Raw genomic sequence first — 57,671 nt, 5'->3', positions numbered from 1 at the left:
ATAGATACCGAGTATGGCGTCAGCGGGCCGGGTAGGAGAGGACCGCCACGCCGACGCATGCCGGCGACTTCGCCGGATCCGGCCGGGGCTCGTAGTCGGGCGTCGCGTCGTAGTCGTGCCACGCCAGCAGCTCGTCGAGGTGGCGCCGTACGGACGGGAGGACGTCGCGCACGGCGACCGGTCGACCCAGCTCCGCGCTCAGTGAGGTGACCCCGGCGTCGGAGATGCCGCAGGGGACGAACCTGTCGTACCAGCCGAGGTCGACATCGCAGTTGATCGCGAAGCCGTGCATCGTGACGCCCTTGCTGACCCGGATCCCCAGGGCCGCGATCTTGCGCTCCTCGCGGCCGGTTGCGGGGTCGGCCCGCAGCCACACCCCGCTGCGCCCCGGCACCCGTGCCGTCGCGAGACCGAAGTCGGCGCACACGCCGATCAGCGCCTCCTCGACCCGACGGACGTAGTCGACCACCTTCACGTGGTCGGCGAGCCGGACGATCGGATAGCCCACGAGCTGGCCGGGACCGTGGAAGGTGATCTGGCCGCCCCGGTCGACGTCGATCACGTCCGCTCCGCCGGGATCGAGCGGGCGGTCCTCCGGACGGGTCCGCTTGCCGGCGGTGAACACTGGCGGATGCTCGAGCAGCAGCACGGTGTCGGGCGTGCGCTGCGCCACCACTTCGGCATGGACCTCGCGCTGGAGGTCCCAGGCGGCGAGGTAGTCGATCAGGTCGGGGGCCAGGCCGGCCTCCCGGAAGGTGAGCGTCACGCGATCGAGGCTACTCCCGCTCGCAGAGGGCCTGTGGAGGAGCCCGGCGCCGTTGCGTGGAGCGGACGTAGCGTGCCCGCATGGACATCTCGGGTCCGGCTGGACGGCGTGTCGTCGCGGGTGCCGTCGTGCTGCTCGTCGCGGTCATGGCGGCGGTCGGCCTCGCCGTGCTGCGCGACGAGCCCACCCCCTCCGGCAGTACGACGCCACGGCCGCCGGTCGCCGTCATCGCGCCGTCCGCAGGACGGGTGGGCGTGCTGCCCGCAGTGAGCTCGCTGGCGATCCTGCGCGACTGGGACCGGGCCCGTGCCGCGGCCTGGCGCGACGCCGACGTCGCACGGCTGCGCGGGCTCTATGTGCCGGGGGCGCCGGCGGGCCGGGCCGACGTCGCGATGCTCCAGCGCTGGTCGGAGCGCGGGGTGCGGGTCGAGGGCATGTCGATGCAGGTGCTCTCCGTGGTGCTGCGGGTCAGCACGTCGCGGCGGGTGGTGCTGGTCGTGACCGATCGACTCGTCGGTGCGGAGGCGGTGCGCGAGACGACCCGGACCGCGCTCCCGCAGGACCAGCCGTCGACTCGCAGGCTGGACTTCCGCCGGTGGGCCGGTCGGTGGCTGTTGGCCGTCGTTCAGGAGATCCCGAGTCCAGTGCGGAGCACGGACTCCACGTCGGGGTCCTCGAACTCGTAGCCGAGGTCGACCAGCACCCCGGGGCCGAGGTTGAGCGAGCCCAGCAGCTCAGGAGCCATCGGACCCGCGGCGACCTTCAGGATCGGCGCGGGGGCCGGCAGGAAGGCGGGCCGGTGCAGGAGCGCGGCGAGGGTGCGCGTGTAGTCGGCGTTGGTGGGGGTGGACGGCGCGGCGAGGTTGACGGGGCCGAACGCCGTCGGGTGCTCGACGAGGAAGACGGCGCCACCCACCCAGTCGCGCAGCGAGATCAGCGGGTGGAACTGCCGGCCGCTGCCGAGCCGCCCGCCCAGCCCGAGCCGGAACTGCAGCGCCTGCTGCTTCAGCGGGGGCGAGGTCCGGTCATAGACCGGCGCGGTCCGCAGCAGCACCACCCGTGCGCCGGCCGCGGCAGCCGGGACGGTCGCGGCCTCCCAGTCCCGGGCGAGCTCGGTGAGCAGGGTGTCGCCTCGGGTGTCGGAGGCTTCTGTCAGCGGCGCATCGCCGTGGTCGCCGTACCAGGCGAGGCCGGAGGCGTTGAGCAGCGCCGGCGGGGTGGCGCACGCGGCGATCGCGTCGACGACCGTGGTGGTGGTCGCGAGCCGGCTGGCCCGGATGTCGTGGGCCCACTTCTTCGAGTGCACGTTGCCGACCAGCTTGGAGCCGCCGAGGTTGACGACGACGTCCGCGTGGCCGATCAGGTCGATGTCGATCTCGCCGGAGTCGGGGTCCCACCGGGACTCGTCGGCTCCGGTGGAGTCGCGGCGCACGAGCCGGGTGACCTGGTGGCCCCGGGCGCGCAGCTCGGTGACGAGGTGGCTGCCGAGGAAGCCCGAGGCACCACCGACGACGACGGACAGAGGGGAGCTCGTCATGTGTCGATCATGCCCGGCCTCTCCCAGCGCGTGGCACCCTGTGCCCACCACCCGGTCCTGGGCCCGGCGCCATCGCCTCGAGGGAGCACATCGATGCCATCCGTCCGTTCGCACCTGCGACCCGTCATCGCCGGTGCCACCGCGCTGCTCGCCGTGTCCGCGCTGAGCGCCTGCGCCGACGACCCGGAGCCGACGTCCGGTTCCCGGCCGGTGGAGACCAGTGCTGGGGAGGGGACCGAGACGAGCGATGCCGCTCCCGCGACGCCCGGCGGCACGCCCGCGGCGCTCGCCCTCGTCGACGCGGGCGCCGGTCCACGGCGTGTCGTGACCCTCGACGTGGCCGAGGGGCACACCGAGACCACCTCGCTGGCGATGCAGACCACCACGACCGTCGACCTGATGTCGTCGGCGCCGATCGAGCTGCCGGTGACGCTGCCCTACACCAGCACGGTCACCGGCGTCGACGACGACGGCATCACCGTCGAGATCGACTACGGCCGACCTCAGGTCGAGGCTGGTGACGATCTGGTCGGGTCGCTGCTCGCCCAGGCCGAGGAGGCCTTCACCCTTCTGGACGCCGCGACCACCGAGGTCGTCTATGCGCCGTCCGGGCAGGTCGTCTCGCAGGAGACCGACCTCGGCGCCAGTGCGCCGGCCATCGTCGACCGCCTCCTCGACGACGTCAACGCGTCGGGGTTCGCGCTCGCGTTGCCGTTCCCCGACGAGGCGGTCGGTGTCGGCGCCCGTTGGTCCCTGGACGGGGAGGTCACCGTCGGTGAGGTCACCAGCACCACGACGACCGAGTTCGAGCTCGTCGAGGTGACGGCACGCGGCTACGTCGTCGAGGTGAGGACCACCCAGACGGCGCTGCCGGGCGACCTGCCGCAGGGCGTCGGCGCCGTCGTCGACGGCTCGACGACGAGCACCGGGACGTTCGAGGGCAGGGTCGGCCTGATCGGCCCGGCGTCGGCGACGGCCACCTCGGAGGGGTCGGCGACCGTCGAGATGGGCGGTCAGCGGATCACGACGACCTACGCGGTCGAGCTGGACGCCAGCACCTCCTGACCCGCGCCATCGGGCCAGGTACGACGACGGCCCCTGTCCCGCGGTACAGGGGCCGTCGTACGTGGCGATCGTGCGGTTCAGACCTGGCTCAGACCTCGAACTGGCCCGACTCGAGGCGCTTCTTCAGGTCACGCAGGAAGCGGCCGGCGTCGGCGCCGTCCACGACCCTGTGGTCATAGGTGAGCGCGAGGTAGACCATGTGGCGCACGGCGATCGTCTCGCCGAGGTCCTCGTCGTCGATCACCACGGGACGCTTGACCACCGCACCGGGCCCGAGGATGGCGACCTGCGGCTGGTTGATGATCGGGGTGTCCCACAGGGCGCCGAAGCTGCCCAGGTTGGTGATCGTGAACGTGCCGCCCGACAGCTCGTCGGGGCCGACCTTGTTGGTGCGGGTGCGCTCGGCGACGTCGGCGACCTTCTTCGCGATCCCCGAGATCGACAGGTCGCCCGCGTCCTTGACGACCGGGGTCAGCAGACCCTTCTCGGTGTCGACCGCGAAGGCGACGTTCTCCCGGTCGTAGTAGGTGATCTCGCCCTTCTCGATGTCGATCGTGGCGTTGAGCGCAGGGTGCTGCTTGAGGGTGTCGATCGCCGCCTTGGTGAAGAACGGCAGGTACGACAGCTTGACGCCCTCGCGCGCCAGGAACGCCTCCTTCACGCTCTCGCGCAGCCGCGCGATGTTGGTGACGTCGACCTCCACGACCTGCGTCAGCTGAGCGGAGACCTGCAGCGAGTCGACCATCCGCTCGGCGATGATCTTGCGCAGCCGGCTGACCTTGACCGTCTGGCCACGCAGCGGGGACGGCGTCGCCGGGTCTGCGGCCGGTGCCGAGGACGGCGCGACGGCTGCGGGCGCCGCCGGCGCGCTGGAGGCGGCGGCGTCGAGGACGTCCTGCTTGCGGATACGGCCGCCCACACCGGAGCCGGTGACGTTGGCGAGGTCGACACCGTGCTGGGCGGCGAGCTTGCGGACCAGTGGGGTCACGTAGCCCGGGCCGTCGCTCGACTCCGCCGAGGGGGTCGGAGCGGCCGGAGCAGGAGTTGCCGGAGCAGGCGCGTTGTCGACGGCCTGAGCGTTGTCGGGTGCGGCCTTCGGCTCGGGCTCGGCCTTCGGCTCGGGCTCGGCGGCCGGCTCCGGAGCCGCGGGGGACTCCTGCGCCGCCGGCGCGGACGGCTGACCGGAGCCGATGATGGCGAGCTCGGCTCCGACCTCGACGGTCTCGTCCTCCTCGGCCTTGATCTCCAGCAGCGTGCCGGCGACCGGCGAGGGGATCTCGGTGTCGACCTTGTCGGTGGAGACCTCGAGCAGCGGCTCGTCGACGGCGACCGCGTCACCGACCTGCTTGAGCCAGCGGGTCACCGTGCCCTCCGTGACCGACTCGCCCAGCGCGGGCAGCGTGACCGCGGTGCCACTGGACTCGCCACCGGACGACGCGGACGCCTCAGCAGGGGCCGGAGCCTCCTCCTGGGCAGGGGCCTCGTCTTCGGCAGGGGCCTCCTGCTGCGGGGCCGGCTCCTCCTGCGCTGCCTCGGGCTCGGCGGCGTCGGGCGCAGAGCCCTCCGTGGGCGCGTCGTCGGCGTCGCCGACGACGGCGAGCACGGCGCCGACCTCGACGGTGTCGTCCTCGTTGGCGCGGATCTCGATCAGCGTGCCCGCCACGGGACTCGGGATCTCCGTGTCCACCTTGTCGGTGCTGACCTCGAGCAGCGGCTCGTCGATCGCGATCTGGTCGCCGACCTGCTTGAGCCAGCGAGTGACGGTGCCCTCGGTGACTGATTCACCGAGCGCGGGGAGAGTGACTTCGGTCGCCATGGGGCCAATCCTTGCACCTTCTTCGAAGCATCGGGCAACAGGTCGCCCGTGGTTCGGGCACACTGTCGGTATGTCGTGGTTGGACCGCTTCCGGGGTGGAGCGAGGGTACGCATGAGTAACCCCGCAAAGGATGCTGCCCGGACGGGCTCGACGCGGGTGCGTGCCTCCGACCGCGCCGACGGCGATCACTTGCGCACCTGGCTCGAGGACCGGCGCGGCGTCGAGGGCTTCGTCGAGCCCCGCACCGCGGTCAGCGAGGTGACGCTGCTGCTGGTCGCGCACGACGGTGAGTGGACGCGCCGCCGCGTCCCGTCGGTGAAGTGGGCCCACGACTTCTGCAACCGCCAGCAGATCCCGTCGTACGACGCTGCGGTGGTCGGTGTGCCGCAGCGGATGCGCGACTACAACTCGCGGGTCAGGAAGGCTCAGAAGGAGCAGCGGCCCCCGGGGCTGTGACCTGCCGGGTGACCTGCTCGCCCGCGCGCCGCAGGTAGGACACCAGCGTCGCGACGCCGTAGCCGGTCGCGCCCGGCGTGAGGTGACCCGAGCCGCCGCCCTTGTTGAAGGTCGGTCCGGCGATGTCGAGGTGTGCCCAGGGCAGGCCGCCCGTGAACTCCCGGAGGAACGCCGCGGCGAAGAGGCCGCCGCCCCACCGGATGCCGTCGTACTGCGCGAGATCGGCGACGGTGCTGCTGCGGATCCGCTCGTCCATGAACTCCGGGATCGGCATCGGCCAGGCGTCCTCACCTGCGGCGCCCGCCGCGGCCAGGACGTCGGCGACGACGTCGTCGCTGCCGAGCACGCCGGCGATCCGCTCGCCGAGGGCCATCACCATGTGGCCGGTCAGCGTGGCGACGTCGAGGACGACGTCGGGCTTCTTCTCGGTCGCGCGGCCGAGAGCGTCGGCGAGCACGAGCCGGCCCTCGGCGTCGGTGTTGATGATCTCGACGGTCGTGCCGTCGTAGGCGGTCATCACGTCGCCGGGTCGCATCGAGGCCGCGCCGACCATGTTCTCGGCGAGGGCGGCGAAGGTCGAGATCTGCACGGGCAGGCCGAGGCGGGCGGCGGCGAGGGTCGCCTGGACGACGGCCGCAGCGCCCGCCATGTCCTCCTTCATCGTCGCCATGCTCCCGGCCGGCTTGATCCACAGGCCGCCGGAGTCGAAGGTGATGCCCTTGCCGACGAGCGCGATGTGGGCGACCGCGTCCTTGGGCTGATAGGTGAGCTCCACGAGGCGCGGCGGCGCAGCGGAGCCACCGCCGACCGCGAGCAGGCCACCGCAGCCGAGCTCGGCCAGGCGGGCCTCGTCGAGCACGGTGGCGCGGACCTTCGCCGCGCCCTTGGCCAGGTCCTTGTTGGCTGCCTTGACCGCGGTGGAGATCGCCTCCGCGAAGGCCGGCGGGGTCAGGTCGGCCGGAGGAGTGTTGACCCAGTCGCGAGCAGCGACGACGGCATCGACCAGCACCTGGGCCGACTCGACCGCAGCGGTCGTGTCGGCGCGGCGGGCGACGGGGGAGAGGACGACGAGCTCGGCCGGCGTGGTCGGCGTGCCAGGGCGGGACTTGTAGGTCGTGTAGGTGTAGGCACCGAGCCGGTAGCCCTCGACGACGGCAGCGACCAGCTCGGCGGAGTCGGCCGGCAGGGCCAGCGCGACCGACGCGGCGTTGGTCACGGCCCGGGCCGCGTTGCCCGCGGCCCGGCGGACTGAGCTGGTGTCGGGCTCGCCGCCGAGCCCGACGAGGACCAGCAGGGGTGAGGTGATCGTGCCGTTGGTCGGCACCTTGTGGACCTCGCCCGCTCCGCCCTTGGCGCCGATGGTCGCCAGCAGACCGGAGAGCTTGCGCCCGTAGGCCGCGGCGACGTCCTCGGCGCCGGACGCGAGCGTGCCGTCCGGCAGCACGCCGACCACCACTGCTTCGGCGCGGGTCTTGGCGGGGCTGGCCGAGCGAAGGGCGAAGGACGTCACCGGCTCAGGGTATCGAGGGGCCGTCGGGCCGGGGCACCGGATAGATTCCGACCCATGGCCGAAGCGACCCCCCAGCACTCACCGCTCCACGACCGGCACGAGGCGCTGGGCGCCAAGTTCTCGGAGTTCGGCGGATGGCTGATGCCGCTCGAGTACCCGACGGGCGTGGTCAAGGAGCACGCAGCCGTGCGCGACGGCGTCGGCATCTTCGACGTCAGCCACCTCGGCAAGCTCGTCGTGCGAGGCCCGGGCGCGGTCGACTTCCTCAACTCGACGCTCACCAACGACCTCCATCGCATCGGTCCGGGGCGGGCGCAATACAGCCTCGTCGTGGACGACGAGACCGGCGGCATCGTCGACGACGTCTTCACCTACTACCGCGACGACGAGCACGTCCTGGTCGTCCCCAACGCCTCCAACAACGAGGAGGTACGACGCCGCCTGACCGCCGCCGCGCCCGCCGGCGTCGAGGTGGTCGACCACCACCGCGACTACGTCGTGCTCGCCGTGCAGGGCACGAGGTCCGACGAGGTGCTGGCCGCCGTCGGGCTGCCCGTCGGCCACGACTACCTCACCTTCGTCGAGACGGCCTGGGAGGCCGGCGACACCGATCCCGACCCGGACTCCCGGATCATCGTGTGCCGCACGGGCTACACCGGGGAGCGGGGCTATGAGCTGATCGCCCCGTCCGTCGTCGCACCGGCGCTGTGGGACGCCCTGATGGGTGCCGGCGAGGAGCTCGGCCTCACCCCCTGCGGCCTCGGCGCCCGCGACACCTTGCGCACCGAGATGGGCTATCCCCTGCACGGGCAGGACATCTCGCCGTCGGTCACCCCCAACGAGGCCCGGCTCGGCTGGGCGGTCGGCTGGAAGAAGCCCGCCTTCTGGGGACGCGACGTCCTGCTCGCCGAGAAGGAGGCAGGTGCCCGCCGCAAGCTCGTCGGCATCGTGTCCACCGGCCGCGCGATCCCGCGCCCGCACATGAGCGTCCAGCTCCTGCGTGACGTACCACTCGGGGAGGTGACCTCCGGGACCTTCTCCCCGACCCTCAAGAAGGGCATCGGGCTCGCGCTCGTCGCGACCAGCGTCAACGACGAGGCCGAGGTCCGCGTCGACGTCCGCGGCCGCCCCGAGGTCTTCCAGATCACCAAGCCGCCGTTCGTCCAGCCCTCCGTCCGGGAATCGTGAGAGAGACCGAGAGAAGCCATGAACCTGCCCGAGCAGCCCTCCACCTTCCGCACGCCGTCCGCCGACCAGCCCTGGCGCTGGCGCCTCGAGGGTGCCGAGGGTGCCGAGGTCACGCTGAGCGGCGACGCAGCCGAGGCCTACGCCGACCGGACCTTCCCCAACCAGGGCGATGCCGAGTCGTGGATCGGTGAGATCTGGGCGGAGCTCGCCGAGCTCGGCGTCGCCCAGGTGACCCTCTTCGAGCTCGACCGCGAGGTATACGGCCCGATGTCCTTGTCGGCCTGAGTCGGACACCCATGAGCCGCAGCGGCGAGGGCCGCACCTTCCGCCAGGTCGACGTCTTCACGGATGAGCCGATGCTGGGCAACCCGGTCGCGGTCGTGCACGACGCCGAGGGACTCAGCGACGAGCAGATGCAGGCGTTCGCGCGCTGGACGAACCTGTCGGAGACGACCTTCCTGCTCGCGCCGACGGACCCGGGCGCCGACTACCGGCTGCGGATCTTCACGCCGAGTGAGGAGCTGCCCTTCGCGGGCCACCCCACCCTCGGCTCCGCCCACGCGTGGCGGGAGTCCGGCGGGGTCGCGGCCGGTGAGCACATCGTGCAGGAGTGCGGCGTGGGGCTGGTCCGGCTGCGTTCCGAGGGCGGCCGCCTCGCCTTCGCCGCCCCGGACCTGATCCGCTCCGGGCCCGTGGAGGAGGAGCGGATCGCTTCCACGGTCGAGGCCCTGGGGATCACGCGCGCCGCGGTCCTCGACGCCGCATGGTGCGACAACGGGCCCGGCTGGATCGGGATGCGCCTGGCCTCCGCCGACGAGGTCCTCGCCCTGCGGCCCGACTTCACCGCGCTCCGGGAGCGGATCGGGGTCGTCGGCCCCCACCCGCCAGGTGCGCGGGCCGCGGTCGAGGTGCGGGCCTTCCTGCCCCACGACACCGGCATCACCGAGGACCCGGTCACCGGCTCCCTCAACGCCGGGCTCGCCCAGTGGCTCGCGGGCGACGTGCTCCCGGCGTCGTACGTTGCAGCGCAGGGGACCGTGCTCGCCCGACGGGGCCGGGTCCACGTCGAGACCGCCGACGACGGCACGATCTGGGTCGGTGGCGACACCCTGACGACCATCCACGGGACGGTCCTGCTGTGACCTGGCTCCTCGGCCTACGCTGAAGCCGTGCGCGCCTACCTCGACCTCCTCCAGCGGATCCTCGACGAAGGCACCGAGAAGGGCGACCGCACCGGCACCGGGACGCTCAGCGTCTTCGGGCACCAGATGCGCTTCGACCTGACCGCCGGCTTCCCGCTCGTCACGACCAAGAAGGTGCACACGAGGTCGGTGTTCGGCGAGTTGCTGTGGTTCCTGCGCGGCGACACCAACGTGCGCTGGCTCCAGGAGCGCGGGATCTCGATCTGGGACGAGTGGGCCGACGACAACGGCGACCTCGGCCCGGTCTACGGCGCCCAGTGGCGCTCGTGGCCGACCCCCGACGGACAGCACATCGACCAGCTCGCGCAGGTCATCGCGCAGATCCGCGCCAACCCTGACAGCCGGCGCCACATCGTCTCCGCGTGGAACCCCAGCCAGGTCGACGACATGGCGCTGCCGCCGTGCCACAGCCTCTTCCAGTTCTACGTCGATCCTCGTGACGGAGGCCGACTGAGCTGCCAGCTCTACCAGCGCTCCGCCGACGTCTTCCTCGGCGTGCCGTTCAACATCGCGTCCTACGCGCTGCTGACCCACATGGTCGCCCAGGTGACCGGTCTCGGCGTCGGCGACTTCGTCCACACCCTGGGCGACGCCCACCTCTACTCCAACCACCTCGAGCAGGCCCGGCTCCAGCTCACCCGCGAGCCGCGCCCCCTGCCGACGTTGGTCCTCAACCCCGCCGTCACCGAGATCGACGCCTTCGAGCTCGAGGACATCGCCGTCGAGGGCTACGACCCGCACCCGCTGATCAAGGCGCCCATCGCCGTATGACGACTCCCGCCGGCCGCAAGGTCACGATGGTCGCCGCCGTCGCCGACAACGGCGTCATCGGCGCCGACGCCAACATCCCGTGGCACCTGCCCGAGGACTTCGCCCACTTCAAGGCCACCACGATCGGCCACGTCCTGGTCCTGGGCCGCACGACCCACGAGGGCATCGGCCGCCCCCTGCCCGGCCGGATCACTGTCGTCGTCACGCGCAACGTCGACTGGCGCGCCGACGGCGTCGAGGTGGCCCACTCGCTGCCCGAGGCGCTCGAGCTCGCCGACCAGCTCATCGCCGGGCGACCGGAGCTGGCCGACGCGCAGGTGATGATCGGCGGCGGCGCCGCCGTCTACGACGCCGCGATGCCCTACGCCGACGAGCAGGTCATCTCGGAGGTCCCGATGTCGCCCGACGGCGACACCCACTACCCGGAGTTCAGCCGCACCCGCTGGCGCGAGGTGCGCCGCGAGCCCCGCACCGGCTTCACCATCGTCTGGTGGGAGCGCTCCTTCGGGTGTGGGGGCACCTGACAGGCTGTGCCCCATGGCATCCGTCGAGCTCCGCGTGTTCACCGAACCCCAGCAGGGTGCGACCTACGACGACCTGCTGGCCGTCGCACTCGAGGCCGAGACGCTCGGCTTCGGTGCCTTCTTCCGCAGCGACCACTACCTGCACATGAGCGGGGACGGGCTGCCCGGATCGACCGACGCGTGGACGACGCTGGCGGGCCTGGCGCGCGACACGACCACCATCCGGCTCGGCACGATGATGACCAGCGCGACCTTCCGTCATCCGGGGGTGCTGGCGATCCAGGTGGCGCAGGTCGACCAGATGAGTGGGGGCCGGGTCGAGCTCGGCATCGGCGCCGGCTGGTTCACCCAGGAGCACGCGGCCTACGGGATCCCGTTCCCCGACACCCGTGAGCGCTTCGAGCGCTACGGCGAGCAGCTCGAGCTGATCACCGGGCTGTGGGCGACCCCGCTCGGCGAGCGCTACACCTTCGAAGGTGAGCACTACCAGCTCACGGACAGCCCGGCGGTGCCGAAGCCGGTGCAGACCTCGGGACACCGCGGCGGCCCGCCGGTGCTGATCGGCGGCCTCGGCGCGAGGAAGACGCCGGCCCTCGCGGCGTCGTACGCCGACGAGTTCAACCTGCCCTTCGTCGACGAGGAGACGACCGCGCTCCAGTTCGGCCGGGTGCGGCGGGCCGCGGAGGCGATCGGCCGCGACCCTGACGACCTGACGTGGTCCAACGCCCTAGTGCTGTGCGTCGGGTCCGACGAGGCGGAGATCGCCCGTCGGGCGGCAGCGATCGGCCGGGAGGTCGACGAGTTGCGAGCCAATGGCCTGGCCGGCACGCCCGAGGAGGTCGTCGACAAGATCCGGCGCTACGCCGACCTCGGCGCGCAGCGGATCTACCTGCAGACCCTCGACCTCACCGATCTGGACCACCTGCGCCTCGTGGCGAGCGAGGTCATGCCTCACGTGTGAGGCTTCGAGGCTCGCCCCTCAACCACCGCGTCGCAACGGATGAGCGATAGGCTGGTGGTCATGACTTCTGCACCCTTCGGCACCATGCTCACGGCGATGGTGACCCCCTTCCGCGAAGACGGCTCCGTCGACCTGGATGCGGTGCAGAAGGTCGCCAAGTACCTGGTGGACAACGGCAACGACGGCCTCGTGGTGTCCGGCACCACCGGCGAGTCGCCGACCACCACCGGTGCGGAGGACGGCGAGACCCTCGCCGCGGTCAAGGACGCCGTCGGCGGCCGCGCCAAGGTCGTCGCAGGGGTCGGCACCAACGACACCCGCCACTCGGTCGAGCTCGCCCGCCAGGCCGAGAAGGTCGGCGCCGACGGGCTCCTGCTCGTCACGCCCTACTACAACAAGCCCAGCCAGGCAGGCGTCCTCGAGCACTTCCGCCAGGTCGTCGAGGCAACCGCCGTCCCGGTCATGCTCTACGACGTCCCGGGCCGCACCGGCACCAACATCGCCCTCGAGACCTACTCCGCCGCGAAGCAGTGGGACACCGTGATCTCCGTCAAGGAGGCGACCGGCGACCTCCCGCGCACCGCGGAGCTCGTCGACCTCGGCTACTCGGTCTATTCCGGCGACGACGTCAACACGCTCGGCTACCTCGCCTACGGCGCGGTCGGCCTCGTGTCGGTCGTCGGTCACGCCGCCGGCTCCCAGCTGCGCTCGATGATCGACACCTTCCGCGCCGGTGACGTCGCCGGCGCGCTCGCGATCCACACCCGGCTGATCCCGGCGTTCGAGGCGATCATGGGCGTGTCCAACTACGGCGCGACGACCGCCAAGGCCGCTCTGGAGCTTCTCGGTGTGCTCGACAACAGGTCGGTCAGATCACCGTTGATGGCCCTCGATGGGGCCGAGGTCGCGGCCCTGCGCGCCGGTCTCGACGCGGCGGGTCTCCTCTGATGTCGCACCCGCACCCCGAGCTCTCCGCACCGCCGGCGCTGCCGAAGGGCGGTCTGCGGGTCATCCCGCTGGGCGGCCTCGGCGAGGTCGGCCGCAACATGACCGTCTTCGAGTACGACGGCCGGCTGCTCGTCGTCGACTGCGGCGTCCTCTTCCCCGACGACCACCAGCCGGGTGTCGACCTGATCCTCCCCGACTTCGGCCCGATCCGGGACCGGCTCGACGCGATCGAGGCGATCGTGCTCACCCACGGGCACGAGGACCACATCGGCGCGACGCCGTACCTCCTCCGTGAGCGGCAGGACATCCCGCTCGTCGGCTCGGAGCTGACGCTGGCACTGGTCAACTCCAAGCTGCGGGAGCACCGGCTGCGGCAGACGCCGTTCTACACGGTCAAGGAGGGGGAGAAGATCACCTTCGGCCCCTTCGAGCTGGAGTTCGTCGCGGTCAACCACTCCATCCCCGACGCCCTCGCGGTCGCGATCCGGACCGGCGCGGGACTGGTGCTCCACACCGGCGACTTCAAGATGGACCAGCTGCCGCTGGACGGCCGGATCACCGACCTGCGGGCGTTCGCCCGTCTGGGGGAGGAGGGCGTCGACCTCTTCCTCACCGACTCCACCAACGCCGAGGTCCCCGGCTTCACCACGCCCGAGCGCAAGATCACGCCTGTCCTCGAGCAGGCGTTCGCGGAGTCGCAGCAGCGCATCATCGTCGCCTGCTTCGCGTCCCACGTCCACCGGGTCCAGCAGGTCCTCGACGCCGCGGTGAAGCACAACCGCAAGGTCGCCTACGTCGGCCGCTCGATGGTCCGCAACATGGCGATCGCCCGCGACCTCGGCTACCTCAACGTCCCCCCGGGTGTCATGGTCGAGGCCAAGGAGCTTGCCAACCTGGCCCCCGAGCGCCAGGTGCTGATCTCCACCGGCTCCCAGGGTGAGCCGCTGTCCGCGCTGGCGAGGATCGCGCAGCGCAACCACCACTTCGTGCACCTGCAGGAGGGCGACACCGTCGTCCTCGCCTCCAGCCTGATCCCCGGCAACGAGAACGCCGTCTACCGGGTCATCAACGGCCTCTCGCGCCTCGGCGCCCGCGTCGTCCACAAGGGCAACGCCCTGGTCCACGTCAGCGGTCACGCCAGCGCCGGCGAGCTCCTCTACTGCTACAACATCGTCAAGCCGCGCAACGTCCTGCCGGTCCACGGCGAGGTCCGCCACATGCTCGCCAACGGCGACCTGGCCCGGCAGACCGGTGTCGAGAACGTCGTCTACGCCGAGGACGGCGTCGTCGTCGACCTCGTCGACGGTGTCGCGTCCGTGACGGGCAAGGTCGAGTGCGGCTACGTCTTCGTCGACGGGCAGTCCGTCGGCGACGTGACGGAGTCCGAGCTCAAGGACCGCCGGATCCTGGGGGAGGAGGGCTTCGTCTCGGTGATCCTCGTGGTCGACTCCGTGAGCGGCAAGATCTCCGCGGGCCCCGAGATCCACGCCCGCGGCCACGCCTGGGCCGACTCCGACTTCGAGCCCATCAAGCAGCCCATCATCGACGCCGTCAACCGAGCGCTCTCCGAGGGCACCACCGACTCCTACCAGCTGCAGCAGGTGGTTCGGCGCACCATCGGGCGCTGGGTCAGCAACGCCCACAAGCGCCGGCCCATGATCATCCCGGTCGTGGTTGAAGCCTGAGCGACGCCCGGCACGCACGCTGGCGGCGTTGTCGCCGCTTGACGACCGCTTCGCTTCCAAGGTCGCCTGCGCGGCTCCGCCTTGCCAGCGCACGCGCCGGACGCCGCTCAGCATTACCGCGCGTGTTGTCCCTGTGACTGATGGGACTTGTGGGTAGTTTGTGAACCATGGCGACCCGTACGTCTTCCCCGACGGCGTCGCGCAGCAGGACCGGGTCGACCTCACGCTCGAGTGGCGCGAAGAAGGCCTCCAGCTCGCGATCCCGTAGTACGACCAGCAAGTCGACGACCAACAACACGAGCAAGAAGCGACCCGCGGCCAAGAAGACCGCGGCACGTCGCCCGGCTCCGCGCGCCGTGCGGAGCGGTCCCGGACCGGTCGCGCGGCTCTTCACTGGCCTGGGCCGCGGCATCGTCGCGGTCTGGCTCGCGTTCGCCCATGGCATCGGCGCGGTCGCCCGCGGCGTGGGCCACGGTGCCCGCGACATCGAGAAGGAGCAGCGCCGCGACGGCCTCGGCCTGCTGCTGTGGGCCGTCGCCCTCATCATCGCTGCCGGCGTGTGGTTCGAGGTGCCCGGCGGCGTCATGGACTTCACCCGCACGGTCGTGTCGGGCACCGTCGGCAAGATCGGCTGGTTCGTCCCGCTCCTGGTGCTGCTCGCCGGGTGGCGGATCATTCGTGATCCGGTCGGCAACGGTCCCGCCGGGCGCCAGGTCATCGGCTGGTCGGCGCTGTCCTTCGGCCTGCTCGGGATCGTGCACATCGCCAATGGCAGCCCTGAGCCCGTCCAGGGCGACACCTCGGCCCTGCGCGAGGGCGGCGGCGCCGTCGGGTACGTCGTCTCGGCCCTGCTGCTGGACCTGCTCCGCGCCCCTGCTGTCGTGGTCGCCCTGCTCGCGCTGCTGGGCTTCTTCGGCGTCCTCGTCATCACGGCCACGCCGCTCTACCGCGTCCCCGACCGGCTGCGCGATCTGGCTGACACGCTTCTCGGACGTCACCACGACGACGCGGGCGACGACACGCAGCTCTTCAACCTTGACGACACCTTCGAGCGGATGGGCGACCCCGCCTACGACTCGCCGGTCCTCGCAGAACCCAAGAAGCGGCGTCGCAAGAAGGACGCGGCCGTCGAGGAGTCGATGGAGCTCGAGGAGCCCATCGACCTGCCTCTCGTCGACGACGAGCCCGTCATGCCGGGCCTGTCCGAGGCCGGGATGAGCGCACTGGAGTCCCGCGCCGCCGCGAAGGCCGCGCGCGCCGACGCCGACGAGACGGGCGACCTCGAGCCGCCGCCCCATGCCGACCTGCCGCAGCGCGTGGAGCAGCTGGCCCTGTCGGGCGACATCGTCTACACCCTCCCCGATGCCTCCGCGCTCAAGCCGGGCGACCCGCACCGGGCGCGCTCCAAGGCCAGCGACGAGGTCGTGATGAGGCTGCAGACCGTGCTCGACGAGTTCAACGTCGACGCCCAGGTCACCGGCTACACCCGCGGTCCCACGGTCACCCGCTATGAGATCGAGCTCGGCACCGGGGTCAAGGTGGAGAAGATCCTGGGCGTCCAGCGCAACATCTCTTATGCCGTCGGGTCCGAGGACGTGCGGATCCTCAGCCCGATCCCCGGCAAGTCGGCAGTCGGCGTGGAGATCCCCAACAGCGACAAGGAGATCGTCTCCCTCGGCGACGTGCTCCGGTCCAATGTCGCCCGCAACGACCACCACCCGCTGGTGTCCGGTCTCGGCAAGGACGTCGAAGGCGGCTTCGTGGTCGCCAACCTCGCGAAGATGCCGCACCTGCTCGTCGCCGGTGCCACGGGCTCCGGCAAGTCGAGCTTCATCAACTCCATGATCACCTCGGTGCTGATGCGCTCCACGCCCGACGAGGTCCGGATGATCATGGTCGACCCCAAGCGGGTCGAGCTCAACGCCTACGAGGGCGTGCCGCACCTGATCACGCCGATCATCACCAACCCCAAGAAGGCCGCCGAGGCGCTCGAGTGGGTCTGTCGCGAGATGGACATGCGCTATGACGACCTCGCGAACTTCGGCTTCCGCCACATCAACGACTTCAACAAGGCGGTGCGCGAGGGCAAGGTCGAGGTGCCCGCCGGCAGCGAGCGGGTCCTGACGCCGTACCCCTACCTGCTGGTCATCGTCGACGAGCTCGCCGACCTGATGATGGTCGCGCCCCGCGACGTCGAGAGCTCGATCGTCCGGATCACCCAGCTCGCCCGTGCCGCCGGCATCCACCTGGTGCTGGCCACCCAGCGTCCGTCGGTGGACGTCGTGACCGGTCTGATCAAGGCCAACGTGCCGTCCCGGCTCGCCTTCGCGACCTCCAGCCTCGCCGACAGCCGCGTCATCCTCGACACCCCGGGCGCCGAGAAGCTCGTCGGCCAGGGAGACGGACTCTTCCTGCCGATGGGCGCGTCGAAGCCGATCCGGGTCCAGGGGGCCTGGGTCACCGAGCAGGAGATCCACCAGGTCGTCAAGCACTGCAAGACCCAGCTCGAGCCGAGCTATCGCGAGGACGTGACGGCGCCGGCGGCCAGCAACAAGGTGCTCGACGACGACATCGGCGACGACATGGACCTCGTGGTCCAGGCCATCGAGCTGGTCGTCTCCACGCAGTTCGGCTCGACGTCGATGCTGCAACGCAAGCTCCGGGTCGGCTTCGCCAAGGCCGGCCGGCTGATGGACATCCTCGAGAGCCGGGGCGTCGTCGGACCCAGTGAGGGGTCCAAGGCACGTGACGTCCTGGTCAAGCCCGACGAGATCGACGCCGTGATCATGACCATCCAGGGGGAGGCGTGAGCAACATGTCCAAGACCACCGAGCGCTCCCAGCACGAAACGCCCGCTGCCTCCGGTCAGCAGGTCGAGGTCCGCCGCAACGCGGCGCTGTCCGCCGCCGTCGGCGGCATCTCCGCCCTGCTGACCATCGCCTTCGCCGCCCGTGCCCTCACCGGCGGCACGGCACTGGATTGGCTCGCGCTCGCCGTGCTGGCGGTCGTCACCGTCGCCCACGCCGCCGCACTCGTCGACAGCCGCGCGCCGCTGCTGGTCGCGGACGACCACGGCGTCCGCTTGCGCGAGGGATCGCGCTGGCAGGGCATCTCGTGGCCGGAGATCGACTGCCTCGAGCACCTGCCCCGTCGCGGCCTGCTGCACGACGGACACCTCCTCGTCGACGGGTACGACGGACAGCAGCTCGTCGTCCCGCTCACCCTGGCCACGCGGCTGGCCGGCACGGACACCTCCTCGCTCAGCGACGACCTCGCCGCGCTCGCCGACGGCCGCGCCGACGTGGTCGAGGTCGTCCCGGGGCTCGACGAGGAGCCGGAGCGACCGCGCCCCAGCGTGCCGACGCTGAGCGACCTCTACCGCGACGAGGACGCGCCGACCCTCGCCGGTCAGGGCGGCATCGCCGCCCGCGTCACCGCCGGCCTCGACGGTGACGCGCCGACCCGGGGAGAGGACCAGGTCACCGACCAGCCCGACCGGGCCGACGGGGGCGCCGAGGCGCTCGTCGCGGAGCCGGTGGCCCGCGAGGGTCTGCGCGGCATGGCCGCCGACGAGCTCGACCGCCTGCGCGACCGGATGGCCGCGATCCGCGAGGCCCGACAGGGTCCGGACGCGGGGGAGACCGCGGACGTCGAGACCACCGACGAGATCCTGCTGGACGAGGCCGACACGGAGTCGACCGGCGAGATCGCCGCCGTCGCGGCGGACGAGCCCGCCCCCGAGCCGGGGCGGACCACCGTGCTCGCCGCTCGTGTCGAGCTCGAGGGATCCCCGCGCCCGACCGTCGCCGCGACGCCCGGCGCCGACGTCACGGCCATCACCACGGTGCTCGACGACCTCACCGTGCGGCCGGCCCTCGACCCGGTCGTCGGGACCGAGATCTCAGCCGCGCGCGAGCGGCTGCGGCTCACCATCGACCAGCTCGCCGACCGGACCCGCATCCGCCCCCACGTCATCGAGGCGATCGAGGTCGACGACTTCGGGCCGTGTGGCGGCGACTTCTATGCCCGCGGTCACCTGCGGACCCTCGCCCGCGTGCTCGGCATCGACGCAGGCCCCCTCGTCGCCTCCTACGACGAGCGCTATGCCCACGCGCCCGTCGACCCGCGCCGGGTCTTCGCCTCCGAGCTCGCGACGGGCACGGGTGGCCCGATCCGCAGCACGCGCGGTGGCCGCAATTGGTCGGTGTTGATCGCCTTCGTGATGGCCGGCATCCTCCTGTGGTCGGTCGCGCGTCTGGTGCTCGACGGACCTGCGACGGTCGGCGACACCCCGGCGATCATCAACCGCAACGGCGTCTCGCAGTCCGCGAACGTGCAGGGTGACCCGGTCAAGGTCACGCTCACCGCGGCGGGCGGCGGCGCACAGCTGGTGGTGCGCGACGGCGCCGGCGACGTCGTCTTCGACGGCAATCTCGCCTTCGGCCAGACCTCCGTGCTCCAGGTGGTCGCCCCCGTGCGGATCTGGACCTCCGACGGTTCGGTGACCTACGCGCTCGGCAAGGACGACGCCCAGGCGCTGGGCGACACCGGGGCCGAGGTCTCCAAGACCCTGGTCGCCCCCTGAGGGCAGCACGTGGGGCAGCACGTGGGGCAGCACGTGGGGCAGCACGTGGGGCAGCACGAGGGATAGCACTGACGAATCCCGGTCAGACGGCCGGTCCGAGTAGGCTCGACCGGCCATGACCAGCACACCCACGACTCCTGTCTCGGTCGCGCTGCTCACCCTCGGGTGCGCGCGCAACGACGTCGACTCCGAGGAGCTGGCCGGCCGACTGGCCGCCGACGGGTTCGCGCTGGTCGAGGACCCCGAGGACGCCGACACCGTGGTGGTCAACACCTGCGGCTTCGTCGACGCGGCCAAGAAGGACTCGATCGACACCCTGCTCGCCGCCGCGGACCTCAAGGAGACGGGCCGTCCCCAGGCGGTCGTCGCCGTGGGCTGCCTCGCCGAACGCTACGGCGCCGAGCTGGCGACCTCGCTGCCCGAAGCGGACGCGGTCCTCGGCTTCGACGATTACCAGGACATCTCGGGCCGACTCCGCTCAATCCTCGCCGGCGAGAAGCCGCATCCGCACACGCCGCAGGACCGGCGCAAGCTGCTGCCGATCACGCCGTCCGAGCGGCAGGCCGTCGCGGACGCTTCGGCCACCACCGACTTCCGCCGCCGGCTCGACAGCGGGCCGATGGCACCGCTCAAGCTCGCGAGCGGCTGCGACCGACGGTGCACCTTCTGCGCGATCCCGATGTTCCGCGGCTCCTTCGTCAGCCGGCGCCCGTCCGACGTACTCCTGGAGGCGCAGTGGCTGGCCGGGGAGGGCGTCAAGGAGCTCTTCCTGGTCTCCGAGAACTCCACGTCCTACGGCAAGGACCTCGGCGACCTCGGCCTGCTCGAGACGATGCTCCCGGAGCTGGTCGCGGTCGAGGGCATCGAGCGCGTGCGGGTGTCCTACCTGCAGCCGGCCGAGACCCGGCCCGGTCTGATCCGTGCCATCGCCACGACGCCCGGCGTCGCGCCCTACTTCGACCTGTCCTTCCAGCACGCCAGCGCGACGGTGCTGCGCCGGATGCGCCGCTTCGGTGACCCGGACAGCTTCCTCGGCCTGCTCGACCAGGCCCGGGCGCTCGCTCCGGAGGCCGGCTTCCGCTCCAACGTCATCGTCGGCTTCCCCGGGGAGACCGAGGCGGAGTTCCAGACGCTGTGCGACTTCCTCGTCGCGGCGCGGCTCGACGTCACGGGCGTGTTCGGCTACTCCGACGAGGACGGCACGGAGGCCGAGACCTTCGACGGCAAGCTGGACGAGGACGAGATCTTCGCCCGCGTGCAGCACCTGACCGACCTGGTCGGAGAGCTCACGAGCGAGCGGGCGGCCGAACGGGTCGGCTCGGTCGTCGAGGTCCTGGTCGAGGAGATCGACCCCGACGAGACCGGTGACGGCACCGTGGAGGGTCGTGCGGCCCAGCAGGGCCCCGAGGTGGACGGGACGACCCGCGTGGTCGGCGTCCCCGGAGCCCGGATCGGTGACATGATCCGCGCGGTGGTCATCGACACCGACGGCGTCGACCTGATCGCCGAACCGGCAGGAGGCGAATGATGAGCCAGACCTCGGGCGCCCCGGCGCCGACGAAGCCCAGCAACTGGAACCTCCCCAACGCGCTCACGGTCCTGCGGATCGTGCTGGTGCCCGTCTATGGCTGGGCCCTGCTGCACGACGGCGGTGAGTCGATCGAGTGGCGCACCATCGCCTGGGGCATCTTCTTCGTCGCGATGATCACCGACAAGATCGATGGCGACATCGCTCGTGCGCGCAACCTGATCACCGACTTCGGCAAGATCGCCGACCCCATCGCCGACAAGGCGATCACGGGTATGGCCTTCATCGGCCTGTCGATCATCATGGACACCTGGTGGATGTGGACGATCACCGTGATCGTCCTGGTCCGGGAGTGGGCGGTCACGCTGCTGCGCCTGTCGGTGCTGAAGGCCGTGGTCATCGCCGCCGCTGCCAGCGGCAAGTGGAAGACCGCGACCCAGGCGCTCGCCCTCGGCTTCCTGACCCTCCCGCTGCGCGAGGTCGGTGACGAGGTGGAGTGGCTCGACGTGCCCGGCGAGATCACCTGGTACGTCGCGATCGCGCTCCTGCTCGCCGCGTTCGCCCTCACGCTCTGGTCGGGCTACGAGTTCTTCCGCGACGTGTGGCGCCAGCGCGACGTCATCCGCAAGTCCTCCGCGACCTGAGGGCGGTCGCCGGTGTCTGTGCGGCGCCGTTGAGATGCCGGCACCGTTTCTTCACCGAATCGTTGCATGAGTTTTCCCAAGGACCTTGTCAGACAGCAGGGTCCGGGGCTTAGGGTCGGGACCCTTCCCACCGTGACGCCGCTCGGGCTCGCGCCGCGGTTCTTGCTTTTCTCGCCCCCGGCTCGGAAGAAGATCGATGCGCTCTTCGAAGCAGTTCCTGTTCGGTTCCCTCGGCGTGGCCCTCGCGGTCTCGGGCCTGACGGCGCTGGGTGCCGTCCCGGTCCAGGCCAGTGTCTCGACCAAGATCGCGGACTTCCCCTATTCCCAGAACTGGTCGAACGCGGGGTTGATCACCACGAACGACGACTGGTCGGGAGTGACGGGAGTCGAGGGGTACCTCGGCGACTACACCGGTTCGTCGCCGACGGCAGTCGACCCGCGGACGCTGACGGCGGAGACCCTCGGGGTCACTGATGTCATCGCCAACAACGCGGCGGCGCTCAACACGTTGTCCTCGGGCGGCGTCATCGAGTCGGAGTTCAACCAGGCGATCGCGTTGCAGGGGAGCGGCACGGCCGACGCACCGAACCTCGCCTTCCACCTGGACCTGACTGGTCAGCCGGGCGCGACGCTCGCCTTCAACGCACGTGATCTCGACGGTTCTGCGGACGACGCCGTTCAGCCGATTGCTGTGCAGTATCGGGTCGGGAACAGCGGGGACTTCACCAACCTGCCGGCCGGCTACATCGCCGACGCGACCGACCCGGGCACCGCGACGAAGGTGACCCCGGTGAGTGTGACGCTGCCGGGTGACGCCGCCGGCGCGGCCGACGTCTACGTTCGGGTCCTGACCACGAACGCCGTCGGCAATGACGAGTGGGTCGGCATCGACGACGTGTCTGTCACCACCGACGGAGAGGTCGAGCCCGACCCGCTCGCGGCGACCGACCCGGGCGACAAGACCTACACCCAGAACCAGGCGATCACGCCGCTGCAGCTGGCCGCGACCGGCGGCACGCCGCCCTACGAGTGGGCAGTCACCGGCGGGACGCTGCCGGACGGGCTCGAGCTCTCGGCCTCCGGCCTGCTGACCGGTACGCCGACCACGGTCACCCCGGCGCCGGTGGAGATCACGGTCACCGCGACCGACGACGTCGATGCCACCTCCGAGGCGACGTTCACGATCACCGTCGCCGAGCCCCTCGCGATCACGCCGATCGCCGAGCTCCAGGGCACCGGCGCGCGGTCGCCGTTCGCGCCCGAGAGCGGCAACGGCACCGGCGACGACGTGAAGTCGACCGAGGGCGTGGTCACCGCGGCCTACTACACCGGTGGCTTCAACGGGCTCTACATCCAGACGCCCGGCGCCGACACGACCGACGCGTCCGACGGCATCTTCGTCTACGGCGGCTCGACCAACGGCAACCTGCCCGCCGGCCTCGAGGTCGGCGACTCCGTGCGGGTCACGGGCCGGATCGCGGAGTTCTTCGACCTGACCCAGATCGTGCCGTCCAGCGCGAGTGCGGTGACCGAGCTCGAGACCTCCCTCGGCGTCGTGACCCCGCGGGCCATCGCCTATCCGACCACCGCGGAGGAGCGCGAGCTGCGTGAGGGCGAGCTGCTCGCTCCGAGCGACGACTTCACGGTCAGCAACAACTACTCCACCAACCAGTACGGCGAGATCGGCCTGGCGACCGGCGACCTGCCGCTGCGCCAGCCCACCGAGTTCGCCGATGACGACGACCAGGCCGCCCTCGACGTCATCGACGCCGACAACCTGGCGCGCGGCGTGGTGCTCGACGACGGTGCGACCACGAACTTCTTGTCGAACCAGAGCACGAAGGCGCTCCCCGTCCCGTACCTCACGGTGACCGGCGGCACGGCCAACCCCAACCCGCCGCGAGTCGGTGGTCCGGCCGACCTGCACGCCCCGGTGATCCTCGACTGGCGCAACAACGCGTGGAAGTTCCAGCCGCAGGGCCAGGTCGTGCTCAACGGCGCCGACGTGGTGACGTTCGGCACCGACCGCGCCGACAACCTGACACCGATCGACGTGCTCGGCGCCGACGGCGACGTCAAGATCGCGACCTTCAACGTCCTCAACTACTTCAACACCACCGGTGAGGCCTACGCCGCGTCCGGTCCGCTGCAGAACCCGCCGCTCGACACCTTCTGCACCTACTACACCGACCGCGGCCCGGGCGGTGACAACGGCACCGACGCCAGCGACCGCATCGGCAACAACTCCTGTGGTGTGCGCCTGCTCGACGACCCGAGCACCCCCGCCAACGAGGCGACCACCAACGACGGCCGCGGCCCGCGCGGAGCGGCGACCAGTGCCAGCCTCACGCGGCAGGAGACCAAGCTCGCCAACACGATCGTCGCGATGGATGCCGACGTGATCGGCCTGGAGGAGATCGAGAACTCGATCAAGCTCCCGGGCGAGGCGAACCGCGACGACGCCGTCGCCAACCTGGTCGCGCTGCTCAACGCCGTCGAGGGTCCCGGGACGTGGAAGTACGTCAAGAGCCCCGGTGAGTCGACGACCGCCTCGGCCGTGGCTGAGCAGGACGTCATCCGCTCGGCGTTCATCTACAAGCCCGCCGCTGTGTCGCCGGTCGGCCAGTCCGACATCCTCTTCGGCACCGACGAGTTCGCCAACGCCCGCGAGCCGCTGGCCCAGGCGTTCAAGAAGACCGGTGGTCTGGACTCGGACGCCTTCGCCGTGATCGTCAACCACTTCAAGTCCAAGGGCGACAACCAGAGCCCGGCGCCGCCGGCCGACGGCGACAACACCAACTCGCCCTACTTCGGTGCGTTCAACGGTGACCGGACCCGCCAGGCCACGCGCCTGCTGGAGTTCGCCGACGACTTCGCAGCGGACCGAGGCATCGACGCGGTCTTCCTCGCCGGCGACTTCAACTCCTACTCGGAGGAGGACCCGATCACGGTCCTCGAGCAGGGTGGCTTCGAGCTGGTCGAGTCCACGGACGACCCGGCGGAGGAGAGCTACTCCTTCTCCGGCTACAGCGGGTCCCTCGACCACGTCCTCGGCAACGAGGCGGCGGTCGGCCTGGTGACCGGCGCGGACATCTGGGAGATCAACGCCAACGAGGCCATCTCCTACCAGTACAGCCGCTACAACTACAACGTCACGAACTTCTGGGAGCCGACGCTGCCGTTCGGCACGTCCGACCACAACCCGGAGGTAGTGGGCCTGGACCTGCCGGACGCGACGGAGCCGTCGTACAAGGAGATCCAGGTCGTCGGCACCAACGACTTCCACGGTCGTCTCCTGCCCGACGGCGGCAATGCCGCCGGTGCGGCTCCCTTCGCGACGGCCGTGGAGGAGCTGCGCACCGACAACCCCAACACGGTGTTCGTCGCTGCCGGTGACCTCGTGGGCGCGTCGACCTTCGAGTCCTTCGTCCAGGACGACGAGCCGACCATCGAGGCGCTCAACGCCATGGGGCTGGAGGTGTCGGCGGCCGGCAACCACGAGTTCGACCGCGGGTACGCCGACCTCGAGGGCCGCATCCGCGACCTCGCCGACTGGCAGTACATCGCCAGCAACCTCGACTACGCGGGCATTCCCACCGAGGACCAGCTGGCTGAGACCTGGGTCAAGGAGATCGACGGAGAGCGGATCGGCTTCGTCGGCGCCGTCACCGAGGACCTCCCCGCGCTGGTCAACCCGACGGGCATCGAGGGCATCACGGTGACCGACATCGTCGACGCCACCAACGCCGCCGCCGCGTCGTTGCGCTCTGCCGAGAACCCGGGCGGACCGGTCGACCTCGTCGTCCTCCTGGTCCACGAGGGCTCGCCGACCACGGACTGTGCGTCGGCCAGCTTCACCGATCCGGCCACGGTCTGGGGCAATGTCGTCCAGAACACCTCGGCCGACGTCGACGCGATCATCTCGGGACACACCCACCTCGCCTACAACTGCAAGTACCCGGTCGCGGACTGGGCGGACGAGGGACGTGCCGTCACCCAGCGTCCGGTGGTCTCCGCCGGTCAGTACGGCTCCAACCTCAACCGCCTCGTCTTCAAGTTCGACGAGGGCACCGGCGAGCTCGCGGTCATCGACCAGGACATCATCGCGACGGCCGGCGTCGGCTACGAGGCCGACCCGACCGTCCAGGCGATCGTCGACGACGCCGTCGACTTCGCCGAGGAGAAGGGCAACGACGTCCTCGGCCAGATGGACGGCTCGTTCAAGCGCGCGTCCTACACCTCCTCCGCCGGTGCCACCGAGAACCGTGGCGGTGAGTCGACGCTGTCCAACCAGGTGGCCGAGGTGCAGCGCTGGGCGACGGAGGAGGCGGGCGTCCCGACGGACATCGCCTTCATGAACCCCGGCGGCCTGCGCGCCGACATGCTCGGCTCGGCCAACGGCGGCGACCCGACCCTGCAGGACCTGACCTACCGCCAGGCGGCCGACGTGCAGCCGTTCGCCAACACGCTGGTCAACCTGAAGCTCACCGGCGCCCAGTTGGAGACCGTGCTCGAGCAGCAGTGGCAGCGCACCGCCACCGGCGGCGTGCCGTCGCGACCGTTCCTGCGGCTCGGCGTGTCCGAGGGCTTCACCTACACCTACGTCGAGGCGCCGGTCAAGGTGGAGGCGCCGAACTCCGCCCCGGTCAACACCTTCGCCGGCGAGGTCACCGGGATGTGGCTCAACGGCGAGCCGGTCGACGCCGCGGCCACGTACTCCGTCACCGTCAACTCCTTCCTCGGTGGCGGTGGGGACAACTTCTGGGAGTTCGCCAACGGCACCGGCAAGGTCGACACCGGCCAGGTCGACCTCCAGGCGATGGTCGACTACATGGGCCAGTACGACGAGGCGAACCCGCTCCCCGTCGACTACGCCCAGCGTGCAGTGGAGCTGACCTTCCCCGAAGCGGCTCCGGCGACCTACGGCGAGGGTGACACCCTGGCCTTCGACGTCGCCTCGTGGTCGATGACCGCGGCCGGTGACGTCCAGGACACCCAGCTCGAGCTCCGCAACGGCGACACCGTGCTCGGGACCTTCCCGGTCACGAACACGGCCGGCACGACGCCCTATGACAACGCGGGCACCGCGTCGGTGTCGGTCACGGTCCCCGACCTGCCCGACGGCGTCCAGGAGCTCACGCTCCACGGCCCGGCGACCGGCACGTCGATCCCGGTGCTGATCGAGGTCGACGACGTCATGGACGTCCAGATCGTCGGCACGAATGACTTCCACGGTCGTCTCCTGGTCGACGAGTCGCCGGCGACCGCCACCTGCGACACGGTGCTGTGCCCGGCGGCAGTGCTGTCCGGCACGGTCAAGCAGATGCGTTCCGAGAACCCCAACACGGTGTTCGTCGCCGCGGGCGACCTGATCGGTGCGTCGACGTTCGAGTCGTTCATCCAGGACGACGAGCCGACCATCGACGTCCTCAACGAGGCCGGCCTGGAGGTCTCGGCCGCCGGCAACCACGAGTTCGACCAGGGCTACGAGGACCTCGTCGGTCGGGTCCAGGACCACGCCGACTGGGAGTACCTCGCCGCCAATGTCGAGGAGCCCGAGGGGCGCGACGACCTCGCCGAGACGTGGACCAAGGAGTTCGGCGACATCACCGTCGGCTTCGTCGGTGCCGTCACGGAGGAGCTGCCGTCGCTGGTGAGCCCCGATGGCATCGAGGGCCTCACGGTGACCGACATCGTCGACGCGACCAACGCAGCGGCGGCAGACCTGCGGGCGGGGGGAGCCGACGTCGTCGTGCTGCTCGTCCACGAGGGCTCCCCGTCGGTCGACTGCGCCTCGCCGAACTTCACCAGCGAGGGGACGGTCTGGGGCAACATCAGCCAGAACGTCTCCTCCGACGTGGACGCGATCGTGTCGGGACACACGCACCTGGCCTACAACTGCTCCTTGCCCGTGCAGGACTGGGTCGACGAGGAGCGCTCCGTCACGGAGCGTCCGGTGGTCTCCGCCGGTCAGTACGGCCAGAACCTCAACAAGCTGGTGTTCTCGGTCGACACCGAGACCGGTGAGGTGGTTGCGAAGACGCAGAGCATCGTCGCCCTCAACGCGAGCTCGCCCAGCGACCCCGCGGTCGAGACCATCGTCAACGACGCCAAGGCGGTGGCAGAGGTCCAGGGCGCGGTCAAGATCGGCGAGCTCGCCGCGCCGTTCAACCGGGCCCGGGTCACCGGCAGCACCGACCCGAACCGTGGCGGTGAGTCGACCCTGAGCAACCAGGTGGCCGAGGTCCAGCGCTGGGCGACGGAGAAGCCGGAGTCGGGCTCCGCGCAGATCGCGTTCATGAACCCGGGCGGCCTGCGCTCGGACATGGCCGGCCAGCTCGACGGCGACACGCGTGAGCTGACCTACAAGGGCGCCGCGGTGGTCCAGCCGTTCGCCAACACGCTGGTCAACATGGACCTCACCGGTGCTCAGATCGAGACGGTCCTCGAGCAGCAGTGGCAGCGACAGGCCAACGGGACGGTGCCGACGAGGCCGTTCCTGCGACTCGGTGTGTCCCGGGGCTTCACCTACACCTACACGGAGACACCGACGACTGTCAGCGGCACGGCGACCTTCGAGGGCGAGGTGACCGGGATGTGGCTCGACGGTGAGCCGATCGACCCGGCGGCGACGTACTCGGTGACGGTCAACTCGTTCCTCGGCTCCGGAGGCGACAACTTCCGCGAGTTCGCCAACGGGACCGGCAAGGCCGACACGGGCAAGATCGACCTGGCGGCGATGGTCGACTACATGGCGGCCTTCGCTGCCACGGAGCCGCTGCCGGTGGACTACAGCCAGCGTGCGGTCGAGGTCGAGTTCCCGGCGAACGCGCCGGAGAGCTACGAGCCGGGCGGCGAGGCGGCCTTCGCGGTCGGTTCGCTCGCGATGACGGCTCCCGGTGACGTCACGGATGACGAGATCGTCGTGACGCTCGGGGATGAGCAGCTCGGCACCTTCACGGTCGACAACACGGTCGGCACGGAGCGCTACGACTCCTATGGCACGGCTGCGGTCGACGTCACGCTTCCTGCGGACCTGACGGAGGGACCAGCGGTCCTGACGCTGACCGGAGCGGAGACCGGCACCGAGGTGCTGGTGCCGATCGAGGTCGTGGAGCCGCTGCCGGTGATCGTCAACTACGCCGCGCCGAAGGTGACCGGCACGCCGCGCATGGGCAAGACCGTGACGGCCGACGAGGGCACCTGGGCGCCCGAGCCGACCGGCTATGCCTACCGCTGGTTCGCGGGCGGTGTGGAGATCGCGGGTGAGACCGGCCGGACGCTGAAGCTCCGCAAGCCGCAGATCGGCAAGCGGATCACCGTCGAGGTGACCGCCTCCGCCGACGGGTACGCCGAGGCCTCGCTCACGTCCGCGCCCAGCGCGGTGGTCGCCAAGGCCGCCGTCACGGTCAGTGCCCGGGTGGCGCCCAGCCCCGTGATCGTCAACCGGTCGAGTGTCGCCGTCGGCATCCGGGTCACGAACCCCGACGGCCTGACGGTCGCCGGCCAGGTGACGGTCAAGGTCGCCGGCAAGACGGTGACCGGCCGGCTGGTCGACGGCAGGGTGACGATCCGCATCGGGCGGATGCCGACCACGGGGCTGAAGCGGGTCTACGTGACCTACCTGGGCAACGCGGTGATGGCGGCGCGGAGGGTGATCACCTCCTTCACGGTGGTGCGGCGCTGAGCGGACCGACGCGGGGACGACCGGTCCCGGGCCCGGCATCGACGTGGTGCTCAGCTCGGGACCGGTGCCGCCGATGAGGTCATCAGGCGAGCACCCCTGCCGCCATGTCGGAGCGTGGTGCCATGATCGAGGCAGCACGTCGGGTTCGGCCCGTCGGGCGTCGGAAGATTCGGCGACCCGGTAGCGTTGGACCCAGGACGTCGACCTTGATCAGCCCTCGGAGAGGAGAACGAGATGGTGCTCTTCCGTCGCTCGCTCGGTGACATCCTGCGCAGCCGTCGCACCGAGCTCGGTCTCACGCTCCGCGAGGTCTCGGGCTCGGCCCGCGTCAGTCTCGGCTACATCTCCGAGATCGAGCGCGGTCAGAAGGAAGCCTCCTCGGAGCTGCTGGCCTCGCTGTGCGACGCACTCGAGGTGCCACTGTCCGATGTCCTGCGTGACGTCGCCGATGCGGTGGCGCTCGAGGAGGCTGCACTCGTCGCGGCCGCCCCGACGCCGATCATCGCGCGCCGGCCCGACGAGGTCGTCGCCTCCGCAGCCTGACAGGTGTTCCCGCACCGTCAGGTGTCTGTCGCCCGCGGCTGGCAGCGCGGGCACCAGTACGTGGTGCGCATCGTCGGCGCCCGGCCCACCGACCCCGCTTGCACCGTCGTCCGGCACCGCCGACAGGGCTGACCCTGGCGGCCATAGACCCACAGGGGGTTGCGCCGGTCACCCGTCGTGACCGGTCGGCCGTAGGTCATCGCGGCCTGCAGCATCAGCCTCGCCCTGGCGAGGAGTCGGGCGGGGTCGGGGACCGCAGCCACGGGAGACAGGGGGTGTGCGCCCTGCACGAAACAGGTCTCGGCCAGCCAGATGGTGCCGATGCCGGCGACCACCCGCTGGTCGAGGAGGGCCTCGCCGAGCACTCGGCGCGGGTCGACCAGCAGTCGCTCGAGCCCCTGCGCCGCCTGCTCCGCCGTCCACGTGCCCAGCAGGTCGGGCCCGAGGTGACCGATCACCGATGACTCCTGGGCGGTCGGCAGCAGCTCGACGAGTCCGAGCAGCACGCCGACGGCCTCCACGCGTGCCGAGCGGAGCACGACCCGCACGTCCGGGGCGGGCGCCGGCCACCGGCCTCCCGGGGCGATGACCCGCCAGCTGCCCTCCATCTTGAGGTGCGTGTGCAGGGTCAGGTCCTCGCCGGCGGCCGTGGTGAGACGGGTGAGCAGGTGCTTGCCGTGGGTGGCGGTGCGGTGCACCTCGGCGCCCGCGAGGTTGCTCGTGGCCAGCTGCGGGACGCGCAGGTCGCTCGCGGTCAGCCGCTCCCCGGCCAGGGCACGATCCAGCCGGTCGGCGGTACGGCGGACCGCGTCGCCCTCAGGCACGGATCCGCAGGCCCCGCGGTGTGGCGACGAACCCGGCCGCGGCCAGGGCGTCGCGGAGCGGGCCACCGCTGCCGAGCAGGGCGGTGCCGTCGGCGCGCTCGACGGTCAGCTGGCCGAGGGTGCCGCCCCGGACGGCCGCCGACAGCGCCTCGGCCGCCGGGCCGAGTCGCTCGGGATCGTCGGCCCAGGTCAGCAGGGTGCGACCGCCGCGCTCGACGTAGAGGACGAGGTCGCCGTCGACGACGATCACCATGGCGCCGGCCTTGCGTCCCGGCCGGTGACCTGCCGAGGTGGCATCGGCGACGGTCGGGCTCTCCGGCCAGGCGAGCGCCGCACCGAAGGGGTTGGCCGGATCGGTGGCGGCCAGTGCCACGGCAACGGGCTTGCGGGGGCTGGCCGGGCCGCCGACGGCCCAGGGGTCGGCCGCCGCCGCCGGTTCGGTGGCATCGCGCAGGCTCCGTAGCCGGTCGACCGCACCGGGCGTCGCGAACTGGGCGGCGCCGAGCCCCTCGACGAAGTAGCCGCGCCGACAGCGTCCGGACTCCTCGAAGGCGGCGAGCACGCGATAGACGGCCGCGAAGCCGCCGGGCACCCGCTCGGCGACGACCGCGCCCCGGGTGACGACCCCGTGCCGCTCGAGCAGCTGCTCGGCCACGGCGTGGGCACGGCGGGTGGGGTCGTCGTCGACGACCGGCAGCAGCGCCCATCGGCCGGCGGTCTCGGGCGGGCCGGTGCGCGCCACCCGGCCGGGACGGGCCGGCGCGCGGCGGGACTTGTGGGCGCCACGCCCCGAGCGGGTCAGGGCCCGCAGGGGAGCGAGGGTGTCGCCGGCGACGTGGCCTGACCACGCCAGCTGCCAGAGGCTCGCCGAGAGGGTGGCGTCGTCGGGCGGATCGAGGCCGTCGTCACGGCAGGACCGGGCGACCTGGTCGGAGAGCTGGCGGAAGAACCACGCACCGCCGTGACCGAGCGCGGCGAGGATCCGATCAGCGAAGGGGTCGTCGACGTCGCTCGGCGAGGGCAGCGTCAGATGGGCGCGGTCGGCCAGGTGCAGCGACACCCAGCCGTCGCTGCCGGGCAGAGCGCCGTGGCCCGCCCAGACGACCTCGCCGGTCGCGCTGAGCTCATCGAGGAGGGCCGGCTCATAGTCGCGCACCCGAGACGGGAGGACCAGTGTCTCCAGGGCGCTGGCCGGGATGACGGCGCCCGCGAGCTGCTCGACCACGCCGAGCACCCCGTCCACACCGCGCGGACCACGACCGCCGCCGGACGCCGAGCCGGTCGAGACGCGTTGCCAGGCGGTGGAGAAGCGGGCCAGCGTCGCATGGTCGACCGGCTCGATCTCGTGCCGCAGTCGGGCGAGCGAGCGCCGGCGCAGACGTCGCAGCACCTCCGCGTCGCACCACTCCTCACCGGTGCCCACCGGTCGGAACTCGCCGGAGAGGACCCGGCCGGAGGCCTCCAGCCGCTGGAGGGTGTGGCGGACGACCGCCACGCCCAGGCCGAGACGCTCGGCGACCTCCGTGATCGTGAAGGGGCCGTGGGTCCGGGCGTGGCGACCCACCAGGTCGGCCAGCGGGTCGTCGACGGGCTCGGTGAACACGGCCGGCGTGCCGGGCGGGACGGGGACGCCGAGACCGTCCCGGAGGCGCGCGACGTCCTCGACCGCCGCCCAGCTGGGCCCGGCCGGCATCCGCACGGGCACGGCCCGGCGCGCGGCGCCGAGCTGCTCGAGCCACTCCGGGACCGGCGCATCGGGCCGCGCCCGCTCCCGGATCTCGTCGTCGGTGAGCGGCCCCAGGAGGCGCAGCAGGTCGGCGAGGCCCTCGGCATCACGCACCCGGCGGTCGGCGGCGGTGCGCTGCAGCTCGGCCTCGACCTCGGCAAGGACCTCCGGGTCGAGCAGCTCGCGGAGCTCGGCCCGGCCGAGGAGCTCGGCGAGCAGACCCTGGTCGAGGGTGAGCGCGGCCGCCCTGCGCTCGGCCAGCGGCGAGTCGCCCTCATAGACGAACTGGGCGACGTAGCCGAACATCAGGGTGCGGGCGTAGGGCGACGGCTGGGTCGTCTCGACGTCGACGACGGCGACCTCACGTCCCTCCACCCGCCGCAGCAGCGTGGTGAGGCCGGGCAGGTCGTAGACGTCGTTGAGGACCTCCCGGACCGTCTCCAGCACGATCGGGAACGACGGATAGCGGGCGGCGACCTCGAGCAGCGCGGAGGCCCGCTGGCGTTGCTGCCACAAGGGGGAGCGTCGACCGGGGTCGCGCCGCGGCAGGAGCAGGGCTCGGGCCGCGCACTCGCGGAAGCGCGCCGCGAACAGCGCCGATCCGCCGACCTCACGGGTGACGAGGTCGTCGATCTCGTCGGGGGAGAAGGCGATCAGCTCGCCGCCCGGCGGCTCGGCGTCGGTGTCGGGGATGCGGATCACGATGCCGTCGTCGGAGGCCATCGCCTGTCCGTCGACGCCGTGCCGCTCGCGCAGGCGGGCGTTGATGGCCAGCGCCCACGGCGCGTGCACGGCCATGCCGTAGGGGGAGTGGACAGCCAGGCGCCAGTCACCGAGCTCGTCGCGGAAGCGCTCGACGAGGATCGTGGTGTCACTCGGCAGGACGCGCGTCGACTCGACCTGCTCGCGCAGGTAGCCGATCAGGTTGCTGGCCGCGTTGGCGTCGAGGCCGACACCGGCGGCACGCTCCGCCGCCTCGACGTCGCTCAGTCCGGCCAGCTCCCGGGTGAAGGCGCCGATCGCCTCGCCCAGCTCAGTGGGCCGGCCGGCGGTGTCGCCCTTCCAGAACGGCAGTCGTCCGGGGACGCCGGGCGCCGGTGTCACGATCACGCGGTCGTGGGTGATGTCCTCGATCCGCCAGCTGGTGGCGCCGAGGGCGAAGACGTCGCCCACCCGGCTCTCGTAGACCATCTCCTCGTCGAGCTCGCCGACGCGGCGGTTGGCGCCCTCGCCGACGAGGAAGACGCCGTAGAGGCCGCGGTCGGGGATGGTGCCGCCACTGGTGACGGCGAGTCGCTGCGCGCCGGGGCGTCCGGAGATCCGTCCGGTGACCCGGTCCCACGTGATCCGGGGACGCAGCTCCGCGAACTCGTCGCTCGGATAGCGCCCGGCCAGCAGGTCGAGCACCGCGTCGAAGGCGGAGCGGGGAAGGCCGGCGTAGGGCGCGCTGCGCCGGCACAGGGCATAGAGCTCCTCGACGTCCCACTCCTCCACGGCAGCGGCGGCGACGACCTGCTGGGCGAGCACGTCGAGAGGGTTGGCGGGCACGCGGAGCGACTCGATGCCTCCGCTGCGCATCCGTTGCACGGCAACCGCTGCGGGCGCGAGATCCCCGCGGTGCTGCGGGAAGAACACGCCGCGCGAGGTCTCGCCGACCTGGTGCCCGGCGCGACCGACCCGCTGGAGCGCGCTGGCGACGCTTGGCGGGGAGGCGATCTGCAGGACGAGGTCGACCGCACCCATGTCGATGCCGAGCTCGAGACTGCTGGTCGCGACCACCGCGGGGAGCCGGCCGGCCTTGAGGTCGTCCTCGACCAGGGCGCGCTGCTCCTTGGAGACCGATCCGTGGTGGGCGCGGGCGAGCAGCGGCGGCGCACCCGCCGCGGCCCCGGACTGCGCCATGACCTGCGCGGGCGGGGAGATGCCGTCGACGGTCGCCTCCGCGGCGATCTCGTTGAGCCGGGCCGTCATCCGCTCCGCCGTACGGCGACCGTTGGTGAACACGATCGTCGACTGGTGCTCGCCGATCAGCTCGGCCACCCGCTGCTCGACGTGAGGCCAGATGCTCGCCCGCGCCGGCGGTGCGGTCGGGTCGTCATCCTCGCCAGCATTGTTGGGCTGTCCGAGCTCGGTCATGTCCTCCACGGGCACCTCGACCCGCAGGTCCCACTGCTTGTGGGCGGGCGGCGCCACGATCGCGACCGGCTCGGCTCCGCCGAGGAAGCGTGCGACCTCCTCGGTCGGGCGCACGGTCGCCGACAGTCCGACGCGCTGTGCCGGCCGGGCGAGGAGCTGGTCCAGCCGCTCGAGGGTCAGCGCGAGGTGGGCGCCACGCTTGGTGCCCGCCACGGCGTGGACCTCGTCGAGGATCACGGTCTCGACGTTGCGCAGCGTCTCGCGCGCCTGGCTCGTCAGGATCAGGAACAGCGACTCGGGTGTCGTGATCAGCACGTCCGGTGGACGGCTGACCAGGCGGCGGCGCTCGGCGGGGCTGGTGTCGCCCGAGCGGATGCCGACGGTGACCTCCGGCATCTGCTCGGCGCCGAGGCGCTCCGCCGTCTGCCGGATCCCCACGAGCGGTGCCCGCAGGTTGCGCTCGACGTCGACGGCCAGCGCCTTGAGCGGGGAGACGTAGAGGACCCGCGTGCGCGCCTTGCGGTCCTCGGGCGCCGGGGTGGTCAGAAGACGGTCGATGCCGGCGAGGAACGCGCTGAGGGTCTTGCCGGATCCGGTGGGCGCGACCACGAGGGTGTGGCGTCCCTGCCCGATGGCCTCCCAGGCACCCGTCTGCGCGGCCGTCGGCGCAGCGAACGCGGCCTCGAACCAGGCGCGGGTGGGCGCGCTGAAGCCGCCGAGCGCCCCGGCTGGGTCGCTCGGCGCTCCACGGCCGCCGGTGTCCACGTGGTCATCCTTACCCACGCCGCCGACAGCGGGTCCACAATGGCTGGGTGGATCGGTACGGACGGCGCAGCGTCGCCCTCGCGGCTGGCCTCGCGCTCGTCCTGCTCGCCGTGCTGCTGTGGTGGCTCAGCTCCTGTGAGGACGAGGCGCCGCCCGCGACCTCCCCGCCAGTCGTGACCACGCCGACGCCTCGACCGGAGCCGGCGCCGAAGCCGGTCGATCCGTGCGCCCGCCAGGCCCGTCGCGGGTTCGTTCCGACGGCCATGACGGTCCAGGGCGTCGTCCGGACGGCCGAGGTGTCGGGCATTCCTCGCGACGGCAACGGCGTGGTGGGAGTCCCGCCGGCCGCCGACAAGGACGTCTTCGCCTGGGACCTCGGCGGCGTCGAGCCGGGCTCCGAGACGGGGCACGTCCTGCTCAACACCCACACGTGGCCCGACGGCAGCGCCATGGGCAACCGTCTCCTCGCAGGGCTCGATGTCGGGGACCGTCTCGTGCTGCGGGGCGAGCGGGGCGCGACTGCCTGCTATCGGGTCACCGAGCGGGTCGAGGTGGTCGCGAGCAACCCGCCCGACGGCTGGTCCGCCAAGGACGGCGCACCGCAGGTGGTGATCGTCGTGTGCTCGGGGGAGCGGCGCGGGCCGGGGGACTGGTCGCACCGCACCCTGTGGTTCGCGGATCCGATCGGTCCGGGAGCCAACCCTCGGGCCACCTCGTGACGTCGAAGGGGTGAGAGGAGGGCACGATGGCGAACCCCGACACCCCTCGACCGGCGTGGCACAGCTTCGAGGACTACGTGACCGCCCGCTGGGCCGCGCTGTTCCGGACCGCGCACCTGCTGTGCGGGGAGGCCGGCGCGGCAGAGGACCTGTTGCAGACCACCTTGGTGAAGGTGATGACGCAGTGGCGACGGGTCGAACGGGCCGACTCCCCGGATGCCTACATCCGCAAGATGCTGCTCAACGAGTTGCTGGGCGAGCGCCGCAAGGGCGCCCGACGTGGGGCCCGGCAGCACCTCCTCCCGGTCCCGACCCTGACCGTCGATCCATCCGCGGCCAGTGCGGACCGGCTCGATCTATGGGAGCAGGTCCAGCAGCTCCCGCCCCGGCAGCGGGCCGTCCTCGTCCTGCGTTACTACGAGGACCTCTCCGAGGCCGAGATCGCGTCCGCGCTCGGCATCTCCGCCGGCACCGTGAAGTCACAGGCCTCAGCGGCCCTGCGCGCCCTGCGCGCTTCCCAGCCCCAGCCCACCGAGGAGGTGTCGTGATGAACGACCTCGAGCGCGATCTCTCCGGGATGTTCGCCGACCGTGCGACTGCCGTCGAGGTGCCCCCGCTGCCCGATGTCCTGCGCGATCCGACGTCGACGGGACGACGCTCCCGTCGCGCGGTCGTGGTCGCACTCGTCGCCGCGGCCGTCGCCGCCGTCGCCATCCCGCTCGCCGTCGTCGCCCGCGACGACGAGGGACGCCGGCCGACCGAGCGGCCCACCGTCGTACCCGATGAGGACCGGCGGCCGGCCCTCGAGTTGCCCTACCTGAGCGGCGGTGTCCTCCATGTCGGGGACGTCAGCGTGCCGACGGACGCCACCGGTGTCATCGCGGGCGGCGACGAGGTCTACGTCGTCACCGTCGACGACCGCGGCGCAGAGCACTGGTCGCGCCTGGTCGGCGATGAGCTCGAGCCCGTCTCGTGGCTCGACGACGTCCTGTCGGCCGAGGTGTCGGACGACGGTCGGTTGATCGCCTCCGTCACTGGCCCGGTCAGCGGCGACACCATCGAGATCCACGAGACAGTGACCGGCCGGCTCGTCGACCGCTTCGCGGTTGAGGAGCCCGTCTGGGAGGTCCAGGTACTCGCCGGATGGGACCGCGCCGGCCGGCTCTTCTGGCACGACGGAGCGGCGCCGAGGATCTGGCGCAGCGACACCGGCGCCGCGACGTGGAGCACCGGCGGTCTCGTCTGGGCGGGAATGGCACCCTCCGGTCCGATCCTCTGGGACGGCGAGACCGAGCGCTCGACGGTCGTGGCCGTCGAGGCGGACGGTACGACGAGCCCGGTGGCGCAGGTGCCGGTCAGCGGTACGGCGGCCTGGTCGGCCGACGGCCGCATCGCCTACGTCGACGACGCGGCGTCCGCGATCTTCGTGGAGGACCTCACCACCGGCCGGCGGACCCGGCTCGACGTCACCGCTGCGGACCAGCTGCTGGGCTGGAGCGGACCGCTCGTCGTGGTGCGCGAGGGCCACTTCGACGGCGAGGTCGACCAGCCCGGCGAGGGAGACCCGATCATCACCATCGACCCGACCACCGGGGAGCGGCAGGTCATCGGAGAACTGGGTGCGGAGGACGGCGGCTTCCCGGGACTCGGCGGGACCGGAACGCTCTGACCCCGACTCCGGGTCAGAGCCTCACGACGTCGGGCGCTCGGCGACGGGCGTCGCCCCGTTGGCGGAGTCGGGAACGTGCCGCTCGAGCACGAGGGCCATGACGGCGATGGCCGCGCAGCCGAGCACCATCAGGGCGACGTAGAGGCCGGCGAGGTCCTGCTCGAGGAGTAAACCCGCGACGACCGGGCCGGCGATGGCACCGCACTGGAACGCGGCGGCGCTGATCGCGTTGTAGCGACCACGGGTGTGGTCGTCGGCGAGGTCGTTGGTCATCGCGGGGACGGTCGGCTGCAGCATGGTCTCGCCGAGCGCGAAGACCGCCATGAAGCCGAGGATCCCCACGATCGCCACGGCGCCGCCCGGGGCGAGTCCGGCGAGTCCGATCAACCCCCACGCCACGGCCCAGACGGCCGCCATCACGATCATCACCCGGGTGCGCATCCGGCCCGAGATCCGTGACAGGACCGAGAACTGCAGCACGACGATCACGGCGGTGTTGACCGCGAAGGCCAGGCCGACGGTGCGGGTCGAGACGTCGGCGACCTGACGGGCGTAGCCGGGGAGCCCCGCCTCGAGCTGGCCGTAGCCGATGAACATCGCCACGAACGTCAGCGCCGCGAGCCACCGCACGGCCGGCTCGCGCAGGATCGCCAGGTAGCTGGCCGCCGGCGCATCCAGGTCGGCCGGCCGCTCGGCGCGGCCATGGACGTGGCGCAACGGCACCAGCAGCAGCGTGAGGGGGATCAGTCCCGAGGCGGCGTCGCCGAGGAAGATGAAGGTGAAGGTCTCGGGCCGGTCGACGTCGGCGAACAGACCACCGACGATCCCGCCCACCCCGATGCCGAGGTTGACGAGGGCGAAGTTGATCCCGAAGTACTGCTGGCGCAGGTCACCGTCGACCACCGCCGCGATCAACGCGTTGAACGCCGGCCAGGACACCCCGAAGTTGAAGCCGATCAGCACCAGCGCCACGGCAGCCGCCAGTGGCGTGGTCGCGAAGGCGAGCAGGACGTTGCCCGCGATCATCGCGGTGATGCCGGCCAGCAGGACCGCGCGGGCGCCGTAGCGGTCGGTGAGGGCGCCACCGGGACCGGTCACCAGCAGCCCCACGATGGCGATCAACGCCATCAGGGTCCCGGACAGGCCGAGATCGAAACCGCGCACCTCGTGGAGATAGATCAGCGTGAACGGCAGGGTCAGGCCGCGCCCGAGGGTCTGGATCGCGACGGTGGACAGCAGCCAGCGTCCCTCGGTCGACAGGGCCGCCCAGAAGCTCACCATGCAGTCCTCCGCGAGGGCGCGGCGACGCGTCGAAACCTGGTCACTCGGCGGGCAGGGTCGCGGCGTACGACGCCCCGCGCTCCACCCATGCGGCGAGCACGTCGTCGGCGGGCTCGTCGTGGAGCAGGTCGCGGATGCGCTGGGCCAGGGCTTCGTCGTACGCCATGACGTCAGGCTAGAACGGCCCGCCGACGTCGATCGACCGAGTTAACGCGGGCGCCAGGAGGGATCGCGGCCGATGAAGCCCATCAACCGGTCGCACCACGTCGCGTCTTCGGCGACGGGGATCCGCGGTCCGTACTGGCCGCTGGAGCGCAGCATCTCGTCCATCGGCTCCATGCCCTCGAGCATCGCCCGGCAGCGGTCCTCGTCGAGCCGGTCCTCCTGGCCGGTCGAGCGGGCCAGGTCCCAGGTGTGCATGAAGACGTCGGCGACGTAGAACTGCGAGATGGCCTCGGTCAGCGGCATCGCCGGCAGGTGGGGGTGGGCGAAGTTCTCGTTCGCGGCGTCCGGGTCGTCCAGGATCGCCTGGACGCCGGCCGTGTGCTGCTCCCAGGCGGCGACGGGGTCGTCGTCGACGGAGGTCACCTCGGGCAGTCGGCGGTCGCTGCCGCCGGCCAGGAAGCCGGGGAACCACTCGACGAGGTGACGCACCACGTCGCGGGCCTGCCAGGCCGGCACCGGGGTGGGGGCGTCCCAGTCGCCTGCGCCGCGCACCCGCTCGGCGAAGACGGCGGCGCTCGCGCGGTGGTCGTCGGCGGGGGAGGGCGCGCTCACTCGTCGGCCTTCAGGCCCGCCAGGAGGTCGTCGAGGGCGTCGTAGCCCTCGTTGACGCCGACCTCCATGCCGCTGGCGAGCATGCCGGCGCGGGACTCGAAGTCATAGACGACCGACAGCGCCTCCAGGCGGGTGCGGCCGTCGGGCAGCTCGTGGAAGAAGAGGGTGTCGAGGCTGACGGCCTCCGGCATCTCCTCGAAACCGAAGGTCTGCACGATCCGCTCGTGCTCGTCGACCCGGTGGACGGCGCCGTAGAAGTGGGCGACCTCCTCGCCGTCGCGGGTGGCGGTGTAGCGGTATTCACCGCCGGTGCGCAGGTCCCACACGTCGATGTCCATGCCGATGGAGTGCGGACCCATCCACTGCTTCACGAGGTCGGGCTCGACGTGGGCGCGCCACACGAGCTCGCGCGGGGCGTCGAACTCGCGCACGATCCGCACGGTCGGGACGTCGGGGTCGGCCTCGATGGTGGTGCCGGGGTGGCGCTGGGCGTGGTTCTGGGTGTGGGTGGTGCTCATCCTGCTGCTCCTCGCTGCTCGTGGGGGATGTCGGCGCTGACGGTCCTGTCGGCGCTCGCGGTGTCGTCGGTGCCTGCGCCCTGCATCCGGGCGAGGACCTGGTCGAGGCGCTGGTAGCGCTCCTCGGCCTGCTGGCGGTATCTCTCGATCCACTTCGTCATCAGGTCGAACACCTCCGCGTCCAGGTGCACCGGCCGTCGCTGCGCGTCACGACTGCGCCGCACCAGTCCCGCCTCCTCGAGCACCTTCAGGTGCTTGGAGACGGCCTGGAGGGACACGTCGTACGGCGCCGCGAGCTCGCCCACGGTCGCGTCGCCCGCCGCGAGGCGGGCCACCATGTCGCGCCGCGTGGGATCGGCGAGGGCGCCGAAGACCCGCGACAGTCGGTCGTCTTGCTCAACCATGAGGTTGAGTAAACGTCGGCCTCGGGCCTTTGTCAACCTTCGGGTTGAGAAAGGTGCTCAGCGGGCGTAGCGGATTCGCAGCCAGGTCTGCGCGCCGAAGTTGATCGCCGCGGCGCGGGCCTCCTCGACCCGCAGTCCCCGCGCCTGGCACGCTCGGGCGATCCACCGGAGGTCGTGTGCGATCGTGCCCTGCTCGACCGACTCGTGGCTGCGGCCCACCCACTCCGCGCCGTCGTAGTCGGGACGCTCCTCGGTTGCGGGGTAGTAGGACGTGAGGAAGGTGGCGCCCCGCACCGAGGTCGCGACGAAGCCGTCGAGCATCGCCTCGATCTGCGGCTTGGAGGCGTGGCTCCAGATCGATCGCGCCAGGTAGTAGTCGAAGGTCTCGCCGAACTGCGTCATCGAGAAGTCGTCGTGCTCGGAGAAGGTCGGGCGCTTGGCGGCCACGAGCTCCTCGCCCAGCAGCACCTCGATGCCGGCTCGGAGCATCTCGCGGTCGGGCTCGATGCCGAAGTAGCAGCCGGGGTCGAGCAGGCGAACCAGGAGGTGGCCGGCGCGCAGCGAGCCGCAGCCGATGTCGAGCACCTTCGCATCCGTGCCCATGCCGTGGTGCAGCAGTGCCATCAGCTGCTTGCGCCCGGCGAGCCCGAAGTTGGCGCGAGGCCCGCCGAGCATCACGCCCCGGGCTTCGAGGGCATCGGCCGCTCGGGACAACGAGTCCGACATGTGTGCACCTCCGTCGACGCGGCGACCGTCTCCCCGACCGCCTGCGTGCAGGCTCTCACGCGATGGGAGCCGGGCGTCGGAAGTCGACGCGGGTCAGCCGCGGGTCATCGGCGGCTGGACGACGGTCGCCGGGCCGCGCCGGTAGAGCAACGCAGGGCGGCCGCCGGCCTCGGTCGCCGAGCCGCGTCCGTCGGTCGCGACGACGAACCCCTCGGTGCCGAGCACCTTGCGGCGGAAGTTGCCGAGGTCCGGGGGAGTGCCCCACACGGCCGCGTAGACGCGGCGCAGCTCGGGGAGCGTGAACGGCTCGGCGACGAACTCCGTGGCGAGCGTCGTGTACTCCAGCTTGGCGCGCACCCGCTCGCGGGCATCGGTCAGGATCTGGCGGTGGTCGAACGCGAGCACCGGGGTGTCCGGGCTCGTGCCCTCGCCCAGGAGGTCGTCGACGACCCACCAGCGGGCGTCCGCGGCGTCGGTGCCGGCCTGCGGCTCCGGCAGGTCGGGCGCCAGCGCGACGTGGGCGATGGACACGACTCGCTGCCGTGGGTCGCGGTCGGGCGCGGAGTAGGTCCGCAGCTGCTCGAGGTGGCCGGGGAAGCGGTCGACCCCGGTCTCCTCCCGCAGCTCGCGCCACGCCGCCTGCTCGGCGTCCTCCTCGGGCTCGATGAAGCCGCCGGGCAGGGCCCACGACCCGGCGAACGGCTCCTCGCCGCGCTCGATCAGCAGGACGGCGAGGGCTCCGTCGCGGATGGTGAAGATCGCGAGGTCGACGGCCACCGCGAACGGGGGATGCGGGTGGTTCATCGCGGCACCGCCACTCCGGCCGCGGCGAGCTCCTCGAGCGCGGCGGCCGACGTCTCGGGGGCCACGCCGGCGTGCAGGCCGTCCAGCAGGGTGACCTCGAAGCCCGCCGCGCGGGCGTCGAGGGCCGTGGCGCGCACGCAGTGGTCGGTCGCGATGCCGGTGACGTCCACCTCGGTGACCCCGGCCGCACGCAGGACGTCCTCGAGCCGTTCGTCGGCGTCGGTGACCCCTTCGAAGGCCGAGTACGCCGGCACGCCCATGCCCTTCACGACGTGGTGGGTCACCGCGCCCGTGTCGAGCTCCGGGGCGTAGTCCGAGCCCGGCGCGCCCTGCACGCAGTGGACCGGCCAGGTCGTGACGTAGTCGGGATCGACGCCCGGCTCGGGGAAGTGGCCGCCATTGGTGTCGCCGGCGTGGTGCCAGTCGCGCGACGCGGCGACCACGGCGTAGTCGCCGGCGTGCTCGGCGAGGTGCCGGCTGATCCGGCCGGCGACCTCGCGGCCGCCGGTGACGGCGAGCGAGCCGCCCTCGACGAAGTCGTTCTGCACGTCGACGACGATCAGTGCTCGCTTCGCGGCGTTGCCAATGACGGGCTCCATGACGGGTTCCTCTCTCAGTGCGGTGGTCAGGTGGGGTGGACCGGCGGCGACCGTGCGCGCCTCCGGCGGCAGCGTGGCGAGGCTGGTCGCCGCGTGGGTGCGCACCGCCGTCAGGGTGGGATGGTGGACGGTCCGGCCACCGCGGACCAGGGGCACCTGGGCGGGCCGGCTGCCCGGGCTGGGGTGGGCGTCGCCGGTGACGAAGTACTCGGCCACCAGGTGCCCGTTGGCGTCGTACTCCCGGAAGGGGTGCTTGCGCCCACCGACCGAGGCCTTGTCCTTGGACTTCTTGGCGACCGGGCGGAGGGGTGCGCCGGGCGCGTCGGCGATGGCGACCAGCTTGTAGACCATGCTCGCCGTCGGGTGGCCCGAGCCGGTCGCGACCCGGGTGCCGACGCCGTAGCCGTCGATCGGGGCGTCGGCCAGCGCGGCGATGACGAACTCGTCGAGGGCGCTGGTCGCGACGATGCGGGTCGCGGTCGCGCCGAGCGAGTCGAGCAGGGCCCGTGCCTTGACGGCCTCCTCCGCGAGGTCGCCCGAGTCGATCCGCACGGCGCCCAGCCCGGTGCCGGCGACCTCGACGGCGGTACGGATGCCCTCGGCGATGTCGTAGGTGTCGACCAGCAGGGTGGTGCCGACGCCGAGTGCCTCGACCTGGCTGCGGAAGGCGTCGGCCTCGGTGGCGTGCGCGAGCGTGAAGGCGTGCGCCGCGGTCCCGGCCGTGGGGATGCCGTGGCGACGCCCCGCGGCGAGGTTGCTCGTCGTCGCGAAGCCGGCGATCCACGCCGCCCGGGCGGTGGCGACAGCCGCCTCCTCGTGCGTACGACGCCCGCCCATCTCGATGATCGGCCGGTCTCCTGCCGCGTCGACCATCCGGACGGCCGCGCTGGCGATCGCGGTGTCGTGGTTGAGGATGCTGAGCACGAGGGTCTCGAGCACCACGCACTCGCCGAGCGTCCCGGTGACAGTCAGCACCGGGCTGCCGGGGAAGTACAGGTCGCCCTCCCGATAGCCGTCGACGTCGCCGCGGAACCGGAAGTCCCGCAGCCATGCGGCCGTCTCGTCGCCCACGACCCCCTGCTCGGTCAGCCAGGCGATGTCGCCGGCGTCGAACGTGAAGGCCTCGATCGCCTCGAGCAGTCGTCCGAGGCCGGCGAGCATCCCGTAGCGGCGGCCCTCCGGCAGGCGCCGGGCGAAGGCCTCGAAGACCGCGGGTCGACCGGCGCTGCCGTCGCGGACGAAGGAGTCGAGCATGGTGAGCTCGTAGCGGTCGGTCAGCAGTCCGGTGCGGTCCATCTCGACTCCTCGATGTTGTAGTCATGCTGACTATAACAGGTCTCATCTACGGTTCCATCATGCGGGAGCCCGGCGAGCCGTACGAGCGGCACGAGTCCGGGGAGCGGGAGCGGACGGCCGCCGCCGCGGACGCCCACGAGCGATCCCTCGCGACCCGCCGCGACGAGCGCCGCCGCCGCGGCGCGTTCTACACCCCGCCCGAGCTCGTCGCGTGGGTGCTCGACCACGCCCTGGCCGGCCTCGCACCGGGCGCCCCCGTCCTCGATCCCGCCTGCGGGGCGGGCCATTTCCTCGTCGCCGCGGCGCGCCGGGTCGGCGTCGCGGCCGTCCACGGCTCGGACCTCGACCCCGAGGCCGTGCGGATCGCCCGCGAACGCTTGGCCGCCGAGGACCCCTCCGTCCCCGCCGACCTGATCGCGGCACAGGTCGTCGTCGCCGACGGCCTGAGTGCCTGGCAGGGACGCCGGTTCGCCGCGGTCGTGGGCAACCCTCCGTTCCTCGGCCAGCTGCGGCGTCGTACCGCCGGACAGTCGGAGGACAGCCGCCGCGGCCTCGGCGCCTACACCGACACCAGTGCGGTCTTCCTGCATCGGGCGCTCGACCTCGTCGACGAGGGCGGCGTGGTCGCGCTCGTGCAGCCACTGTCGGTGCTGGCAGCTCGGGACGCGGGCCCGGTCCGCGCTGCGGTCGCCGAGCGCGGTGCGGTCACCGACCTCTGGTGCTCGCCGCGGCCCGTCTTCGAGGGGACACCGGTGCTGACCTGCGTGCCGGTCGTGAGGCTCGGTGCCGGCCCGCCGACCGATCGCGACGCCTGGGGTGCGCTGGCCGCACCTGCCTTCGACATCCCCGCGGTCGACCTGCCCGCGGGCGCGGGCCTCGTCGGCGACCTGGCGACCTGCACGGCCGACTTCCGCGACCAGTACTACGGGCTCGTGCCGTTCGTCCGGGACGACCCCGGCGGCCCCACGCCGCTGGTGACGAGCGGCCTCGTCGATCCGGCCGAGCTGCGCTGGGGAAGCGTCTCGACCCGCTTCGCGCGCCGGTCGTACGACGCCCCGTCGGTCGACCTCGCCGCGCTGCGCGCCGACGGGGGACTGGCCCGCTGGGCCGATGCGCGTCTCGTCCCCAAGCTGCTGGTCGCCGCCCAGGGCCGGGTGATCGAGGCGGTCGTCGACGAGGAGGGAGCGTGGCTGCCGTCGGTGCCGGTGCTGAGCGTCGTCCCCCACGATCCGGCCGACCTGTGGCGGCTCCTCGCCGTGACCCTGGCGCCTCCTGTGGTCGCGCACGCCGCCGCCCGCTACCTCGGCACCGGGCTCACGCCGGGATCGGTGAAGGTCAGCGCGCGCCAGCTGGCTGCGCTCCCACTGCCCGTTGATGCGGGCGCCTGGGCCGAGGGTGCCGAGCTGGCGCGGTCGGCCCAGGCGGCGCGCGACGGGGAGCGCCCGCCGCTGCTGGCGGCCACCGGGCGGGCGATGACCGCGGCCTATGGCGCCGACCCGGCGTCGTACGACTGGTGGTGGGGGCGAATCCGACGATGAGTTCCGGCGACCAGGGCGGTCGATTCCGGCATGGGTGACTTCCTGGCCGACGGGGTCGAGCTGTTCGCGGGTGTCTGCGTGCGCGACTACGCGCAGGCGCTGCCGTGGTACGAGGCGCTGCTGGGTGGCCCACCGACTTTCCGGGCGCACGACACCGAGGCGGTGTGGGAACTGGCTCCCCACCGTTGGCTGGTGGTCGAGCAGCGCCCGGAGCGGGCCGGGCACGCCACCCAGACGGTGTTCGTCGACGACCTGGATGCCCGTGTGGCCGCGGCCTCGGAGCGAGGTGTCGAGCCGGCCGACCAGGAGACCTATGGCGACGGCGTCCGCAAGGTGATCTTCCGGGACACCGACGGCAACGAGATCGGCTTCGGCGGCAACCCGGTCACCGACCCCGGAGCCGCCGACTGAGCACGCCGGCCGTGGCGACGACCTCCTCGGCCAGCTGCCGGCTTGGACGTTCCGTCACGCCGTCGCTCGGGTAGGTCAGTGCGACGCCGGCGACCGGCAGGCCGTTGTGATCGACGACCGCGGCGGCCACGCTCGCCAGCCCGGGCGTGACCTCCCCGTCCTCGACGGCGTAGCCGCGCTGCCTGGTCGCCGCCATCACGGAGCGCAGGGCGGTGGGGGAGCCGGGGCCGACCCCGGTGCGGTCGACGAAGGCGGCGCGGTCGGGATAGAGGGCGCGCACCTGTGCGGTCGGCAGGTGGGCGAGGATCGCGCGACCGCTCGCCGTCAGGTGCGAGGGGAGGCGGACGCCGACGTCGGTGACGAGCGGCGGTCGGCCCGGTGCGCGCTCCTCGACGACGTAGAGGACGTCGCGCCCGTGCGGCACGGCCAGGTGCGCGCTGTGCCCGGTCCGGTCGACGAGCGCGGCAAGGGGACGACGTGCGAGCCGCTGCAGCGGCGCCTGCCGGGCATAGCCGCTGCCGACCTCGAAGGCCGCGACGCCCAGACCGAAGCGTCGCTCGTCGGGCAGGTGCACCACGAAGCCTTCGTCCGCCATGGCCTGGAGGAGGTGATAGGTCGAGGAGCGCGGCAGGCCGACCTCGCGTGCGATGCGCTCGACCGCGACCGGCTCCGGTTGGCCGGCCAGGAAGCGCAGCACCCGCAGGGCGCGGGTCGCTGCGGGGACCTGGGACATGTCCCCAACTGTCTCGTATCCGAGACGCATTCGCCAACGACGTGCTGGCACGCGGCATCTCCGGGGGCTGCAATGGAGGCATGACGACAGTGACCGTCGGGACCGGACCGGTCTCGTTCGAGGACGTGGTGGCCGTGGCGCGCGAGGGCGCGGCCGTGGAGCTGGGGCCGGACGCGATCGACGCGATCGACCGGGCCCGAGCGGTGATCGACGACCTCGCCGCCTCGGCGACCCCCCACTACGGCGTCTCCACCGGCTTCGGCGCCCTCGCCACCCGGCACATCGCCCCCGAGCTGCGCACCCAGCTGCAGCGCTCGCTGGTCCGATCGCATGCCGCCGGCAGCGGCCCCGAGGTGGAGCGCGAGGTCGTGCGGGCACTGATGCTGCTGCGTCTCTCGACGCTCGCGACCGGTCACACCGGCTGCCGACGCGAGACGGCCGAGCTGCTCGCCGCGCTCCTGTCGCACGGGATCACGCCGGTGGTGCACGAGTACGGCTCACTCGGCTGCTCCGGCGACCTCGCGCCGCTCGCACACTGCGCGTTGGCGTTGATGGGTGAGGGTCCCGTGCGTACGGCGGACGGTGAGCTGACCGACGCGGCCACCGCCCTCGAGGCCGCCGGACTGGCGCCGGTCCAGCTCCAGGAGAAGGAGGGGCTGGCGCTGATCAACGGCACCGACGGCATGCTCGGCATGCTGGTGCTGGCGATCCACGACCTCACCGACCTGCTCAAGGTCGCCGACGTCTCCGCCGCGATGTCGGTCGAGGGCCAGCTCGGCACCGACCGGGTGTTCGCCCCGGAGCTGCAGGCGATCCGGCCTCACCCCGGCCAGGCGCTGTCGGCCGCCAACCTCACCGCGCTGCTGCGCGACTCCGGCGTGGTCGCCTCCCACCGCGGTCCCGACTGCAACCGGGTGCAGGACGCCTACTCGCTGCGCTGCTCGCCGCAGGTGCACGGCGCTGCCCGCGACACCGTCGCCCACGCCGCGATGGTCGCTGCCCGCGAGCTGGCCTCGGCCGTCGACAATCCGGTCGTCGTCGACGGACGCCTCGAGTCCAACGGCAACTTCCACGGCGCGCCGGTGGCCTACGTCCTCGACTTCCTCGCGATCGTGGCTGCCGACGTCGCGTCGATCGCCGAGCGTCGTACGGACCGCTTCCTCGACAAGGCCCGCAACCACGGCCTGCCGCCCTTCCTCGCCGACGATCCGGGCGTGGACTCGGGGCTGATGATCGCGCAGTACACGCAGGCCGCCGTCGTCTCCGAGCTCAAGCGCCTCGCCGCGCCCGCGAGCGTCGACTCCATCCCGAGCAGCGCGATGCAGGAGGACCATGTCTCGATGGGCTGGTCGTCCGCGCGCAAGCTGCGCCGCTCCGTCGACGGGCTGTCCCGGGTGCTGGCCATCGAGCTGATGACCGCCGCACGCGCCCTCGACCTCCGGGCGCCGCTCACCCCCAGCCCGGCCACCGGCGCCGTCGTCCGCCTGCTCCGCGACGCCGGTGTCGGCGGCCCCGGGACCGACCGCTTCCTCGCTCCCGAGATCGACCTCGCCCACCAGCTCGTCACCGGCCGCGCCGTCACCGCCGCGGTCGCCAGCGTGATCGGAGAACTCCAGTGAACGACCGCCTCCCCATCCACGCCGCCACCGGCACCGAGCTGACGGCGAAGTGCTGGCAGACCGAGGCCCCGCTGCGGATGCTGATGAACAACCTCGACCCGGAGAACGCCGAGAACCCCGCCGACCTCGTCGTCTACGGCGGCACGGGCAAGGCCGCCCGCAGCTGGGAGGCCTACGACGCGCTCGTGCGCACGTTGCGCGACCTGGAGCCCGACGAGACCATGCTGGTGCAGAGCGGCAAGCCGGTGGGCGTGATGCGCACGCACGAGTGGGCGCCGCGGGTGCTGATCGCCAACTCCAACCTGGTCGGCGACTGGGCGAACTGGGAGGAGTTCCGCCGCCTGGAGGAGCTCGGGCTGACGATGTACGGCCAGATGACCGCCGGCTCGTGGATCTACATCGGCACCCAGGGCATCCTGCAGGGCACCTTCGAGACCTTCGCCGCTGTGGCAGACAAGCGCTTCGGGGGGACCTTGGCGGGGACGATCACCCTCACCGCCGGCCTCGGCGGCATGGGCGGCGCCCAGCCGCTCGCGGTCACGATGAACGACGGCGTGGCGATCTGCGTCGACGTCGACGACTCCCGCATCCAGCGCCGCATCGAGCACCGCTACCTCGACGTCCGGGCCGACTCGCTGGAGCACGCGCTGGAGCTGGCGATCCGGGCCCGCGACGAGCGCGCGCCGCTCTCGATCGGCCTGCTCGGCAACGCGGCGGAGGTGTTCCCGCGCCTGCTCGAGATGAAGGCGCCGATCGACATCGTCACCGACCAGACCTCCGCGCACGACCCGCTGTCCTACCTCCCCGTCGGCGTGCCCTTCGTGGAGTGGCACGACCGCGCACAGCAGGACCCCGCCGGCTTCACCAAGGAGGCACAGGCCTCGATGGCCGCGCACGTGCGGGCGATGGTCGAGTTCCAGGACGCCGGCGCCGAGGTCTTCGACTACGGCAACTCGATCCGCGACGAGGCCCGCAAGGGCGGCTACGACCGGGCCTTCGAGTTCCCGGGGTTCGTGCCGGCCTACATCCGGCCACTGTTCTGCTCTGGAGCTGGGCCGTTCCGGTGGGCGGCGTTGAGCGGCGACCCGGCCGACATCGCCGCGACCGACCAGGCGATCCTCGAGCTGTTCCCCGAGAACGAGCGGCTGCGCAAGTGGATCACCATGGCCCAGGAGCGGGTGCACTTCCAGGGTCTGCCGGCCCGGATCTGCTGGCTGGGCTACGGCGAGCGCCACCTCGCCGGCCTCAAGTTCAACGAGATGGTCGCCAGCGGTGAGCTGAAGGCGCCGATCGTGATCGGCCGCGACCACCTCGATTGCGGGTCGGTCGCATCGCCCTACCGGGAGACCGAGGCGATGCTCGACGGCTCCGACGCGATCGCCGACTGGGCGCTGCTGAACGCGCTGGTCAACACCGCATCCGGCGCCACCTGGGTCTCGATCCACCACGGCGGCGGCGTCGGCATGGGACGCTCGATCCACGCCGGCCAGGTGTGCGTCGCCGACGGCACGGACCTCGCGGCTGCGAAGATCGAGCGCGTGCTGACCAACGACCCGGGCATGGGCGTCATCCGCCACGTCGACGCCGGCTATGACCGTGCGGCCGAGGTGGCAGCCGAGCGCGGGGTGCGGATCCCCAGCCAGGAGGGCTGAATGTCCTTCGAGCAGATGTGGCGCGACATCGCGCCGATCGGCCGCTCGGCCTCCTCGGGCGGCTACTTCCGCCAGCCCTGGCACTCCGCCGATCTGGAGCTGCGCGCGTGGTTCCGCTCCGCCGCCGCGTCCCGTGGTCTGGAGGTCGAGGAGGACCCGTTCGGCAACCTCGTCGCCTGGTGGGACGGAACTGTCGGTCGTCGAGTAGCCGCCGAGGAACGAGGCGGCGTATCGAGACGTGGCGCCGTCCTCACCGGCTCCCACCTCGACTCCGTCCTCGACGGCGGGGCCTACGACGGCCCGCTCGGTGTGGTCTCGTCCTTCGCAGCTCTCGACCTGATGCGCGACCGGGGCATCGAGCCCACGCGGCGGCTCGGGATCGCGGCCTTCGTCGAGGAGGAGGGCTCCCGGTTCGGGCTGGCCTGCCTCGGCTCCCGGCTCGCGGTCGGCGCCACGAGCTGGGTCGACGCCCAGCAGCTGACCGACCGCGACGGCGTACGACTCGGCGACGTGGTCGAGGGCCCCACCGACGGCGCAGGCTCCGCCCTGCTCGAGGGCGTCGAGACCTACGTCGAGCTGCACGTCGAGCAGGGCCGCGCGCTCATCGACCGCGACGCCGCTGTCGGCGTCGGCAGCGCGATCTGGCCGCACGGGCGCTGGCGCTACGACATCGCGGGTCGCGCGGACCACGCCGGCACGACGCGGATGGAGGACCGAGCCGACCCGATGCTGACCTACGCGATGACCGCGCTGGCCGCCAACAAGCAGGCCCGGCTGTCCGGTCAGCGGGCGACCTTCGGCCGGATCGACGTGCGCCCCAACGGCACCAACGCGGTGCCCTCCCACGTCACCGCCTGGCTCGACGCCCGTGCCGAGTCGAGCGAGACGCTGGCCCGGCTCACCGCTGCGATCGAACGCCAGGCCCGCGAGCGTGCCGAGCGCGACGGCACGACCGTGGCCGTCACCCGCGAGTCGGTCAGCGGCGAGGTCGCCTTCGACGACGTCATGCGGGACGCGCTCGCCGCCCGCCTCGGGGATGCGCCGGTGCTGCCGACCCAGGCCGGCCACGACGCCGGCGTCCTGCAGGCCGCCGGCATCGCCAGCGCGATGCTGTTCGTCCGCAACCCCAGCGGTGTCTCACACTCGCCGGAGGAGACCGCGGAGACGGCCGACTGCCTGGCCGGGGTGGAGGCGCTGGCCGCCACTCTGACGGGCCTGGTCGGCCGATGACGGCCTGGCTGCTGGAGAAGGCCTGGGTCGACGGTGTCGTCCGCAACACGGTGCGCGTCGAGATCGAGGACGGCATGTTCACCAGCGTCGAGCCCGACGCGACCCGCACGGCCACGCCGCTGCGCGGGCTCACCCTCCCCGGCTTCGCCAACACCCACAGCCACGCGTTCCACCGTGCCCTGCGCGGTCGCACCCAGCGAGCCAGCGGCACCTTCTGGACCTGGCGCGAGCAGATGTACGACGCCGCCGCGCGCCTCGACCCCGACAGCTACTTCGACCTCGCCAGCGCCACCTACGCCGAGATGCTGGCCGCCGGCTACACGTCGGTGAGCGAGTTCCACTACGTCCACCACCAGCCCGACGGCACGCCGTACGACGACCCGAACGCGCTGGGCCACGCGCTCGTCGCAGCCGCGGAGACGACGGGCATCCGGTTGACGCTGCTCGACACCTGCTATCTCGCCGGTGGCATCGGCCAGCCGCTGTCGCCGGCGCAGTGCAGGTTCGGCGACGGCGATGCCGACCGGTGGGCCGCGCGGGTGGCTGACATCCGGCATGGCGACCAGACCCGGATGGGCGGGGCGATCCACTCGGTGCGGGCCGTCCCACGCGACCAGATGTCGACCGTGGTCGCCGCGCTGCAGGGGCGACAGCTCCACGCCCACGTGTCCGAGCAGCCGGTCGAGAACGAGGCCTGCCTGGCGGCGTACGGCCTCACGCCCACGGCACTCCTGGCCGAGGAGGGCGCCCTCGGTCCACGCGCGACGGCCGTGCATGCCACGCACCTGACCGATGCCGACATGCGGCTGCTGGCCGAAACCGACACCGAGGTCAGCCTCTGTCCGACCACCGAGCGTGACCTGGGCGACGGCATCGGCCCGGCCAGCGCGCTGGCCGATGCGGGCGTGCGCCTCAGCATCGGCAGCGACAGCCAGGCGGTGATCGACCCGTTCGAGGAGCTGCGCGCCTGGGAGATGGACGAGCGCCTCGCGTCCGGCGAGCGCGGCCGCTTCGCCGCCGCCGACCTGCTCGCCCGCACCGCCGGCCGGATCGCCGTCGGCGAGCCCGGAGACCTGGTCACCCTCGACCTCGCCAGCCCGCGCACCGCCGGCACCGGCGCCGACGAGCACACCGCCGTCTTCGCCGCGACCTCCGCCGACGTGACCCAGGTGGTCGCCGGCGGCCGGGTCGTCTTCGACGGCGACCACGGGCGGGTCGGCCGTGCCCTCGCCACCGCGGTCGAGAGGCTGTGGGCGTGAACCACCCGACGAGCATCCTCATCACGAACATCGGCGAGCTGGTCACCCACGACCCCGAGCTCGGCACGTTCGCCGGTGCGGCGCTGGTGGTCGACGGCGGCACCGTCGCGTGGATCGGACCGACGGCGCAGGCGCCTGCCGCCGACGAGGCGTTCGACGCCGAGGGCCGGGCGGTCATCCCCGGCTTCGTCGACAGTCACAGCCACCTCGTCTTCGCCGGAGACCGGGCAGGGGAGTTCCAGGCCCGGATGGCGGGGGAGTCCTATGGCGCCGGCGGGATCCGCACCACGGCCGCCGCGACCCGCGCGGCCCCCGACGACGAGCTCGCCGCTGGCGTCGCCCGCCACGTCGCGGAGATGCGGCGTCAGGGGACCACCACCGTCGAGATCAAGTCGGGCTACGGCCTCACCGTCGACGACGAGGCCCGCTCGCTGCGCATCGCCCGCGGGTTCACCGACGAGACCACCTTCCTGGGCGCGCACGTCGTCCCGCCCGAGTACGCCGACGACCCCGCCGGCTACGTCGAGCTGGTCACCGGTCCGATGCTGGCCGCCGCGGCGCCGTACGCCCGATGGATCGACGTCTTCTGTGAGACCGGAGCGTTCGAGGTCGACCAGGCCCGCGCCATCCTGCGCGCCGGTGAGGCAGCCGGTCTGGGCGGGCGGCTGCACGCCAACCAGCTCGGGCCCGGCCCCGGGGTGCAGCTCGCCGCCGAGCTCGGCCTCGTCGCCGTCGACCACTGCACCCACCTGACCGACGACGACGTGCACGCCCTGCGCGATGCCGGCACCGTGGCCACCCTCCTGCCGGGCGTGGAGTTCAGCACCCGTCAGCCCTATCCCGACGCCCGGCGGCTGATCGACGCCGGCGTGACCGTCGCGCTGGCCAGCGACTGCAACCCGGGCTCCTGCTTCACCAGCTCGCTGCCCTTCTGCATCGCCCTGGCCGTCCGCGAGATGGGCATGACGCCCGCGGAGGCCGTGTGGGCGGCCACCGCCGGTGGTGCGCGGGCACTGGGCCGGACCGATGTCGGCGTCCTCACGCCCGGCAACCGGGCTGACCTGGTGCTGCTCGACGCGCCGAGCCACGTGCACCTGGCCTACCGTCCCGGCGTACCCCTCGTGGCGCGGACCTGGACCGCCAGCTCCGCCTAGTGGCGTGGGTCAGAAGTGCCCAATGACTTCTGACGCGCGGCACTAGAGTGGGGGCATGAGCCGCAAGCGCGCGATCTGGCTGTCCATCGGCGGCGTCCTGCTCGTCGTGCTCGTGGTGGCGATGCTCGTCTTCCAGCCGTGGCTGCTGTTCGTCGACGACGAGGTCGATGAGGCCGACGACGACAGTCGCGTCGTCGGGACGGCGAGCGCCGGCCTGACCCAGACCGAGGCGCCCTCGGCCGACGGGTCGCAGGCCACGCGCGTCGAGCTCGCGTCGGCGGAGTTCATCGACGCCGAGCACGGCACGACCGGCACCGCCACGATCTACCTGCGCAGTGACGGCTCCCGCTTCCTGCGCCTGACCGACTTCGAGACGTCCAACGGGCCGGACCTCCATGTCTGGATCACCGATCGCCGCAGTGGTGGCGACTGCGAGGGATGCTTCGACTCGTGGGGCATCTACGACGACGGCGAGCACGTCGGGCTGGGCGAGCTCAAGGGCAACGTCGGTGCGCAGAGCTACGAGATCCCCGAGGACGCCGACCTCGCAGACATGAGGTCCGTCGTCGTCTGGTGCGACCGGTTCAACGTCGCCTTCGGCACGGCCGACATCACCTGACCTCGCCCGTCTGCCCACCGGCCCGGCTGCGGCAGTCGATCGACGACAGTTGGCGGTATCTCGCTCGCGCCGTCACTCGTGGCCCGTCAGGATTCAGTCATGACCACCGAGCAGTCCAGTCCCATCGAGCCCGACACCAAGGACTGGACGTGGGTGCTCGACGAAGCTTGCCCGGAGTGCGGGTACGACGCCGGCGCGGTCGACCGCGCCGACATCGGACAGACGATCAGGGACAACGCCGACTTCTGGTCGAGGGTCCTCGCCGATTCCCGTGCCGCGGACCGCCCGCGACCGCCGGTCTGGTCCCCGACCGAGTACGCCTGTCACGTCCGTGACGTCAACAGCGTGTTCGCCGGGCGGGTCCGCCAGATGATCGCGGCGAGCGATCCCGAGTTCGCCAACTGGGACCAGGACGAGACCGCCGCGGCCGATCGCTACGACCTCCAGGATCCGACGCTCGTGGCGTCGCAGCTGGCTGCGGCGGCCGACGATGCTGCCGCGGCGTACGACGGCATCGGCGCCGACGACGCGACCTGGGCGCGTCCCGGTCGACGCAGCAACGGCAGCGTCTTCACCGTCGAGTCCCTCGGCCGCTACCACCTGCACGACCTGGTGCACCACCGCTGGGACGTCCGGTGGATCATGAGCGAGTGAGACACACCGAGTTCTGGTCGCGGATGGAGGCACACCTCGGGGCGAGCTACGCCCCGGTGTGGGCCGACCAGTTCGTGATGAGCGAGCTCGGCGGTCTGACAGCGCGTGAGGCGCTGGACGCGGGGATCGCCCCGGTCCGCGTCTGGCGGGCGGTCTGGGCGGCGCTCGGCCTGCCGGCGAGCGAGCGGTGACCGGCCTGGCGGTGGACGCGTCGACGCAGCAGGTGCAGCGGCGCACGGTCCGGGTCCTCGTCCTCACGCAGGCGGTCGGTGCGGTCGGCATCACCATCGGCATCGCGACCGCGTCGCTGCTCGCCCGCGACCTGTCGGGCTCGGAGGCCATGTCCGGGCTCGCGCAGACCGCGCAGGTGCTCGGCGCGGCGGTGATCTCGTTTCTCCTCGCGCCGGTGATGGCGCGCCGTGGCCGTCGTACGGGTCTCGTGACCGGCTATCTGATCGGTGCCACCGGCGGCCTCACGGCCGTGCTCAGCGGGGTCGTCGGCTCGATGGCGCTGCTGCTCGTCGGCGCCGTGATGCTCGGCGCTGCCACCGCCGCCAACAGTGCTGCCCGCTATGCCGCCACCGACCTCGCGACCGGCGAGGGGCGGGCCCGGTCGCTGTCGCTCGTCGTCTGGGCGACCACCATCGGTGCCGTCGCGGGCCCGAACCTGACCGGTCCCGCGGGTGCGCTCGCCGACGCGGTCGACATCCCCGAGCTCACCGGACCCTTCGCCCTCGGCGCCGGCGGCATGTTGCTCGCCGCCCTCGTCGTCGGCACCTTCCTCCGTCCTGACCCCCTCCTGCTGGCCCAGCAGGTGGCCCAGCAGGTGACGGAGTCGGAGCGCGGCAGCGGGATGACCGGACTGCCCGGTCTGACCGGTCCGACCGGTGGGCCGGGTCGTGGCTCGTCGTGGAGCCGGGCTGTCGGGGCCGTCCGTGAGCGTCCGGTGCTCGGCCACGCGATCGCCGGCCTCTCGCTGGCGCACGCCACGATGGTCGGCGTGATGGTCATGACCCCGCTGCACATGGAGCACGGCGGCGCGGGGCTGGAGGTGATCGGCGTGGTGATCAGCGGCCACGTGCTCGGGATGTTCGGCTTCTCGCCGCTGGTCGGGTGGCTCGCCGATCGGCTCGGCCGGCCGCAGGTCCTCGCAGCCGGGGGAGTCATCCTGCTGGTGGCGCTCGGCCTCTGCGCCTCCGCGCCGACCGGCATGTCGTGGCAGGTGAGCGGCGGGCTGTTCCTGCTCGGCGTCGGCTGGTCGTTCTCGATGGTGTCGGCCTCGACGATGGTCGCCGAGCACGCGCCGCTGGAGGCCCGCACCGACGTGCAGGGCGTCTCCGACCTCGCCATGGGGCTCACCGCAGCCGTCGCAGGTGCACTGGCCGGCGTCATCGTCGGCATCGCGGACTACCCGGGCCTGGCCCTGGCCAGCCTGGTGCTCGTCGTCGGAGTCCTCGGGGCAGCGGCCCGCGCGGTCCTCGAGTCGAGCGGGACGACACGCCGCGCCGCCTGACGCGCATCGAACACCTGTTCGTCTAGGTTGGAGCCACGACGACCGGTGACCACCGCTCGTCCACAGGTACGACGCCGGGGTGGGCTGTCCACACCCACGGCACGGCTGATCAGGCTGTGTCGGGACCCCCCTTTAGCGTCGCCGACGTACCTGGCCGACCACGACCCTCACAGGAGATCCCCATGGCTGACGACCGACTCAAGGCCCTCGACACCGCCCTGCTCAGCATCGAGAAGGCCTACGGCAAGGGCTCGGTGATGCGCCTCGGGGAGGACACCCGCGCCCCCCTCGACGTGATTCCCACTGGCGCCATCGCCCTCGACGTCGCCCTCGGCATCGGCGGTCTTCCGCGCGGGCGGGTCGTGGAGATCTACGGCCCCGAGTCCAGCGGCAAGACCACGGTCGCCCTGCACGCCGTGGCCAGCGCCCAGGCGGCGGGCGGCATCGTCGCCTTCATCGACGCCGAGCACGCCCTCGACCCCGACTACGCCCAGGCCCTCGGCGTCGACACCGACGCCCTCCTGGTCTCCCAGCCCGACTCCGGTGAGCAGGCCCTCGAGATCGCCGACATGCTGATCCGCTCCGGCGCCCTCGACCTGATCGTCATCGACTCCGTCGCCGCGCTCGTGCCCCGCGCCGAGATCGAGGGCGAGATGGGCGACAGCCACGTCGGTCTGCAGGCACGTCTCATGTCGCAGGCCCTCCGCAAGATGACCGGCGCCCTCAACCAGTCCAAGACGACCGCGATCTTCATCAACCAGCTGCGCGAGAAGATCGGCGTCATGTTCGGCTCGCCCGAGACCACCACCGGTGGTCGCGCGCTGAAGTTCTACTCCTCGGTCCGCCTCGACGTGCGCCGTATCGAGACCCTCAAGGACGGCACCGACATGGTCGGCAACCGCACCCGGGTCAAGGTCGTGAAGAACAAGGTCGCGCCGCCGTTCAAGCAGGCCGAGTTCGACATCATGTACGGCAAGGGCATCTCCCGCGAGGGTGGCCTGATCGACGTGGGCGTCGAGGCGGGCCTGGTCCGCAAGGCCGGCGCCTGGTACACCTACGAGGGCGACCAGCTCGGTCAGGGCAAGGAGAACGCCCGCACCTTCCTCAAGGACAACCCCGACCTCGCCAACGAGCTCGAGAAGAAGATCCTCGAGAAGCTCGGCGTCACCGCCAGCGTCGAGGACGACCTCTCCGACCTCTCCGACGAGCCCATCGGCGTCGACAGTTTCTGATGGGCCGAGCGTGTTGCCCTGTCGAGGGCGGTTGCACGAGCGTCGGTCATCGAGGAGTGAGCGCCAGCGAGCGTCACGAGATGCCCGTGCGGACCTCGACAAGGCGGCCACAGGGGTCTCGTGACGCCCGCTCGTCCCTCGCGGGGCTCCTCGACCACCGGAGGTGAGCGGTGCCTGCGGTGCCGGACGGGGCAACCCCCGCCGGCGCATCGGGGTGCCCTCGGCTGGCAAGAACGGTCAGCCGCGAACGACGGTGGCCGAGGGCGGGGTCCCCGCTCTGCGCCGCCGGGGGTTGGCCCGGGAGGCGCCGCAGGCGCCGACCGCACAGCAAGCACAGTCCGCCCAGCAAGGCACAGAGGTCTCGAGACGGCCGTGGCCGGCCTCCTCGACCAACGG

At 72.0% G+C, this 57,671-nt stretch carries 47 protein-coding genes and 1 pseudogene; 32 read left to right on the top strand and 16 right to left on the bottom strand.

Annotated features, from left to right (window positions below; translation table 11 throughout):
* Window positions 1-19 precede the first annotated feature (19 nt).
* A complete protein-coding gene (lipB, locus tag E9934_RS06185) occupies window positions 20-766 on the bottom strand; it encodes a lipoyl(octanoyl) transferase LipB (protein WP_136562017.1) in 747 nt (248 codons plus the stop codon).
* Window positions 767-846: 80 nt separating this feature from the next.
* Between lipB and E9934_RS06180 the strand changes: the two genes are divergently transcribed.
* The gene (locus tag E9934_RS06180; protein ID WP_136562016.1) at window positions 847-1,452 is read left to right on the top strand and encodes a hypothetical protein; all 606 of its coding nucleotides are present in this window, start codon (window positions 847-849) and stop codon (window positions 1,450-1,452) included.
* Here E9934_RS06180 and E9934_RS06175 read toward each other — a convergent pair.
* Window positions 1,392-2,303, bottom strand: a complete 912-nt coding sequence (locus E9934_RS06175) for a TIGR01777 family oxidoreductase (RefSeq protein WP_136562015.1) — start codon at window positions 2,301-2,303, stop codon at window positions 1,392-1,394. The two genes, E9934_RS06180 and E9934_RS06175, sit on opposite strands and share 61 nt — an antisense overlap.
* Before the next feature lie 93 nt (window positions 2,304-2,396).
* Between E9934_RS06175 and E9934_RS06170 the strand changes: the two genes are divergently transcribed.
* Window positions 2,397-3,368: a hypothetical protein gene (locus tag E9934_RS06170; RefSeq protein ID WP_136562014.1), complete on the top strand. Its 972-nt coding sequence runs from the start codon at window positions 2,397-2,399 to the stop codon at window positions 3,366-3,368.
* An 88-nt stretch (window positions 3,369-3,456) separates the two neighbouring features.
* Here the strand turns inward: E9934_RS06170 and sucB are convergent, their stop codons facing one another.
* A complete protein-coding gene (gene sucB, locus E9934_RS06165; protein WP_136562013.1) occupies window positions 3,457-5,184 on the bottom strand; it encodes a 2-oxoglutarate dehydrogenase, E2 component, dihydrolipoamide succinyltransferase in 1,728 nt (575 codons plus the stop codon).
* Window positions 5,185-5,296: 112 nt separating this feature from the next.
* On the opposite strand from sucB, the gene E9934_RS06160 reads away from it, so the two are divergent.
* On the top strand, window positions 5,297-5,641 hold the full coding sequence (locus E9934_RS06160) for a hypothetical protein (protein ID WP_136562012.1): 345 nt from the start codon (window positions 5,297-5,299) through the stop codon (window positions 5,639-5,641).
* On the opposite strand, the gene E9934_RS06155 is transcribed toward E9934_RS06160, so the two are convergent.
* Window positions 5,601-7,151 (bottom strand): leucyl aminopeptidase, encoded by a 1,551-nt coding sequence (locus E9934_RS06155; protein ID WP_136562011.1) that lies wholly within the window; start codon window positions 7,149-7,151, stop codon window positions 5,601-5,603. The genes E9934_RS06160 and E9934_RS06155 overlap by 41 nt on opposite strands.
* 54 nt (window positions 7,152-7,205) lie before the next feature.
* Between E9934_RS06155 and gcvT the strand changes: the two genes are divergently transcribed.
* The 14 genes from gcvT to E9934_RS06085 all read left to right on the top strand — a co-directional run bounded on the left by gcvT (window position 7,206) and on the right by E9934_RS06085 (window position 29,417).
* Complete coding sequence (gcvT, locus tag E9934_RS06150) at window positions 7,206-8,339, top strand: glycine cleavage system aminomethyltransferase GcvT (protein WP_136562010.1); 1,134 nt, start codon at window positions 7,206-7,208, stop codon at window positions 8,337-8,339.
* An 18-nt stretch (window positions 8,340-8,357) separates the two neighbouring features.
* Window positions 8,358-8,624 (top strand): hypothetical protein, encoded by a 267-nt coding sequence (locus tag E9934_RS06145; RefSeq protein WP_136562009.1) that lies wholly within the window; start codon window positions 8,358-8,360, stop codon window positions 8,622-8,624.
* A gap of 11 nt (window positions 8,625-8,635) precedes the next feature.
* On the top strand, window positions 8,636-9,481 hold the full coding sequence (locus E9934_RS06140) for a PhzF family phenazine biosynthesis protein (protein WP_136562008.1): 846 nt from the start codon (window positions 8,636-8,638) through the stop codon (window positions 9,479-9,481).
* 27 nt (window positions 9,482-9,508) lie between these two features.
* Window positions 9,509-10,312, top strand: a complete 804-nt coding sequence (locus E9934_RS06135) for a thymidylate synthase (RefSeq protein ID WP_136562007.1) — start codon at window positions 9,509-9,511, stop codon at window positions 10,310-10,312.
* Window positions 10,309-10,836 carry a dihydrofolate reductase gene (locus E9934_RS06130; RefSeq protein ID WP_136562006.1) on the top strand — a complete coding sequence of 176 codons (528 nt, stop codon included), beginning with the start codon at window positions 10,309-10,311 and terminating at the stop codon, window positions 10,834-10,836. The genes E9934_RS06135 and E9934_RS06130 overlap by 4 nt, the downstream gene beginning before the upstream one ends.
* 13 nt (window positions 10,837-10,849) lie before the next feature.
* On the top strand, window positions 10,850-11,797 hold the full coding sequence (locus E9934_RS06125) for an LLM class F420-dependent oxidoreductase (protein WP_136562005.1): 948 nt from the start codon (window positions 10,850-10,852) through the stop codon (window positions 11,795-11,797).
* Window positions 11,798-11,857: 60 nt separating this feature from the next.
* Window positions 11,858-12,745, top strand: coding sequence for a 4-hydroxy-tetrahydrodipicolinate synthase (gene dapA, locus E9934_RS06120; protein ID WP_193556874.1), 888 nt, complete (start codon window positions 11,858-11,860; stop codon window positions 12,743-12,745).
* Window positions 12,745-14,430 (top strand): ribonuclease J, encoded by a 1,686-nt coding sequence (locus tag E9934_RS06115; protein WP_136562003.1) that lies wholly within the window; start codon window positions 12,745-12,747, stop codon window positions 14,428-14,430. The genes dapA and E9934_RS06115 overlap by 1 nt, the downstream gene beginning before the upstream one ends.
* Before the next feature lie 167 nt (window positions 14,431-14,597).
* Complete coding sequence (locus E9934_RS06110) at window positions 14,598-17,240, top strand: DNA translocase FtsK (RefSeq protein WP_136562002.1); 2,643 nt, start codon at window positions 14,598-14,600, stop codon at window positions 17,238-17,240.
* Between the two features lie 5 nt (window positions 17,241-17,245).
* Complete coding sequence (locus E9934_RS20020; protein ID WP_202977213.1) at window positions 17,246-19,015, top strand: helix-turn-helix domain-containing protein; 1,770 nt, start codon at window positions 17,246-17,248, stop codon at window positions 19,013-19,015.
* 115 nt (window positions 19,016-19,130) lie between these two features.
* On the top strand, window positions 19,131-20,543 hold the full coding sequence (gene rimO, locus E9934_RS06100) for a 30S ribosomal protein S12 methylthiotransferase RimO (RefSeq protein WP_136562001.1): 1,413 nt from the start codon (window positions 19,131-19,133) through the stop codon (window positions 20,541-20,543).
* Window positions 20,543-21,187 (top strand): CDP-diacylglycerol--glycerol-3-phosphate 3-phosphatidyltransferase, encoded by a 645-nt coding sequence (gene pgsA / locus E9934_RS06095; RefSeq protein WP_136562000.1) that lies wholly within the window; start codon window positions 20,543-20,545, stop codon window positions 21,185-21,187. The genes rimO and pgsA overlap by 1 nt, the downstream gene beginning before the upstream one ends.
* Before the next feature lie 196 nt (window positions 21,188-21,383).
* Window positions 21,384-28,874, top strand: coding sequence for an ExeM/NucH family extracellular endonuclease (locus tag E9934_RS06090; protein ID WP_136561999.1), 7,491 nt, complete (start codon window positions 21,384-21,386; stop codon window positions 28,872-28,874).
* A 234-nt stretch (window positions 28,875-29,108) separates the two neighbouring features.
* Window positions 29,109-29,417, top strand: a complete 309-nt coding sequence (locus tag E9934_RS06085; RefSeq protein WP_136561998.1) for a helix-turn-helix domain-containing protein — start codon at window positions 29,109-29,111, stop codon at window positions 29,415-29,417.
* Between the two features lie 17 nt (window positions 29,418-29,434).
* On the opposite strand, the gene E9934_RS06080 is transcribed toward E9934_RS06085, so the two are convergent.
* Window positions 29,435-30,241, bottom strand: coding sequence for a DNA-formamidopyrimidine glycosylase family protein (locus E9934_RS06080; protein ID WP_136561997.1), 807 nt, complete (start codon window positions 30,239-30,241; stop codon window positions 29,435-29,437).
* Window positions 30,234-34,868 (bottom strand): ATP-dependent helicase, encoded by a 4,635-nt coding sequence (locus E9934_RS06075; RefSeq protein ID WP_193556873.1) that lies wholly within the window; start codon window positions 34,866-34,868, stop codon window positions 30,234-30,236. Before E9934_RS06075 ends, E9934_RS06080 begins: the two co-directional genes overlap by 8 nt.
* Before the next feature lie 47 nt (window positions 34,869-34,915).
* Between E9934_RS06075 and E9934_RS06070 the strand changes: the two genes are divergently transcribed.
* From E9934_RS06070 to E9934_RS06060, 3 genes are read left to right on the top strand one after another with little or no spacing between them, the layout of a single operon-like run.
* Entirely contained in the window at window positions 34,916-35,587 is a 672-nt protein-coding gene (locus tag E9934_RS06070) for a class F sortase (protein WP_136561995.1), read from the top strand.
* A 26-nt stretch (window positions 35,588-35,613) separates the two neighbouring features.
* Window positions 35,614-36,135, top strand: a complete 522-nt coding sequence (locus E9934_RS06065) for a SigE family RNA polymerase sigma factor (RefSeq protein WP_136561994.1) — start codon at window positions 35,614-35,616, stop codon at window positions 36,133-36,135.
* Window positions 36,135-37,256, top strand: a complete 1,122-nt coding sequence (locus E9934_RS06060; protein ID WP_136561993.1) for a hypothetical protein — start codon at window positions 36,135-36,137, stop codon at window positions 37,254-37,256. Before E9934_RS06065 ends, E9934_RS06060 begins: the two co-directional genes overlap by 1 nt.
* Before the next feature lie 21 nt (window positions 37,257-37,277).
* On the opposite strand, the gene E9934_RS06055 is transcribed toward E9934_RS06060, so the two are convergent.
* The 9 genes and pseudogenes from E9934_RS06055 to E9934_RS19540 form a co-directional block, all read right to left on the bottom strand.
* A complete protein-coding gene (locus tag E9934_RS06055) occupies window positions 37,278-38,537 on the bottom strand; it encodes an MFS transporter (RefSeq protein WP_136561992.1) in 1,260 nt (419 codons plus the stop codon).
* Window positions 38,538-38,577: 40 nt separating this feature from the next.
* On the bottom strand, window positions 38,578-38,703 hold the full coding sequence (locus E9934_RS20425; RefSeq protein ID WP_275106616.1) for a hypothetical protein: 126 nt from the start codon (window positions 38,701-38,703) through the stop codon (window positions 38,578-38,580).
* Window positions 38,704-38,744: 41 nt separating this feature from the next.
* The gene (locus tag E9934_RS06050; protein ID WP_136561991.1) at window positions 38,745-39,314 is read right to left on the bottom strand and encodes a TIGR03086 family metal-binding protein; all 570 of its coding nucleotides are present in this window, start codon (window positions 39,312-39,314) and stop codon (window positions 38,745-38,747) included.
* Window positions 39,311-39,832 (bottom strand): SRPBCC family protein, encoded by a 522-nt coding sequence (locus tag E9934_RS06045; protein WP_136561990.1) that lies wholly within the window; start codon window positions 39,830-39,832, stop codon window positions 39,311-39,313. Before E9934_RS06045 ends, E9934_RS06050 begins: the two co-directional genes overlap by 4 nt.
* The gene (locus E9934_RS06040; RefSeq protein WP_136561989.1) at window positions 39,829-40,236 is read right to left on the bottom strand and encodes an ArsR/SmtB family transcription factor; all 408 of its coding nucleotides are present in this window, start codon (window positions 40,234-40,236) and stop codon (window positions 39,829-39,831) included. Before E9934_RS06040 ends, E9934_RS06045 begins: the two co-directional genes overlap by 4 nt.
* A 57-nt stretch (window positions 40,237-40,293) precedes the next feature.
* A complete protein-coding gene (locus E9934_RS06035; protein WP_136561988.1) occupies window positions 40,294-40,962 on the bottom strand; it encodes a class I SAM-dependent methyltransferase in 669 nt (222 codons plus the stop codon).
* A 93-nt stretch (window positions 40,963-41,055) separates the two neighbouring features.
* Entirely contained in the window at window positions 41,056-41,766 is a 711-nt protein-coding gene (locus E9934_RS06030; RefSeq protein WP_136561987.1) for an NUDIX hydrolase, read from the bottom strand.
* Entirely contained in the window at window positions 41,763-42,365 is a 603-nt protein-coding gene (locus tag E9934_RS20610) for an isochorismatase family protein (protein WP_158294958.1), read from the bottom strand. Before E9934_RS20610 ends, E9934_RS06030 begins: the two co-directional genes overlap by 4 nt.
* Before the next feature lie 15 nt (window positions 42,366-42,380).
* Window positions 42,381-43,661 (bottom strand): annotated as a pseudogene (locus E9934_RS19540) (nicotinate phosphoribosyltransferase); the annotation flags it as partial.
* A 59-nt stretch (window positions 43,662-43,720) separates the two neighbouring features.
* Between E9934_RS19540 and E9934_RS06020 the strand changes: the two are divergent.
* Complete coding sequence (locus E9934_RS06020; protein ID WP_158294938.1) at window positions 43,721-45,199, top strand: N-6 DNA methylase; 1,479 nt, start codon at window positions 43,721-43,723, stop codon at window positions 45,197-45,199.
* A 30-nt stretch (window positions 45,200-45,229) separates the two neighbouring features.
* Window positions 45,230-45,610: a VOC family protein gene (locus E9934_RS06015; RefSeq protein ID WP_136561984.1), complete on the top strand. Its 381-nt coding sequence runs from the start codon at window positions 45,230-45,232 to the stop codon at window positions 45,608-45,610.
* On the opposite strand, the gene E9934_RS06010 is transcribed toward E9934_RS06015, so the two are convergent.
* A complete protein-coding gene (locus E9934_RS06010) occupies window positions 45,585-46,343 on the bottom strand; it encodes an IclR family transcriptional regulator (protein WP_136561983.1) in 759 nt (252 codons plus the stop codon). The genes E9934_RS06015 and E9934_RS06010 overlap by 26 nt on opposite strands.
* 80 nt (window positions 46,344-46,423) lie before the next feature.
* On the opposite strand from E9934_RS06010, the gene hutH reads away from it, so the two are divergent.
* The 10 genes from hutH (at window position 46,424) to recA (ending at window position 57,275) form a co-directional block, all read left to right on the top strand.
* On the top strand, window positions 46,424-47,962 hold the full coding sequence (gene hutH / locus E9934_RS06005) for a histidine ammonia-lyase (protein WP_136561982.1): 1,539 nt from the start codon (window positions 46,424-46,426) through the stop codon (window positions 47,960-47,962).
* Entirely contained in the window at window positions 47,959-49,614 is a 1,656-nt protein-coding gene (gene hutU / locus E9934_RS06000) for a urocanate hydratase (RefSeq protein ID WP_136561981.1), read from the top strand. The genes hutH and hutU overlap by 4 nt, the downstream gene beginning before the upstream one ends.
* Window positions 49,615-50,844 (top strand): allantoate amidohydrolase, encoded by a 1,230-nt coding sequence (locus E9934_RS05995; protein ID WP_193556872.1) that lies wholly within the window; start codon window positions 49,615-49,617, stop codon window positions 50,842-50,844. It abuts the gene before it with no gap.
* Window positions 50,841-52,103, top strand: coding sequence for a formimidoylglutamate deiminase (locus E9934_RS05990; protein ID WP_136561980.1), 1,263 nt, complete (start codon window positions 50,841-50,843; stop codon window positions 52,101-52,103). Before E9934_RS05995 ends, E9934_RS05990 begins: the two co-directional genes overlap by 4 nt.
* Window positions 52,100-53,257 carry an imidazolonepropionase gene (gene hutI, locus E9934_RS05985; protein ID WP_136561979.1) on the top strand — a complete coding sequence of 386 codons (1,158 nt, stop codon included), beginning with the start codon at window positions 52,100-52,102 and terminating at the stop codon, window positions 53,255-53,257. Before E9934_RS05990 ends, hutI begins: the two co-directional genes overlap by 4 nt.
* Before the next feature lie 55 nt (window positions 53,258-53,312).
* Window positions 53,313-53,876 (top strand): DM13 domain-containing protein, encoded by a 564-nt coding sequence (locus E9934_RS05980; RefSeq protein WP_136561978.1) that lies wholly within the window; start codon window positions 53,313-53,315, stop codon window positions 53,874-53,876.
* A gap of 99 nt (window positions 53,877-53,975) precedes the next feature.
* Window positions 53,976-54,530 (top strand): DinB family protein, encoded by a 555-nt coding sequence (locus E9934_RS05975; RefSeq protein ID WP_136561977.1) that lies wholly within the window; start codon window positions 53,976-53,978, stop codon window positions 54,528-54,530.
* Window positions 54,527-54,721 (top strand): DUF3046 domain-containing protein, encoded by a 195-nt coding sequence (locus tag E9934_RS05970; protein WP_136561976.1) that lies wholly within the window; start codon window positions 54,527-54,529, stop codon window positions 54,719-54,721. Before E9934_RS05975 ends, E9934_RS05970 begins: the two co-directional genes overlap by 4 nt.
* A complete protein-coding gene (locus E9934_RS05965; RefSeq protein ID WP_238694804.1) occupies window positions 54,718-56,043 on the top strand; it encodes an MFS transporter in 1,326 nt (441 codons plus the stop codon). The genes E9934_RS05970 and E9934_RS05965 overlap by 4 nt, the downstream gene beginning before the upstream one ends.
* A gap of 182 nt (window positions 56,044-56,225) precedes the next feature.
* Window positions 56,226-57,275: a recombinase RecA gene (gene recA / locus E9934_RS05960; RefSeq protein ID WP_202977212.1), complete on the top strand. Its 1,050-nt coding sequence runs from the start codon at window positions 56,226-56,228 to the stop codon at window positions 57,273-57,275.
* Window positions 57,276-57,671 lie beyond the last annotated feature (396 nt).

Source organism: Nocardioides caeni, from assembly GCF_004912195.1.
GTDB lineage: Bacteria > Actinomycetota > Actinomycetes > Propionibacteriales > Nocardioidaceae > Nocardioides > Nocardioides caeni.
The sequence above is the reverse complement of the archived record's forward strand: the minus strand, read 5'-3'. Positions and strand labels throughout refer to the sequence as shown.

Bases quoted from the DNA above. Each gene is read 5' to 3' on its own strand.
- gcvT (WP_136562010.1), top strand. From the start codon at position 7,206: ATGGCCGAAGCGACCCCCCAGCACTCACCGCTCCACGACCGGCACGAG.
- E9934_RS06065 (WP_136561994.1), top strand. From the start codon at position 35,614: ATGGCGAACCCCGACACCCCTCGACCGGCGTGGCACAGCTTCGAGGAC.
- E9934_RS06140 (WP_136562008.1), top strand. From the start codon at position 8,636: ATGAGCCGCAGCGGCGAGGGCCGCACCTTCCGCCAGGTCGACGTCTTC.
- E9934_RS06130 (WP_136562006.1), top strand. From the start codon at position 10,309: ATGACGACTCCCGCCGGCCGCAAGGTCACGATGGTCGCCGCCGTCGCC.
- E9934_RS06180 (WP_136562016.1), top strand. From the start codon at position 847: ATGGACATCTCGGGTCCGGCTGGACGGCGTGTCGTCGCGGGTGCCGTC.
- sucB (WP_136562013.1), bottom strand. From the start codon at position 5,184: ATGGCGACCGAAGTCACTCTCCCCGCGCTCGGTGAATCAGTCACCGAG.
- E9934_RS06090 (WP_136561999.1), top strand. From the start codon at position 21,384: ATGCGCTCTTCGAAGCAGTTCCTGTTCGGTTCCCTCGGCGTGGCCCTC.
- recA (WP_202977212.1), top strand. From the start codon at position 56,226: ATGGCTGACGACCGACTCAAGGCCCTCGACACCGCCCTGCTCAGCATC.
- E9934_RS06045 (WP_136561990.1), bottom strand. From the start codon at position 39,832: ATGAGCACCACCCACACCCAGAACCACGCCCAGCGCCACCCCGGCACC.
- E9934_RS06160 (WP_136562012.1), top strand. From the start codon at position 5,297: ATGAGTAACCCCGCAAAGGATGCTGCCCGGACGGGCTCGACGCGGGTG.
- pgsA (WP_136562000.1), top strand. From the start codon at position 20,543: ATGAGCCAGACCTCGGGCGCCCCGGCGCCGACGAAGCCCAGCAACTGG.
- E9934_RS06110 (WP_136562002.1), top strand. From the start codon at position 14,598: ATGGCGACCCGTACGTCTTCCCCGACGGCGTCGCGCAGCAGGACCGGG.
- rimO (WP_136562001.1), top strand. From the start codon at position 19,131: ATGACCAGCACACCCACGACTCCTGTCTCGGTCGCGCTGCTCACCCTC.
- E9934_RS06015 (WP_136561984.1), top strand. From the start codon at position 45,230: ATGGGTGACTTCCTGGCCGACGGGGTCGAGCTGTTCGCGGGTGTCTGC.
- E9934_RS20020 (WP_202977213.1), top strand. From the start codon at position 17,246: ATGTCCAAGACCACCGAGCGCTCCCAGCACGAAACGCCCGCTGCCTCC.
- E9934_RS05995 (WP_193556872.1), top strand. From the start codon at position 49,615: ATGTCCTTCGAGCAGATGTGGCGCGACATCGCGCCGATCGGCCGCTCG.
- dapA (WP_193556874.1), top strand. From the start codon at position 11,858: ATGACTTCTGCACCCTTCGGCACCATGCTCACGGCGATGGTGACCCCC.
- E9934_RS05990 (WP_136561980.1), top strand. From the start codon at position 50,841: ATGACGGCCTGGCTGCTGGAGAAGGCCTGGGTCGACGGTGTCGTCCGC.
- E9934_RS06170 (WP_136562014.1), top strand. From the start codon at position 2,397: ATGCCATCCGTCCGTTCGCACCTGCGACCCGTCATCGCCGGTGCCACC.
- E9934_RS06145 (WP_136562009.1), top strand. From the start codon at position 8,358: ATGAACCTGCCCGAGCAGCCCTCCACCTTCCGCACGCCGTCCGCCGAC.
- E9934_RS06010 (WP_136561983.1), bottom strand. From the start codon at position 46,343: ATGTCCCAGGTCCCCGCAGCGACCCGCGCCCTGCGGGTGCTGCGCTTC.
- E9934_RS06020 (WP_158294938.1), top strand. From the start codon at position 43,721: ATGCGGGAGCCCGGCGAGCCGTACGAGCGGCACGAGTCCGGGGAGCGG.
- E9934_RS06030 (WP_136561987.1), bottom strand. From the start codon at position 41,766: ATGAACCACCCGCATCCCCCGTTCGCGGTGGCCGTCGACCTCGCGATC.
- E9934_RS06035 (WP_136561988.1), bottom strand. From the start codon at position 40,962: ATGTCGGACTCGTTGTCCCGAGCGGCCGATGCCCTCGAAGCCCGGGGC.
- E9934_RS05980 (WP_136561978.1), top strand. From the start codon at position 53,313: ATGAGCCGCAAGCGCGCGATCTGGCTGTCCATCGGCGGCGTCCTGCTC.
- E9934_RS20610 (WP_158294958.1), bottom strand. From the start codon at position 42,365: ATGGAGCCCGTCATTGGCAACGCCGCGAAGCGAGCACTGATCGTCGTC.
- E9934_RS05975 (WP_136561977.1), top strand. From the start codon at position 53,976: ATGACCACCGAGCAGTCCAGTCCCATCGAGCCCGACACCAAGGACTGG.
- E9934_RS06085 (WP_136561998.1), top strand. From the start codon at position 29,109: ATGGTGCTCTTCCGTCGCTCGCTCGGTGACATCCTGCGCAGCCGTCGC.
- E9934_RS06125 (WP_136562005.1), top strand. From the start codon at position 10,850: ATGGCATCCGTCGAGCTCCGCGTGTTCACCGAACCCCAGCAGGGTGCG.
- hutH (WP_136561982.1), top strand. From the start codon at position 46,424: ATGACGACAGTGACCGTCGGGACCGGACCGGTCTCGTTCGAGGACGTG.
- E9934_RS06040 (WP_136561989.1), bottom strand. From the start codon at position 40,236: ATGGTTGAGCAAGACGACCGACTGTCGCGGGTCTTCGGCGCCCTCGCC.
- E9934_RS06060 (WP_136561993.1), top strand. From the start codon at position 36,135: ATGAACGACCTCGAGCGCGATCTCTCCGGGATGTTCGCCGACCGTGCG.
- E9934_RS06055 (WP_136561992.1), bottom strand. From the start codon at position 38,537: ATGGTGAGCTTCTGGGCGGCCCTGTCGACCGAGGGACGCTGGCTGCTG.
- E9934_RS06175 (WP_136562015.1), bottom strand. From the start codon at position 2,303: ATGACGAGCTCCCCTCTGTCCGTCGTCGTCGGTGGTGCCTCGGGCTTC.
- E9934_RS20425 (WP_275106616.1), bottom strand. From the start codon at position 38,703: ATGGCGTACGACGAAGCCCTGGCCCAGCGCATCCGCGACCTGCTCCAC.
- E9934_RS06115 (WP_136562003.1), top strand. From the start codon at position 12,745: ATGTCGCACCCGCACCCCGAGCTCTCCGCACCGCCGGCGCTGCCGAAG.